Source organism: Nitrospira sp. (genome assembly GCA_029194665.1).
GTDB lineage: Bacteria > Nitrospirota > Nitrospiria > Nitrospirales > Nitrospiraceae > Nitrospira_D.
This window is the reverse complement of record JARFXO010000001.1, coordinates 1,093,959-1,151,629: the sequence shown is the minus strand read 5'-3', so window position 1 is coordinate 1,151,629 and position 57,671 is coordinate 1,093,959. Positions and strand designations below refer to the sequence as shown.

General features: G+C 56.8%; 52 protein-coding genes and 2 tRNA genes (1 of these 54 only partly in view). 38 read left to right on the top strand and 16 right to left on the bottom strand.

Features of this window, described 5'->3' with window-relative positions:
- Positions 1 to 752: the 5' portion of a methylenetetrahydrofolate--tRNA-(uracil(54)-C(5))-methyltransferase (FADH(2)-oxidizing) TrmFO gene (gene trmFO / locus P0119_05500; protein ID MDF0665517.1), read on the bottom strand. Its footprint begins 565 nt before the window's first position; 752 of the gene's 1,317 nt are visible here — the first part of the coding sequence; the start codon lies at positions 750 to 752; the stop codon falls past the left edge of the window.
- 292 nt (positions 753 to 1,044) lie between these two features.
- Between trmFO and P0119_05495 the strand changes: the two genes are divergently transcribed.
- Positions 1,045 to 2,085, top strand: coding sequence for a toll/interleukin-1 receptor domain-containing protein (locus P0119_05495; GenBank protein MDF0665516.1), 1,041 nt, complete (start codon positions 1,045 to 1,047; stop codon positions 2,083 to 2,085).
- 24 nt (positions 2,086 to 2,109) lie between these two features.
- Entirely contained in the window at positions 2,110 to 2,781 is a 672-nt protein-coding gene (locus tag P0119_05490; GenBank protein MDF0665515.1) for a formylglycine-generating enzyme family protein, read from the top strand.
- A gap of 355 nt (positions 2,782 to 3,136) precedes the next feature.
- On the opposite strand, the gene P0119_05485 is transcribed toward P0119_05490, so the two are convergent.
- Both P0119_05485 and P0119_05480 read right to left on the bottom strand, forming a co-directional pair.
- Entirely contained in the window at positions 3,137 to 3,430 is a 294-nt protein-coding gene (locus P0119_05485) for a hypothetical protein (GenBank protein MDF0665514.1), read from the bottom strand.
- Between the two features lie 162 nt (positions 3,431 to 3,592).
- A complete protein-coding gene (locus P0119_05480; GenBank protein ID MDF0665513.1) occupies positions 3,593 to 3,880 on the bottom strand; it encodes a BrnA antitoxin family protein in 288 nt (95 codons plus the stop codon).
- A 108-nt stretch (positions 3,881 to 3,988) separates the two neighbouring features.
- On the opposite strand from P0119_05480, the gene P0119_05475 reads away from it, so the two are divergent.
- The 8 genes from P0119_05475 to P0119_05440 all read left to right on the top strand — a co-directional run bounded on the left by P0119_05475 (position 3,989) and on the right by P0119_05440 (position 8,917).
- A tRNA-Val gene (locus P0119_05475) sits at positions 3,989 to 4,063 on the top strand.
- Positions 4,064 to 4,320: 257 nt separating this feature from the next.
- Positions 4,321 to 5,637 carry an adenylosuccinate synthase gene (locus P0119_05470; GenBank protein ID MDF0665512.1) on the top strand — a complete coding sequence of 439 codons (1,317 nt, stop codon included), beginning with the start codon at positions 4,321 to 4,323 and terminating at the stop codon, positions 5,635 to 5,637.
- A 118-nt stretch (positions 5,638 to 5,755) separates the two neighbouring features.
- A tRNA-Lys gene (locus P0119_05465) sits at positions 5,756 to 5,831 on the top strand.
- A gap of 256 nt (positions 5,832 to 6,087) precedes the next feature.
- The gene (locus P0119_05460; GenBank protein MDF0665511.1) at positions 6,088 to 6,237 is read left to right on the top strand and encodes a ribbon-helix-helix protein, CopG family; all 150 of its coding nucleotides are present in this window, start codon (positions 6,088 to 6,090) and stop codon (positions 6,235 to 6,237) included.
- Between the two features lie 80 nt (positions 6,238 to 6,317).
- Positions 6,318 to 6,704 carry a hypothetical protein gene (locus P0119_05455; GenBank protein MDF0665510.1) on the top strand — a complete coding sequence of 129 codons (387 nt, stop codon included), beginning with the start codon at positions 6,318 to 6,320 and terminating at the stop codon, positions 6,702 to 6,704.
- Positions 6,705 to 6,944: 240 nt separating this feature from the next.
- Positions 6,945 to 7,142 carry a hypothetical protein gene (locus P0119_05450; protein MDF0665509.1) on the top strand — a complete coding sequence of 66 codons (198 nt, stop codon included), beginning with the start codon at positions 6,945 to 6,947 and terminating at the stop codon, positions 7,140 to 7,142.
- Positions 7,143 to 7,682: 540 nt separating this feature from the next.
- A complete protein-coding gene (locus P0119_05445) occupies positions 7,683 to 8,447 on the top strand; it encodes a TIGR04255 family protein (GenBank protein ID MDF0665508.1) in 765 nt (254 codons plus the stop codon).
- The gene (locus P0119_05440; protein ID MDF0665507.1) at positions 8,444 to 8,917 is read left to right on the top strand and encodes a hypothetical protein; all 474 of its coding nucleotides are present in this window, start codon (positions 8,444 to 8,446) and stop codon (positions 8,915 to 8,917) included. The genes P0119_05445 and P0119_05440 overlap by 4 nt, the downstream gene beginning before the upstream one ends.
- Before the next feature lie 952 nt (positions 8,918 to 9,869).
- Here P0119_05440 and P0119_05435 read toward each other — a convergent pair.
- Positions 9,870 to 10,662, bottom strand: a protein-coding gene (locus P0119_05435) for an IS5 family transposase (GenBank protein ID MDF0665506.1) whose coding sequence is annotated in 2 segments (ribosomal slippage) — positions 9,870 to 10,374 and positions 10,373 to 10,662 — 795 coding nt in all. Because the reading frame shifts where the segments join, the coding sequence is not laid out codon by codon here.
- A gap of 81 nt (positions 10,663 to 10,743) precedes the next feature.
- On the opposite strand from P0119_05435, the gene P0119_05430 reads away from it, so the two are divergent.
- Both P0119_05430 and P0119_05425 read left to right on the top strand, forming a co-directional pair.
- Positions 10,744 to 10,986 (top strand): hypothetical protein, encoded by a 243-nt coding sequence (locus P0119_05430; protein ID MDF0665505.1) that lies wholly within the window; start codon positions 10,744 to 10,746, stop codon positions 10,984 to 10,986.
- A complete protein-coding gene (locus P0119_05425) occupies positions 10,983 to 11,501 on the top strand; it encodes a type II toxin-antitoxin system VapC family toxin (GenBank protein MDF0665504.1) in 519 nt (172 codons plus the stop codon). Before P0119_05430 ends, P0119_05425 begins: the two co-directional genes overlap by 4 nt.
- A 285-nt stretch (positions 11,502 to 11,786) precedes the next feature.
- Here the strand turns inward: P0119_05425 and P0119_05420 are convergent, their stop codons facing one another.
- The 3 genes from P0119_05420 to P0119_05410 all read right to left on the bottom strand — a co-directional run bounded on the left by P0119_05420 (position 11,787) and on the right by P0119_05410 (position 13,864).
- Positions 11,787 to 12,029: a hypothetical protein gene (locus P0119_05420; protein ID MDF0665503.1), complete on the bottom strand. Its 243-nt coding sequence runs from the start codon at positions 12,027 to 12,029 to the stop codon at positions 11,787 to 11,789.
- A 514-nt stretch (positions 12,030 to 12,543) separates the two neighbouring features.
- Positions 12,544 to 13,533 (bottom strand): hypothetical protein, encoded by a 990-nt coding sequence (locus tag P0119_05415; protein MDF0665502.1) that lies wholly within the window; start codon positions 13,531 to 13,533, stop codon positions 12,544 to 12,546.
- Between the two features lie 100 nt (positions 13,534 to 13,633).
- Positions 13,634 to 13,864, bottom strand: coding sequence for a hypothetical protein (locus P0119_05410; protein ID MDF0665501.1), 231 nt, complete (start codon positions 13,862 to 13,864; stop codon positions 13,634 to 13,636).
- A 123-nt stretch (positions 13,865 to 13,987) separates the two neighbouring features.
- On the opposite strand from P0119_05410, the gene P0119_05405 reads away from it, so the two are divergent.
- The 8 genes from P0119_05405 to P0119_05370 all read left to right on the top strand — a co-directional run bounded on the left by P0119_05405 (position 13,988) and on the right by P0119_05370 (position 22,263).
- Entirely contained in the window at positions 13,988 to 15,151 is a 1,164-nt protein-coding gene (locus P0119_05405; protein ID MDF0665500.1) for an ATP-binding protein, read from the top strand.
- Positions 15,152 to 15,425: 274 nt separating this feature from the next.
- Positions 15,426 to 16,805 carry a sigma-54 dependent transcriptional regulator gene (locus P0119_05400; protein ID MDF0665499.1) on the top strand — a complete coding sequence of 460 codons (1,380 nt, stop codon included), beginning with the start codon at positions 15,426 to 15,428 and terminating at the stop codon, positions 16,803 to 16,805.
- A gap of 158 nt (positions 16,806 to 16,963) precedes the next feature.
- On the top strand, positions 16,964 to 18,475 hold the full coding sequence (locus P0119_05395) for a PAS domain S-box protein (GenBank protein ID MDF0665498.1): 1,512 nt from the start codon (positions 16,964 to 16,966) through the stop codon (positions 18,473 to 18,475).
- A 208-nt stretch (positions 18,476 to 18,683) separates the two neighbouring features.
- Entirely contained in the window at positions 18,684 to 19,073 is a 390-nt protein-coding gene (locus tag P0119_05390; protein ID MDF0665497.1) for a response regulator, read from the top strand.
- Positions 19,074 to 19,194: 121 nt separating this feature from the next.
- Complete coding sequence (locus P0119_05385) at positions 19,195 to 20,583, top strand: sigma-54 dependent transcriptional regulator (GenBank protein ID MDF0665496.1); 1,389 nt, start codon at positions 19,195 to 19,197, stop codon at positions 20,581 to 20,583.
- A 359-nt stretch (positions 20,584 to 20,942) separates the two neighbouring features.
- Entirely contained in the window at positions 20,943 to 21,176 is a 234-nt protein-coding gene (locus P0119_05380; GenBank protein MDF0665495.1) for a hypothetical protein, read from the top strand.
- On the top strand, positions 21,151 to 21,657 hold the full coding sequence (locus P0119_05375; GenBank protein ID MDF0665494.1) for a hypothetical protein: 507 nt from the start codon (positions 21,151 to 21,153) through the stop codon (positions 21,655 to 21,657). The genes P0119_05380 and P0119_05375 overlap by 26 nt, the downstream gene beginning before the upstream one ends.
- A 264-nt stretch (positions 21,658 to 21,921) precedes the next feature.
- Complete coding sequence (locus P0119_05370) at positions 21,922 to 22,263, top strand: hypothetical protein (GenBank protein MDF0665493.1); 342 nt, start codon at positions 21,922 to 21,924, stop codon at positions 22,261 to 22,263.
- Between the two features lie 116 nt (positions 22,264 to 22,379).
- Here the strand turns inward: P0119_05370 and P0119_05365 are convergent, their stop codons facing one another.
- Positions 22,380 to 22,763, bottom strand: coding sequence for a hypothetical protein (locus P0119_05365; GenBank protein ID MDF0665492.1), 384 nt, complete (start codon positions 22,761 to 22,763; stop codon positions 22,380 to 22,382).
- 385 nt (positions 22,764 to 23,148) lie between these two features.
- Between P0119_05365 and P0119_05360 the strand changes: the two genes are divergently transcribed.
- The 10 genes from P0119_05360 to P0119_05315 all read left to right on the top strand — a co-directional run bounded on the left by P0119_05360 (position 23,149) and on the right by P0119_05315 (position 38,905).
- The gene (locus P0119_05360; protein ID MDF0665491.1) at positions 23,149 to 27,858 is read left to right on the top strand and encodes a multicopper oxidase domain-containing protein; all 4,710 of its coding nucleotides are present in this window, start codon (positions 23,149 to 23,151) and stop codon (positions 27,856 to 27,858) included.
- Positions 27,859 to 27,979: 121 nt separating this feature from the next.
- Entirely contained in the window at positions 27,980 to 28,573 is a 594-nt protein-coding gene (locus P0119_05355; protein ID MDF0665490.1) for a hypothetical protein, read from the top strand.
- A 19-nt stretch (positions 28,574 to 28,592) separates the two neighbouring features.
- A complete protein-coding gene (locus P0119_05350) occupies positions 28,593 to 29,378 on the top strand; it encodes a carboxypeptidase regulatory-like domain-containing protein (protein ID MDF0665489.1) in 786 nt (261 codons plus the stop codon).
- Positions 29,375 to 29,884, top strand: coding sequence for a hypothetical protein (locus P0119_05345; GenBank protein MDF0665488.1), 510 nt, complete (start codon positions 29,375 to 29,377; stop codon positions 29,882 to 29,884). The genes P0119_05350 and P0119_05345 overlap by 4 nt, the downstream gene beginning before the upstream one ends.
- Complete coding sequence (gene smbP, locus P0119_05340) at positions 29,884 to 30,291, top strand: small metal-binding protein SmbP (GenBank protein MDF0665487.1); 408 nt, start codon at positions 29,884 to 29,886, stop codon at positions 30,289 to 30,291. Before P0119_05345 ends, smbP begins: the two co-directional genes overlap by 1 nt.
- Positions 30,292 to 30,489: 198 nt before the next feature.
- A complete protein-coding gene (locus P0119_05335) occupies positions 30,490 to 32,634 on the top strand; it encodes a class I SAM-dependent DNA methyltransferase (GenBank protein ID MDF0665486.1) in 2,145 nt (714 codons plus the stop codon).
- Positions 32,631 to 33,767: a restriction endonuclease subunit S gene (locus P0119_05330; GenBank protein MDF0665485.1), complete on the top strand. Its 1,137-nt coding sequence runs from the start codon at positions 32,631 to 32,633 to the stop codon at positions 33,765 to 33,767. The genes P0119_05335 and P0119_05330 overlap by 4 nt, the downstream gene beginning before the upstream one ends.
- A 63-nt stretch (positions 33,768 to 33,830) precedes the next feature.
- Positions 33,831 to 34,631: a hypothetical protein gene (locus P0119_05325; protein ID MDF0665484.1), complete on the top strand. Its 801-nt coding sequence runs from the start codon at positions 33,831 to 33,833 to the stop codon at positions 34,629 to 34,631.
- 6 nt (positions 34,632 to 34,637) lie between these two features.
- Entirely contained in the window at positions 34,638 to 35,504 is an 867-nt protein-coding gene (locus tag P0119_05320) for a nucleotidyl transferase AbiEii/AbiGii toxin family protein (GenBank protein MDF0665483.1), read from the top strand.
- A complete protein-coding gene (locus P0119_05315; protein MDF0665482.1) occupies positions 35,501 to 38,905 on the top strand; it encodes a type I restriction endonuclease subunit R in 3,405 nt (1,134 codons plus the stop codon). Before P0119_05320 ends, P0119_05315 begins: the two co-directional genes overlap by 4 nt.
- An 80-nt stretch (positions 38,906 to 38,985) precedes the next feature.
- Here P0119_05315 and P0119_05310 read toward each other — a convergent pair whose 3' ends face one another.
- Together P0119_05310 and P0119_05305 are read right to left on the bottom strand one after the other, a co-directional pair.
- Positions 38,986 to 39,615: a hypothetical protein gene (locus P0119_05310; protein MDF0665481.1), complete on the bottom strand. Its 630-nt coding sequence runs from the start codon at positions 39,613 to 39,615 to the stop codon at positions 38,986 to 38,988.
- A 19-nt stretch (positions 39,616 to 39,634) separates the two neighbouring features.
- Positions 39,635 to 40,906, bottom strand: a complete 1,272-nt coding sequence (locus P0119_05305; protein MDF0665480.1) for an SUMF1/EgtB/PvdO family nonheme iron enzyme — start codon at positions 40,904 to 40,906, stop codon at positions 39,635 to 39,637.
- 60 nt (positions 40,907 to 40,966) lie between these two features.
- Between P0119_05305 and P0119_05300 the strand changes: the two genes are divergently transcribed.
- The 4 genes from P0119_05300 (at position 40,967) to P0119_05285 (ending at position 44,359) form a co-directional block, all read left to right on the top strand.
- Positions 40,967 to 41,701 (top strand): TVP38/TMEM64 family protein, encoded by a 735-nt coding sequence (locus tag P0119_05300; protein MDF0665479.1) that lies wholly within the window; start codon positions 40,967 to 40,969, stop codon positions 41,699 to 41,701.
- A 55-nt stretch (positions 41,702 to 41,756) separates the two neighbouring features.
- Positions 41,757 to 43,022 carry a multiheme c-type cytochrome gene (locus tag P0119_05295; GenBank protein MDF0665478.1) on the top strand — a complete coding sequence of 422 codons (1,266 nt, stop codon included), beginning with the start codon at positions 41,757 to 41,759 and terminating at the stop codon, positions 43,020 to 43,022.
- Between the two features lie 91 nt (positions 43,023 to 43,113).
- On the top strand, positions 43,114 to 43,590 hold the full coding sequence (locus tag P0119_05290; protein ID MDF0665477.1) for a CopD family protein: 477 nt from the start codon (positions 43,114 to 43,116) through the stop codon (positions 43,588 to 43,590).
- 301 nt (positions 43,591 to 43,891) lie between these two features.
- Complete coding sequence (locus tag P0119_05285) at positions 43,892 to 44,359, top strand: hypothetical protein (GenBank protein MDF0665476.1); 468 nt, start codon at positions 43,892 to 43,894, stop codon at positions 44,357 to 44,359.
- 94 nt (positions 44,360 to 44,453) lie between these two features.
- On the opposite strand, the gene P0119_05280 is transcribed toward P0119_05285, so the two are convergent.
- Positions 44,454 to 45,692 (bottom strand): SUMF1/EgtB/PvdO family nonheme iron enzyme, encoded by a 1,239-nt coding sequence (locus tag P0119_05280; protein MDF0665475.1) that lies wholly within the window; start codon positions 45,690 to 45,692, stop codon positions 44,454 to 44,456.
- A 377-nt stretch (positions 45,693 to 46,069) separates the two neighbouring features.
- Here P0119_05280 and P0119_05275 point away from each other — a divergent pair, with 377 nt between their 5' ends.
- The 4 genes from P0119_05275 to P0119_05260 all read left to right on the top strand — a co-directional run bounded on the left by P0119_05275 (position 46,070) and on the right by P0119_05260 (position 50,990).
- Positions 46,070 to 46,267 (top strand): hypothetical protein, encoded by a 198-nt coding sequence (locus P0119_05275; GenBank protein ID MDF0665474.1) that lies wholly within the window; start codon positions 46,070 to 46,072, stop codon positions 46,265 to 46,267.
- A gap of 127 nt (positions 46,268 to 46,394) precedes the next feature.
- The gene (locus P0119_05270; protein MDF0665473.1) at positions 46,395 to 49,112 is read left to right on the top strand and encodes a response regulator; all 2,718 of its coding nucleotides are present in this window, start codon (positions 46,395 to 46,397) and stop codon (positions 49,110 to 49,112) included.
- Positions 49,113 to 49,128: 16 nt separating this feature from the next.
- Positions 49,129 to 49,323 (top strand): hypothetical protein, encoded by a 195-nt coding sequence (locus P0119_05265; GenBank protein MDF0665472.1) that lies wholly within the window; start codon positions 49,129 to 49,131, stop codon positions 49,321 to 49,323.
- Positions 49,305 to 50,990, top strand: coding sequence for a response regulator (locus tag P0119_05260; GenBank protein MDF0665471.1), 1,686 nt, complete (start codon positions 49,305 to 49,307; stop codon positions 50,988 to 50,990). The genes P0119_05265 and P0119_05260 overlap by 19 nt, the downstream gene beginning before the upstream one ends.
- Positions 50,991 to 51,016: 26 nt before the next feature.
- On the opposite strand, the gene P0119_05255 is transcribed toward P0119_05260, so the two are convergent.
- The 5 genes from P0119_05255 to P0119_05235 form a co-directional block, all read right to left on the bottom strand.
- Entirely contained in the window at positions 51,017 to 51,481 is a 465-nt protein-coding gene (locus P0119_05255) for a response regulator transcription factor (GenBank protein MDF0665470.1), read from the bottom strand.
- 13 nt (positions 51,482 to 51,494) lie between these two features.
- Entirely contained in the window at positions 51,495 to 51,743 is a 249-nt protein-coding gene (locus P0119_05250) for a hypothetical protein (GenBank protein ID MDF0665469.1), read from the bottom strand.
- A 568-nt stretch (positions 51,744 to 52,311) separates the two neighbouring features.
- On the bottom strand, positions 52,312 to 52,998 hold the full coding sequence (locus tag P0119_05245) for a response regulator transcription factor (GenBank protein MDF0665468.1): 687 nt from the start codon (positions 52,996 to 52,998) through the stop codon (positions 52,312 to 52,314).
- A gap of 375 nt (positions 52,999 to 53,373) precedes the next feature.
- Positions 53,374 to 54,030, bottom strand: coding sequence for a response regulator transcription factor (locus P0119_05240; protein ID MDF0665467.1), 657 nt, complete (start codon positions 54,028 to 54,030; stop codon positions 53,374 to 53,376).
- 339 nt (positions 54,031 to 54,369) lie between these two features.
- Positions 54,370 to 57,186, bottom strand: a complete 2,817-nt coding sequence (locus tag P0119_05235) for a PAS domain S-box protein (protein ID MDF0665466.1) — start codon at positions 57,184 to 57,186, stop codon at positions 54,370 to 54,372.
- Positions 57,187 to 57,671 lie beyond the last annotated feature (485 nt).

Genomic DNA, 57,671 nt, shown 5'->3' with positions numbered 1-57,671 from the left:
TTGAGCCCCACTGGTTTCATCGGGCCGAACTGCATCGTTCGGCGGCCCCGTTCTGCCAGCACCTCAATCGGCACGCAGGCTTCAAAATAGGGTGTCTTCTCGAATTCCTTCGGCTGTACTTTTTCAGCGGCCATCAGGGCATCGTAAAAGACATTGTACTGTTCTGCCGTCATGGGGCAATTCAAATAATCATCTCCGCCCTTGTCATAGCGAGAGGCACGAAAGACGACCTCCATATTGATGGAGTCCGCATCGATGATCGGCGAGATGGCGTCGTAGAAATATAAATGCTGGGATTGCGTCACGGCACGGATGGCCTGAGACAGTTTATCGGAGGTTAACGGACCTGTTGCGACGATGCAGAGGCAATCTGTCGGAATGTCGGTGGTCTCTTCGTGCAGGATGCGGATGTTTGGGTGCCCTTCCAGCGCTCGAGTAATGTGCTGAGAGAACTGGTCACGGTCCACAGCCAGCGCCGACCCGGCGGGAACTCTGGCTTGCTCGGCTGCGGCAATGACGAGCGAATTCAAGCGACGCAGTTCCTCCTTCAAAATACCCGGCGCATTCAGAGGATCGGCGGAACCGAGCGAGTTCGAGCAAACGAGTTCGGCCAAGTTTCCGGTCTTGTGCGCCTTCGTCATCTCTTTCGGGCGCATCTCGTAGAGGGTAACTTTGGCACCACGATTCGCCGCTTGCCACGCGGCTTCCGAGCCGGCCAGACCACCCCCCACGATGACGACATCATCTCTCATTATTCACGTTCCTTACAGTGGAAGGCGCTCATTCTAGAAATCATCTTTTGGTGAAGTCAAGGTAAACGATGGCGAGCTACTGTTGGGTCTAGAAACTCCGTTCGTGGTGAGACCTGTCGAACCACGAACGAACTCCTCGGACTCACCACTCACCGCCTAGGGTTCTTGCCTTTGTCGGGCGAACGGGTAGAATGCGCCACCTAGACCTCCCTACTAAGCACTATGACTAGGTGGCGCCTGGGAAGTTGACTGGTGCCTCAGGAAGCTCGATGCCAGCGCGAGTAACTTGACCATGAGCAAGATCCTGATCTCCTATCGCCGCGAGGATAGTGCGGATGTCACTGGTCGAATCTATGACCGGCTCATCCAAGCGTTTCCAAAGGCGGTCTTTCGGGATGTGGATTCCATGCCTCCTGGTATCGACTTTCGTCACCATTTGGATGAGCAGGTGGCAAAATGCGATGTATTCCTCGCCGTAATCGGGCGAAACTGGATGAAGCTCAAGGGCCGAACGGGAAAGTCCAGACTTGAAGACCAAGGAGATTTTGTCCGGATTGAAATCGAATCGGCGCTAAAGCGTCGGATTCCAGTTATTCCGGTACTGGTGAGTGGGGCTGTAATCCCGCCAGTCGATCGGTTGCCAGTTAGTCTGCGAGATTTCTCGTACCGTCACAGCGTCGTGGTACGTTCTGACCCCGATTTTCATCGGGACATGGACCGGCTCATTGAGTATTTGCGAGCACAAATAGAGAGTGAGCGGGAGAACCTCCCGCCCTCGGATGCGCAACACACTGTCACGGAAGCAATAGCGACAGAGGCGGCCGCCCGTTCCGAAGTTAAGGGACCCGGACAGGAGAATGTCGAGGTAGCGGTTCCTCCATCCAGTCTTGAATCCCAACCAGAGGTGCCGCCATCCCATGAGGAAGCACCAATTGCGTTCTCAGACGCGCACAGTACCGTAAGGGATGGAAGCGCGACAGGGAAGGAACCCGATTGCGGCGTCGATCGAGGAGAACAGGAGAGTGTCGAGGCAGCGGTTCCTCCATCAAGACTTGATTCTCAACCACAGCTGGAGCCGGGTGAAGAAGAACCAGCCTCTTCGACAGTAGCTTCCCGGACAACAACGGAAGGGTTCCCATCCTATTTGGTCGGTGGCATCGGCCTGATAGTCTTTATCATCGTCCTTATAGCTGCGTTCTTGATTTTTCAGCCGAAACCTTCGCCTGTCTATGCCCCTTCGCCGCGATTAGAGAAAATGAAAGAGCAAGTCGAGCAGCTCAAAGAGAAAATCAAGCAGCGCAAAGAGGCTGAACCCGTGGAGCGCAGGCCATAGCGAAGAAGCCCGCCCCAGCCCGCAATGATACTGATTTCGCCAGGGTCGTTCATGATGGGGGGCTCTGTAGTGTTTGAAGTTCCTAAACACCAAGTCGAATTCACTAAACTATTTGCCATGGCACGGTATGAAAATGCCTTTGACGAGTACGACCTCTTTGCCCAGATGACTGATCGCCAATTGCCAAAGGATGAGGGTTGGGGACGTGGTCAGAGACCGGTCGTCAACGTGTCCTGGGGCGATGCGAAAGCCTACGCCCATTGGCTATCCCAACGAACCGGCAAACGCTATCGGTTGCCCACGGAAGCTGAGTGGGAGTACGCGGCGCGAAGCGGTGGGCAGGAGCAGATGTGGCCTGGGACTTCTGACGAGAGTCTATTGAAGGATTATGCGGTGTATGGCGCGAAACGTACCGAGCCGGTTGGCCGCACGCAAGCCAATGGACTTGGGCTCTACGATATGAGCGGCAATGTGTCGGAATGGCTGGAGGATTGCTGGCACGAGAATTACAAAGGTGTCCCAGCGGATGGCCAGCCTTGGCTCGAAGACGGTGGTGGTGATTGTGGTCGTCGCATAATCCGTGGAGGCTCCTGGGGCTACATGCCGGTGAACATGCGCACTTCGACACGGATCTGGGGCGTTGCTGACTTTCGAAATCATGACCTTGGCTTCCGTCTTGCTCAAGACCTTCCCTAACCCTATGCGCGTTGTGCTTTGAACGTTTGCGGTTTCACCCGCCTTGTGCGTTCTTCTATCGGTCCCGTGGCTTCAGCCGCTTGAGGGCTTCCTCATAGACGGCGAGGTCTTCTCGCTTTCCAATGGCCACGACTTCAACCAGGATCTCTTGATCGAGAATCCGGTACACGATACGGATGGATTTCTTGGCGGCGTAGAGTTTGTAGTAGCCGGTAAGGTCAAGCCTGCTCGGTTCCCAAGATGCTCGCCGAGTCGTGGGACGGTTTCGAGTTTTCGGAGCTGCTTGGCAACCGGCTGCTTCAACGACCCATCGAGTTGCCGAAAATCTTCCGCCGCTGCCGCGGTCAAGACAACGCTATACCGCAACCCGTTGCTCCTTCAGCAACGCCTCCAGTGTGATGAGCCTCTTCCCTTTCTTGCGTGCCCGTTGTGTGACAAGGCGATGGATCTCCATGTGCTCCAAAAGATCGAGTGCCTCCGCCATCTTTTCATAGTCGTCCACCGGCACGATCACGGCTTCAACGTGATTATTTTTCAGGACGACCACCCGCCGACGGCGCTGTGCTTTCAAATCGGTCAGCACTTTTCCGAAGGACCGCGCGACGCGAGATGCGCTGAGGATTTCTTCTTTCTTGTATGCCACGGGCATGGTGTTGGCCCCCGGTTAATCATGCGCGTAATATAGCGTAGAATTCTACGCTCTCACAAGGGTACATATTAGATGGACCCAAGGGAATGTGATCAGAGCCTCGGTCAGCGGCGATGGTGTCGACGGTCCGGCCCGTGCATATCCAGAGTGCTTGCCGGTGACTTACGCCTTCCTCTTGGCCGAATGTGCCTGCACATAGGATCGCAGCACGGCGTTGATCTTGGTTTGATATCCGCCTCCTTGCCGCTTAAACCACTCCACGACATCTTCGTCCAACCGTAAGGACAAATGGGTTTTGACGGGCGGAAGCACGACCTGTGCCTTTTCCCAAAACTTGGCGTCCGTCGGCGGGATGTCTGAGTAATCAATCTCGTGGTCTGTCATCTCCTGCAGTTTCGCCCATCCCGCGCGACGCCGTTTTGACAGGGTCTTGGTAGATTTGGCGCTCATGTTTGTTCCCCTTTCTCATGGAGATGGTTCGTGTTGGAATCCCTGCGTTGACTGGTCCCGTGGCGCAGTGCTAGAGTTTGGCCTCTTTTTAGACCGGCTTCGTCGGTCGGGCGATTAGCTCAGTGGTAGAGCGCTTCCTTCACACGGAAGAGGCCACAGGTTCGATACCTGTATCGCCCACCATGCTCTCCATATCCCCATCCGCTTTCTGCGCTTCCAGGATTCCTGTCTAATCGTTATCGGCAAACACCTCGGATACCGCCCTATTCTCCGTAACTATCGGATTTTTACGGCAACAATGCGGATACTCGATGAGCAATACCCAACGAGCAACTTGACAAACGAATAGGCTGCACCTACCATGAGCCCCCTTGGCTCTGATCTCCCAATCGGTCAGAGCCATTTTTTCGTGCCGACGCAGGCTGTGGACTTTCTCAACTATGGGGAATCTCGTCATTATCGGGGCTCAGTGGGGCGATGAAGGTAAGGGCAAGATCGTCGATATCTTGGCCCGAGGCACCAATATCGTCGTACGCTATCAAGGAGGTTCCAACGCCGGGCATACCGTGATTAACGAGCGGGGGACCTATATTTTCCATCTCATCCCGTCGGGAATTTTGTATCGAGGGACGACCTGTGTCATCGGTAACGGTGTCGTCGTCGATCCAGGGTCTCTGATCGAAGAGATGGATCTGCTCCAGACGAAGGGCATCGCGATCGGCAAGAACTTCGCCGTCAGTCAGCGGGCGCACCTCATCCTCCCCTATCATAAGGCGATCGACCGCGCGTCGGAACAATCGAAGGGATCACGGAAGATTGGTACGACCGGACGGGGGATCGGGCCCTCATACGCTGACAAAATGGCGCGGATCGGCATTCTCATGGGGGATCTGCTGAACGCATCGCTGTTCAAGAGAAAACTCGAAGAGAATCTTGTCGAGATGAACTGGTTCTTAGAGCGATTGTATAAAGTCGAGACGTTTCGGGTCGACAAAGTCTTCGAGCAGTACATGGGTTATGCCGATCGACTCAGGAGCCACATCGTCGATACCACCCTGCTGTTGAATCGCGCGATAGAAAAGAACAAGACGGTCTTATTTGAAGGGGCTCAAGGCACGAACCTGGATGTGGACTTCGGCACCTATCCCTATGTGACCTCGTCCAGTGCCGCCGCAGGCGGGGCCTGTACGGGCACCGGTGTCGGTCCCACGATGATTGACGCGGTCATGGGCATCGCCAAGGCCTACTCGACAAGAGTCGGCAGTGGGCCGTTTCCGACGGAACTGACTGATGAGGTCGGACGGGGGCTCCAGGAACGAGGGCGAGAATTTGGTTCGACCACAGGACGTGCAAGGCGCTGCGGTTGGTTTGATGCGGTCGTGGTTCGTCATGCGACGCTGGTGAATGGGCTCACGTCCCTGGCTCTGACCAAACTCGATGTGCTCGACGGCTGTAAGGAGTTGAAGCTCTGTACTGGGTACAGACATGGGGGCACCATCTATAAGAGTATGCCGGCTGATTTGGACCTATTGACCAGCTGCGAACCGGTCTATCAACGGATGAAAGGATGGACCACTGCGACGACAGGGACGACCAGCTACAAGCGCCTCCCCGTCGAAGCGAAACGTTACTTGGCTCGAATCGAAGAGTTGTCGCAGTGCCGAATCGATATGATTTCGACTGGGTCCAAGCGCGCGGAGACGATCATGTTGCGTAATCCCTTAGACTGTTCCCGTCGAAGCCCCAAACGCTCGTGAAAAATAGTCAATAGTCATCGGTCATCGGTCATTGGTCAATGCTATGATGCGGCAGTGTTCTTGGCTGGTCCCACCCAGTCGTTTCAGAAATAAGATTATGATTCCGCCTCTTCACTGTGAGCCGGTAGCTCAGTCGGTAGAGCATCGCCCTTTTAAGGCGAGGGCCCTGGGTTCGAGTCCCAGCCGGCTCACCAAACCAAGCTTGCTCGTGCCGTGCGCCTCATAATAACGGCGCACGGATAAATCCCACCAGTACTTTTTCCAGCATTCAGCGCCCGCAACGGTTTCGCCGAACCCTTCTTGACACTTCTAGAATAGCCTAGATCGTGGTAGACAATTATCAACCGATACAGCCGGATCGAGCCAATCACTGTGCGGGCATGGTGTGTCAGTGTGTGTGATGGAGATGCTCACACCCTGATTGGCGCTTCGGCAACAGGGGTAACCGCGATGAAACTAAAAATCGGCACGCAAATAGAAGAAGAGATTATGAAGCTGATTAAGCGCAAGGCCGCAGAGGAGGGTTGCTCCATCAGCGATCTTATCCAGGATGCCCTGGTCCAATACCTCAGCGCCGGTCCCACGAGCCCGAAAGAGTGAGAGATGGCCCATCAGTCATTTTGTGAGTGACCGATCAAGCTCAAGCACGAGCAGTTCCAGCGAGTAATCAAAGAAGATGTATGGGATCAATGAATCTCGATGATATTCCCGGCGGCAGTCTGTGCGTCGTTGACACGGACGTCTTGCTATACGCTGAGCAAGGGATATCGGCACAAGCCCAACGGCTGCTGCGACGAATCGAGCGGCGAGAACTGATCGGTGTGGCCCGGCAGCCGGTTCGGCAGGAGTTGCCTCACACACTCATGTTGGCTGAAGCGATAGTGTTAGGGAAGATTTCAGGCGGGAATCCTGCGAGACAGCTCGCGGCCAAGCCCGACGTGCTCAAGCGCCTCACGATCTATCGCGAGAAGGTGGCCGCACTCATCACATTGGGTTGGGGTTTGAAGTCGGCACAAGGACTGACCTGCTCGACAAGGCCCTGCCGCTACAAGAGCGTTATGGTCTGATGACCAACGACTCTGTTATAGCTGCCGTAGCCATCCGCCTCGAAGTCGCTGCCTTGGTTTCAGCGGACACAAGATTCAAAGTCGTCAAGCATCTGAAAGTCTATGCTCTCTTGGATTTCAAGATGGCTTAAGAGGTGAAGCCGCGTAAGGAGGATCTGAAGAGACAGCAGCCTGAATAGCAATCGAGAGGGTGGCCTGAAGCAAGCCATCTTTACCGCCATCGCACTCTGTGCCTTCACGATGCCGGTCGCAGCCGAAGACCTCGGCAAGCTGAGCGCCAACCCCTGCGATCCTGATTCGACCAGCAACCCCTACGGTCGGTTCGGGTCTCCGCTTTCGCCAGACTCCATCAACAATCCTTACGGTGCAGGCAGTCCCTTTCGCTCTGATAGTCCCACCAATCCCTACGGTCGCGGCGTGAGAATCGAAGGACAGTGAAGGTCCTCTCATTCATCTGTATGAGTCATCAGGACCTGTTTGTCAGCCCAAGGCGGAAGTGAATAGGGTTCTTCTGAGTCGCCAGCGGCAACAAGTGTCCGGCTATCAACTCCGAGGCGCATCACTCGCGCACTGTCACCCTCGCTGCATAATCCTCTCCGGCACTCCGGTTCCGGCCCCTGCCTCGCGGGAACATCAAGGCGACGATCTGGCAGAATGTCAGCGAGAACGACCCGTTCTTCTCAACGACCTTTTCCCGACCATTCAAGGATCGGTCCGGCATGTGGCGCAACAGCACCTCATTCGGTCTCAACGATCTCGCGGCACTTATGAATGTCGCCTGTGAGGCGAAGGAGTGGATGACCGCTCACACACTAAAGCGCTGAGGTGCTTCACAGAGAAGCCTCCGGCACTCCCTGGGCTTCCTTGAGAAAGTTTTCACTCCTATGGTCTCTAGAATTGGGACGAATAGTAAATAGCTAACGGACATGACACGGCCAGACACTTTTCACAGCAGAGTCTGTATAATGCGCTCCTACCATGGCCAGAGAGCGTCATCTTACAAAGGCTCCAATAACAGAGGCAGTTATTGATATTCGAGTTAAGCTCCCTACAGACAAGCAAGACCCAGCTCTTATTAAGCGTTTTACCCTTGCAATACAGGAACAATTGCCAGGGCAATTTCCAGAAGAAAAAGAGCTGCGAGCTGTGCAAATGCTCTTTGAGGTTGGCCCTCCTTCCCGACAGGAAACTATATCGAGTCATGTTGGTTACCGATATGACAGCAAAGATGGCAAACGCGTCATCCAAGCAAAGCTGGATAGCTTCACCTTTAGCTGTCTCAAGCCATATGATAACTGGGAAGCCCTCCGAAAAGGTGCCTATGCCGCGTGGCAAGTCTATCGGGAATCAATGAAACCCGAAGCGATAACTCGCATTGCTACTCGTTTCATTAATCAAGTTGAACTTCCTGGACCTCTGATCGATTTCGACGACTATTTAACAGCAGCTCCGGTAATTCCAAACGCACTTCCACAAGCATACTCAAGTTTTCTTACCAGGATGGCTATTCCAGACGAAAAGAACCAGGTCATGATCATCATTACTCAGTCATTCCAGCCGGGAGTCAAGCCAACACTGGTTCCGGTTGTGATTGATATAGATGTTTTCATGGAGAAATTGTTTGAAAACCGGACGGATTCTTGGGATAGAATGGCATGGGATAGGATAGATACGTTGCGAGCTATCAAGAACCGGGTCTTTTTCGAAAGCATTACTGAGACTACAGCGGGGCTACTCGAATGACTACAGCAGCATTTCATTATCCACTGGTTAATCTCCTGGGATATGCCGGTCCGAGCAGCCAGGATGCTGTTCTGAATTTTCTTCCAACAACTTTCAAGGATTTTGAACTCCCAGCCAGCAGACAAAAAAGGAAAGAAGCAATAGATTCTGTGATGGACGCCTATGCTGAATCCCGACAAGGCGGAGAGATTGCACCAATTTCCGAACTCACTTGCAAAGAAACAATCGATTTTCTCAGAAAGCTTCCATCCACTCTCCCAATTCCAGAAGTAATTATTGAGCCCAATGGAGATCTCGCTTTGGAATGGTTTGTTAGTAACTATTGCTCTTTCTTAGTCGGATTCTCCGGAAAGGGCGTTATCACTTACGCTGGCCTATTTGGAAGAGGGCAAAAAACATATGGAACTGAGTTCATATCTGAAGCGATTCCTTCGTCTATTGTCGAGAATATTCGCCGGGTCCTCTCCTAACCTCGAACTTGACCCCGTTGTTTCACGCCTTGAAACCGTTTGCAAGTATCAACTTGAGAAGAGAGATATTAGAGCCAATGGTACGGTGCGCCACAGTGCTTTTATGCCGGCTTCGGATGGGGCTAGGTCTGTTTTCCGCGTTTCAGGGTTGCCAGATTCTGAAATATGGAGTCTTGGACTAGAAAAAGTCGCTCGTGTCAGGAACCGACCACTGTTGGGACGCTTCGATCTGAATGCAGGTCTCGTTTACGACCAAAAGCTCAGCTTCAATGCCGATACGGACCGTCGCTCGCGTCATGCCAACATTGTCGGATGGCCACCGGAGAAAGAAAAGCAGCAATCGATCGCACAGATCTTAGCAGCTGAGTCGCAAGCTATCCGCTCGCCAGAACCCGCCCTAGAGTTCCCCTAGTCATTCCAAACTGTCTCAGCAAAGGGGTTCATGAACCGGGATAGCCATTCGACAATACAATATCCGTTAATCTCGGTGGACACACAACAAACAGCAACCAAGTCCCTCAGGAATGGAAGGAAAGAGGCGGGACCGCATAGAATCAATGGAATGCGCTAATCTGTCAATATTGCAACGAATAATGGGGAAACCGGTGCAATAGCGAGCACTTGTCAAAAGCCGTTCTTTCGAACTTTTAAGGCGAGGACTGGGATCGAGTCCCAGCCGGCTCACCACATCAAGCTTGCTCGCGCCGTGCGCCTCATAATAACGGCGCACGGATAAATCCCACCAGTGCTTCTTCCGACATCCACGGCCTCGAACCCATTGACGAATCGTGCGTCCTGACACTTCTAGACTTCTAGAGTAGCCTAGATTGTGTTTGAAAATTACACGGCGCGTCAGACGGATCGAATCAATCGCTGTACCGGCATGGCGGTCTCAGCGTCTGGAGATGCTCACGCCACGGCTGGTGCTTGGGGCAAGGGAGTAAGAGCCTGTTTATAATCTTTTCAGGCCGATGATGAGGAACGCCAGGACGACCATATTGAGGCTGGTGGCGAGTTTGCGTTCGCAGTTTTTCCAGAGTCTGCGGCATTTTTCCAACCACGCGAAGGAGCGTTCCACCACCCAGCGCTTCGGGATGACGGCAAAGGTATGAAGTGCACTGCGTTTGGCGATTTCAACGGAACAGCCAAGAATTTCCTGGACACGCTCGGCAAATGTCTCGCCCGTATAGCCCCCATCGGCCAGCACCTTCTTGACCTCGGAGAGGCGGGGTTTATGGAGGCCGAATGCGGCCAGCGCTCCGGCTCGGTCGGTGACGTTGGCGGTCGTGATGTGAATCGCATGCGGCAGGCCTTGCGTATCCACGGCGAGATGGCGCTTGATGCCTGACACCTGCTTCCCTCCATCGTAGCCCTTCTCTTCGGCGGTATCCGTGTTCTTGACGCTCTGCGCATCAACGATGAGGAAGCTGGTTTGTTCGGTCCGACCACTGCGTTGTCTGACCACGCCAACCACATTTTTTTAAGGCCTCTTCCAGGAGGCTGTCGTGTTCCGGCGTGGCCTTGTCTTTCCACTGGCGGAAATACGAGTAGCACACCTCCCACGCCGGAAAATCCGAGGGCAGCATCCGCCACTGACACCCACTCTTCAGCACATAGAGCACCCCGCAGAAGACCTCATATAAATCCACTTCACGGGGGCGGGTTTTCTTGCGGGCGTGCTCAAGAATCGGCACGATCACAGAAAATTGCTTCCGACTGATATCGCTGGGATACGTGGCACGCATGTCTGATGACCCTCCGTGAGGTGAATGGACAATCAGACATACTGCATATGTAGTGAAAGATTATAAACAGGCTCTAAGGCCATGAAACAGAAAATCGGCACTCAAATAGAAGAAGCGATCATGAAGTTGGCCAAGCGCAAGGCTGCGGAGGAGGGACGCTCCATCAGCCATCTGATACAGGATGCGCTGGTCCAATATCTCCGTAAGGACGCGGCCGCACCGAGTGAGAGGCGGATGGCGTACCACGTATTTTGCGAGCGACCGATGAAGCTGACTCCGGAGCAGCTTCGCCACGTGCTTGAAGAGGACATGTGGGAGCTATGAACCTCGACGATATCCCGAGCGGAAGCTTGTGCGTGCTGGATACGAACATCTTGATCTATGCGGAACAAGGAACATCGCTGCAAGCCCAGCGTCTTCTCCGTCGCATTGAGGACCGTGACCTGTCGGGTGTGCTCCCCCAACCGGTCTGGCAGGAAACGATCCACCGCTTGATGATCATCGAGGCCACCTTGCTTGGTCATGTGCGTGGAACCAACCCGGCCCGTCAGTTGTCAGGCAAACCCAATATTGTAAAAAACCTGACGATGTATCGAGACAAGGTGAAAGCATTGGTGACGCTCGGATTGGGATTCGAACCGTGCCATGAGCCGGACTTGATGGGAAAAGCGCTGGAACTTCAGGAACGCTACGGACTGCCGATGAACGACTCTCTCATCGCGGCCATCACGCTGCGGATCGGAGCTGACGCCCTGATTACCTCGGATCGAGGCTTCCTCGCTCTGACGGAATTGAAAATCTATGTCCCCTCGGATGTGCCAGTACCCCTGACACAATGAGCAACCAGACGACTCGCAAAGATGGCTTGGCGCGAAACACGGAGGCCGTGCCGATGTGTGGGTGGCCCAGCAGGCCGCTTATGACCTGTGGCAAGCCCGCAAGGCTGGGGCACCACGGGTACGGCGAGCCATCTTGATCGAAGCGTGATCGAGGGATGCTTCCGACCGTCTTATCCCTACCGATGCCAGGCAAACCGTAGGTGCGTGTTGCCGTTCAGGATCACTCCGGAGCCCATCCTGTTCTAGCGAAATGCTTTCGGTAGCCGAAGACGCCGCTCGAACTCATCACGAAAGAATCGCCGGAAGACCGGGTCGCCGAAGAGAGGCCAACACGATCGGCCAATTACCGACCTCGGTCCACGACAGCACCGTAATCTCCTGTTCGGCACCGCAAGATTGGAGAAGCAGTAGTGCGCCGAGTAATAGGGCAATGATGGTGGGCCAGATCATCGCCAGTGCACCGAGAAATAGGACGAGCGCGAGCGCCCCCAACGTCTGCTGGACGAACTGACTCTGGACTTTGATCATAACGTCCTCCCTCGTTTGCTCTCCACTTGAATACATAAGTATGATTGATCTAAGGGTTGCACTATATGACATAGAGAGGAAGAATAAACAACAAGGAAAGCTATTGAGTAGGGGTAGCACTGCTGCCAGTGTTTCATGATGATACAGTTGAGCACCTGACAGGCTGCGGAGAAATCCTCCGTTCATCCTTCGAGAGCCTCAGGACGAACGGAGCGATGATTGAATATACTGAGCTTTTCCGTTCGTGCTGAACCTAATCGAAGCGCACAAATGGAGTTTTTCCTCAGCCTGCTGATAGCTGATCGGGGGAAACCATTGCGACCGCCGGGCTTCCTGAGACCTATCTTTGATCTTTTAAGGCGAGGGCCCTGGGGTCGAGTCCCAGCTGGCTCAGCAGTTTCAACCGGTCAGGATCACTCACCAAGCCCGGTTAGTACTGGTTCAGAAGCACCATGAGCCATGTGGTAGCGGTCCGTGGCACATCCAGACGAACGAACAAACAATGGTTTTACCCTCATGCAGGACCTTGTGAAAGAATTTCTTCCATGAGTCGTTCGAGATCTTGACTCATGAGATTGACATCTGTTTTGAGGAGTTCCAGCATCGCGGCTCGGTCTCGAAGGTCTCCAATGCTATAAGAGCCACCCTCGCCGAAGTAGAGGTCAATGCGCCGCTGTTCCGGTTCCGAACCTGCCTCCCCCAGACGACCGTCTTGCCGCCAGCGCCTGATGAGCGATTCGCGCAAGGAGTAGTTCTCAGGATCCTCGGGGAGCGGACGGGTCATGTGCCGCCAGACCGAGGGAGGAATCAGGGCGGATTCCTTCGGCCCAGTCCACACCTCCTGCAAGAGGTTACGTCGATGTCGGAAGTCATGGCGTGCTTCGTCGGATAAGGAAAGGGATGCGACGCCAAACCAGGTGGCCACAGCTCCGCCGAATATCTCAGCGGCCGCCGCGGCCGTTTCCATCACCGCCAGATTCAAGCCTCCCGCGACGATGCCGATCATGGCATCACCCACGATAGAGATGAGGAGTAGTCGTCGAATGTGTTTGTCGCGCTCTTCTCCCAACACTTCGGCGAGCTGATCGGCTCGTTTTTCTTCGCAATCCGCTTCCGCCGCGGTCCTGGCAACATCGAGTAACGCCAGCGCAATGCGATTCGAGATCTGTTGTTGCACGTGGAGGCGTTCGACGGCTGTGGCTACATCTCGATCCGTATTACCCTCGAGCACCGCCGCTCGCACAAGAAGGTGTTTCACGCCAATGCGCTCGGCGATACTCTGAGATTGCGGAGAGAATCGCCCAGCCAACACATCGGGATCGCCGGGCAGGATTGCTCTGTCGGCAGGAAGGCGAAATAAATGTTGATCGGTCACTCGTTGAACCAGTGAGACCGGCCCGCATCGTCGTTCGACAGCTTCGGGATGAACAAGCGGGACTTGTCCAATCGCGCAGCCAGAGGAGAGGAAAAGCAGGAGCACCCACATCAACGGTCCGACGTACATCTCTGTGCCTCCTTTCAATAATACCTAGGCAAGCCATATCTATGTATGTCGGGCTCCTCGTAACCTCTACAGCCATGGACCACGCGAGCCGAGGGAAACCTTATCGGGAGTTCAATTGCCGCATCCGTTTGATCGAGCAGTATAGGCCATAGCCTTGGGCCACCATCCCGGTCACGAGTAACCCAAGCGCCGTCGGAAGCCAGGCTGAGGCAGGGTGATCGAGCCCGTACATGCCGAGGACAAACCCAAGGGCAACCGCAACGATGCCGACTGATCGCGCGATGACGCCGCGGAGCCACCACGTATCTGTTGAGGTTTGGGGAGACCCCATGTGTTCAGTCTACAGGTGAGTAGAAAGAGGCGCAATTCGCATTGTTGACATGTTGGAACAACGGCACCTAGTATGCTGTGTTTTCAAGCAGGCTGAAGTTCATCCTAACCTCCTCGTAAGGATATGATCCCGCCATTGCCCGAGCATCAAGAGGAGAAACGTCGATCCATGGAGTTTACGGGAACAACATCCACTGAGGAGCTGCGAGAGAAGACCGACCGGAGTTTAGAGGAGGAACGTGACAAGACGGATGAATATTTGACACACCCATTTCAAACGGTCGAAGAAAAGACTCGCGAGAAAGTCCATTCGATTCGGCATGCCGCTGATCAGGCTAAAGAAAGTCAACGTGAGGCCCTGGACGACGACAAAGCACACTTCCGTGCAAGCGCCGATACTCTCCTGTCACAGATAGATGATGAACTCTTGTCTGAGGAGCGAGAACGATTCGACGAATTACAAGCGGCTGAGCGACAAGCCGTGGATCGTATTCGCGCAGAGGAAGGCGCTCAAAAGCAATTACTCGTCGGCGCACTCCTCGAACATGAACGTCAACAAACCGACAGCCATCTCCTCGATGAGCGAATCCACGAGGATAGCGAGCTTATTACGAGGGAACACTTTCTCTCCATAGTCAGTCACGATTTAAAGAACCTCCTCGCCGCTATCGGGATCAGCGCGCGTTTGATGCGAAAAAGCCTTTCCAAAGGCGAGACCGGTAGTCTTCTAGAACACCTTGGACGAATCCAACACAGCGCAGACGCCATGGGTCGAATGATAAGCGATTTGCTTGATGTAGAGCGAATGGCACAGGGCAAACTGACGCTCCACCTTGCAAGGGTCGACCTTCGATCTCTGTTACGAGAATGTCGTGAACTCTTCACCCCACTCGCGTCAAATCAGGGGCTTTCCATGAGGATTGAGGCAGGGGTTGAGCCTCTATTCGTCGACATCGATCACGATAGAATTCTTCAAGTGCTGTCAAACCTGATCGGAAATTCACTGAAGTTTACACCCAGGGGAGGCGCCATTGATCTGTCTGTGCGCAAACGAGAGACTTTCGTTGAAGTCTCGGTAACCGACAACGGACCGGGGATCTCAGCGGAGGAACAGGCCCGAATTTTCGAAAGGTTCTCTCAACTCAATGTGGCCGACCGTCAAGGGCTTGGCCTTGGGCTTTTTATAGCCAAATGGATCGTTGAAGCCCATGAGGGAGGCATTTGGGTGACATCAATTCCGGGGAATGGATCCTCATTCAGCTTCACCCTTCCATTATCCTCCGTCTAGGGCGAGGCCATTGACTTCAGTCGGCAAGGAATAAGCCATTTAGCGGCTTCAGCAACTCGACTCTTTTATCCGGCTGCCGGTTCAGTACTTCCGGTATTTGGGACTTCCACTTTTTCTGGCGCTACCCTTGCCTGCGTTCGGTGTAAGGATGCCGAACTGACCTCAGATGGGGCATAATTCGTCAACCTACGAGGCGGGCCGTGGCAATCTGGGACAATAAGCCAAAGCTCACTTCAAGACACACTTATCCTCTTTCAGGGTTCATAGGTGCTGCATGACTGAAGAATGGCGCGCGATCCTCGTCGTCGATGACGACGCCGACATGCGGGAATTGGCCCAGGACATGCTGAAAGACCGAGGTCATCAGGTCACGATGGCCGGAAGCGGTGATGAAGCTCTGAAACGATTGACCGAAACAGACCATGCAGTCGTCCTTACGGATCTTCGCATGAAAGGCATGCAAGGACTTGAGTTGCTGACTCATATCAAACGAGACCATCCCGATATCAACGTGATCCTCATGACCGCGTTTGGGTCGGTGGAAACAGCGGTCGAAGCCATGAAACACGGGGCGAGCGACTACCTTACCAAGCCGATCAAGAAAGACGAACTAATCCGGGTCGTCGAACGGGTGATGAGGGAAGCGGCCTTACGGCGGGAAGTCAGCCGGCTCAGGAGAGAAGTCCGAAAGGAATACAGCTTCCACCATATCCTGGGGAAGAGCAAGGCGATCCAGGCGGTGTTCGATTTAATCCGGCGCGTGGCCGATAGTCCGACCAACGTGCTCATCACAGGAGAAAGCGGCACCGGGAAAGAACTGGTCGCCAAAGCGATCCACTACAATAGTGACAGAAAGGATGCTCCCTTTATCCCGGTTAACTGTGCGGCGATTCCGGAGCAGCTCCTGGAAAGCGAGCTGTTCGGGCATATGAGAGGCGCCTTTACCGACGCGAAGATGGACAAGCGGGGATTGTTCGAAGAAGCACAGAAAGGCACGTTGTTTCTGGATGAGATCAGTGAGCTCCCGCTCATGCTTCAGGCGAAAATTCTTCGTGCGATTCAGGAAAAAGAAATCCGACGGGTGGGTGCGACCAAGCCCATCTCGGTGGATGTGCGCATCATCGCGGCCACCAACCTGAACCTCAGTGAAGAAGTGAGGACCAAGCGATTCCGCGAGGACCTCTATTATCGACTCAATGTGATCGAGCTGAAGTTGCCGCCGCTCCGGGAGCGACGTGAGGATATTCCGCTCCTGGTAGAGGCCTTTCTCAAGAAGTGCGGAGAGGCGCGAGGAAAGGAGGTCAAGGGTGTCAGTGAGGCCGCCCTCGCGATGTTGATGGACTATACCTGGCCCGGTAACGTGCGAGAACTGGAGAATGTCGTCGAACGGGCTGTGACGCTCAGCCGGGGGGAGAAGATTTCTCCGGATGATCTGCCCTCGGCGGTGCAAGGAGCCCGTGGCGACCGGCGTGTACTGGACGAAGCATCCGAGCAAACTCTGCCGTTGCATGAGCTCGAGAAAGAGTACATTAAGAAGATTCTCGAAAAGACCGGGGGGAATAAATATCAGGCCGCTCACGCCCTTGGCATCGACCGCAAGACCCTGTATCGTAAACTCGCCGAAATCGAGGGCAAGCCTCATCCGGAGGAATGACGCGCGTCTTTCGGTCATGGAAAAGCGAGATCGCACAACAACAGTGACCGGTGACGCCGAACGCACCATGCGCTGGACGAGTACGCATGGCGCGAGACAAGCCTGCCGAAGCACAGGCAATCACAGGATGACCGTAGCCTGCTATTGAGGAACCCGTGATGGGGAGACACGAGGCGCAATCGACCTCAGATACAGGTGACGCTAGAGGCGACCGTCAAAAGGCGGAGCAACAGCTCCTCGTCAGCCAACTTAGGCTGGAAGGCATCGTTGAATCTGCGATGGACGCGATTATCACCGTCAATGAGGACCAACGAGTGGTGTTGTTCAACCGAGCTGCCGAACGGATGTTCGGTTGTTCTATCGAGGATGCCATCGGCAAGCCGCTCGATCGATTCTTGCCCGCCAGCTTCCGCGAAGCACACCATCACCAAGTTCAGGATTTCGGGCACTCCGGTGTCACGAGTCGGAAAATGGGTCGCTTAGGCTCCGTGTCGGGGCTGCGAGCCGATGGTGAAGAGTTTCCGATTGAGGCCGCTATTTCGCATATCGTCGTAGAGGGACAAACATACTATACCGTCATTCTCCGAGACATCACCGAACGTAGGCGTGCTGAACGCTTGCTGCGCCAAAGCGAAGAACGTTACCGGCGTCTGATTGCCATCTCACCCTATGCGATCCTCGTGAATCGGGGCAACCGGATCATCTTTGCTAATGACCAGGCGATCAAGTTGTTCGGGGCAGTGAAGGCAGAGGAGATCCTCGATAAGTCGCCCATGGACCTGTTCCATGCCGATGACCATGACATCGTTCGACAGCGGATCGACGAACTGTTTGAAGAAGGGGCACAAGGGCTCATCCTTGAGGAGAAAATCGAAACGCTCGACGGAAGGACTGCGCATGTAGAAGTCAGTGGAGCTCGATTTGTCGACGAAGAGGGACCGGCAATTTTGATCATGCTCCGAGATGTCAGCGAGAGGAAACGGCTTCAAGAACAATTGCGGAGGACTGAGCGGGTCGCTGAACTTGGGACGCTGGCGTCCGGCATGGCGCACGAAATCGGGACGCCGATGAACGTGATTCTTGGTCGAGCTGAATATCTGATGGATCGTGTGACGGAGGAGCCGATCAAAAGAGGCCTTCAGACGATCATCACGCAGGTTGAGCGGATTACGCGGGTGATGAATCAACTGCTCTCGTTTGCTCGTCGCAAAGCTCCGCTGCGCGTTCCGCTTGACCTCAAAAAAGTGATCGAGGACAGCATCGAGATGTTTCAGGAGCGTCTCGCAACGAATCAGATTCGGGTCGACATGGAAATGGTCGACCCTTGCCCCATGGTGTTGGCCGACGCGGACCAGATAAGCCAAGTCCTGATCAACCTCATCATGAACGCCCTCCATGCGATGCCGGAAGGAGGCACGCTTCGAGTCGGTTTGGAGCCGGAGCAAGCGATGGTGAAACTCACGATCGCTGATACCGGTCACGGAATTCCGTCGGAGGTCATCAGGAGGATCTACGATCCCTTCTTTACCACGAAGGAGTTCGGGAAAGGAACCGGCCTGGGGTTGACCGTGGTGAAAGGGATCATTGAAGAACACCAAGGTTCCATTGCTGTAGAGAGCAAGGAAAGGAGCGGAACCCTCTTTACCGTCCTGCTGCCGATGAGCCAATAGTCAGAGCACTGTAGCATCTTGCACCGGCCAGCCTCTTTCCGATCGTGGTGTTTATCACCACTGTAGGTTTGTCCAAATTCGCCATCATCAGAATATCTTGAATTCATGGGCATCTTGGGTGCCCGCTAATCGGCATCTTCTTTGCTTGAAGCCTCATAATATGTATGCTGATGGAGTCGCGTAAGGGAGGGGAAAGAGGATGGCGTTGGTGGAAAACAGAACAACAGCCAGGGTCCTGATCGTCGAGGACGACCGAGAGATGCGCAACTTGCTGTGCGATGAATTTTGCGGAATGGGGTACCAGCTGCGCGAAGCGAGGAATGGAGACGAAGCATTTGTGGCGGTCCTGCAATCCGAACCGGATCTGATCCTTACCGACCTGCGCATGCCGGCGGGAGGAGATGACTACATCAGCCGGCTCCGGACAGTAGCGCCCAAGTGTCCCATTGTCGTCATCACCGCGTTCGGCGACGCGACCCTGAAAGCGCAGGTAGTGAAAGCTGGTGCGAGCGCCTACTTCGACAAGCCGGTCCGCATTGCAGACCTCAAGAACTGTGTGCAACAATTGCTCGACCACAAGCAGGGAGCTGAGAGTTGATGGCATATGACGTATGGCGGAAATGAAGAAACGCCGATGGTTTCGGCCGTGACCTTCGTTTTCATGGCATAGACCATCAACCACCTTCCGTAAGCTCTTCATGTTGGGGAGCGAGCTCATCGTGTCCGATGCACAAATCCCCGCAGAACCTTTGTCGGTCGATCCCGTCATTACCGCACGAGTCGAAGCGATTAAGCAATTAGCACAGGGACTGTCCGATCGTGTGGCGGTCATGGACCGATCGTTCAACGTCGTGTACGCGAACGACGCGGCGTGGTCAGCGGACCAAGCTGCAAAAAGTAACCGGTCTCACGCCAAGTGCTACGAAGCGTTTGCGCACCGGACGGACCCTTGCGGGACTTGTCCGGCCATAAAGGTGTTTGAGGCGCCTGGGGTGGAGTGCGTGTCCTGTTCGAGTGGAGGAGACGGCACGGCCTGCGGGATGAGGCAGGCGTTTCCCTTAGCTTCGAGTCGAGGCGAGGTCGGCTCCATGCTGGTGCTGTTTAAGAAGGAGCCGGCTCCGACGACGCGAGAGGTGATGCCTGCGGAAACGGAACACCCCCCCTCTGCCGTGCGAGAATCGCTGGGTGGCCTGATCGGCCGGAGTCCGGCCATGCAGCAGCTTTTCGACATGACCAGCCTGGTGGCGGACAGTTCGGCGGCCGTTCTCGTTCAAGGGGAGAGCGGAACGGGAAAAGAACTCCTGGCGAAAACGATTCATGGGCTCAGCAACCGGAGGGATCGACCATTTGTCGTGATTGATTGCGGTTCGTTGCCCGAGACGTTGCTCGAAAGCGAACTGTTTGGGCATGTCAAAGGAGCCTTCACCGGGGCGGTGGCAAACAAGCGCGGCCTGTTCGAGGAGGCTGAAAGAGGAACAATCTTTCTTGATGAGATCGCCGATACCACGCCGACCTTTCAGGCGAAGCTGCTCCGTGTTCTGCAAGAGGGCGAGATCAAACCGGTCGGCGGAACGCGAACAATCAAGATTCACGCACGTGTCATCTCTGCCTCGAACAAGGATCTGGCTGAACTGGTGGTGGCCAAGACGTTTCGGCAGGATCTTTACTATCGACTGGCCGTGCTGCCGCTTTCTTTGCCGGCGCTTCGGGAGAGGCGGGAAGACATCCCGCTGTTAGTCCAGCACTTCGTCGCCGCTTCCTGCGCTCGACACCACCAAGCGGTGCGGCAGGTTGCGGAAAAAACGATGCGGGCTATGCGTGACGCTCCTTGGCCCGGCAATGTCCGACAATTGCAACATTACATCGAACGGGCTGTGGTAACGACCGCCGGGCCATGGCTTGTGTGCGATGACTTGGTTTCAGGGGGCGTCGTTCCTGAACGCGAAAGTTTACGGTCCGCGTCACGCGGGGCTGTGGCTCAGACCGAGCGCTCTCGGATCGTGGACGCGTTGCAAAAAACTGCAGGAAACCGATTGAAAGCAGCCAAGTTGCTGAAAATCAGCCGAGCGAGTCTCTACAACAAACTCCGTGCCTATAGTATCGAATAGCCGTTTGTCTGCCCCTTTCCGCCTCTTTCCCCGGTCGTAACTGTCCAGGACTCTAGATAGTCCAACCCATTGGAATCTTGAACAAGGGCCCTCCTGTATGTCGGAACTGTCCAGATGCTTAGATTTTCTGGCCCGCAGAAACGATCCTGACCGGATGAAGATGTTCAGGATTGCCGCTTCACTCAATGCCAATGCTCGATCTTGATTCCCGCGCACGAACCTTGCTCATCTCACACAGCAGTCGTTGAGCTGTTTGACTGAGAAACAGATTTACCCTCTGCAAATGGCTCAGGGCTTGGCATGAGGAAGTTTCACCGTCACTGCCTGACAAATCCCGCGGGCCTCGATAAGAACGGATCGTGCTCACGTTGCAATATGTGACCGATCAGAAAATGGGGCCGTTTCAGCGCGCATTCTCGAACCTGAAGGACGCCTTCGCCTGCCTCGGGCCGGACGCCTTGATACACCGGGCTAGGGCGGAGCGGGCATCGATCGGCGGCTCTATGACATCGGGGTCCGATGCGATGTCGGATCATCCCACATTACAATTCCTCGCGGGAGCCGGCGGTGCGTCTCTCAATCGCCATTCCTGAGGCTCAGGTGGTCGAAGCTCCGGCTTTGCTCGGGCTGGTCCGAATGGCGCCGACCTACGACGTAGAGGCTGATGAAGAAGGCGCGCTGTACGTTGCCCTCTTCGATGATTTTCCAAAGTCGGCCGAGACCGTTGCTCGATTGCTCGAGGAAGCCTGGGACCTGCATCACGTTAAGATTCTGCTCGAAGATAGACCCGTCGCGAGCCGGATCAACTTCTACATCGCCCTCCGATGCTATCAGGAAAGTCTCGGCGCGCCGAATGCGGTCGCCTATTGTCTTCAGCAGTCGGCCAAAGTAGGTGCTGACGGAGGTTGTCCTGATCGATCCTGTCTGTCTCACTGTCAGTTTATTTGTTCGAGATGTGTAGGAGTATCGCACGATCGACCAGCCAGTCCGGTTCCGATTCAGCTCATGGAACTGGCACGCCACGCGGAAGTGGACTGGTGTCCGAACCTGCACCTTACAAAGGTGAAGGTGTGAGCAGTCAGTCGACGGTTGGGGGCTCATTACGTCTATGAACCTACAAACGGCAGTCCACGTGTCGGGTCGGCGCAGCTTCTGAGGTCGGCAAAGCCGGAGGGCCTGCTGACGATCGGCCTCAGTCCACTGCTCCACAGTGGCTTTGCGGGTTTGCAGAAAGCCCGCCAAGCTGGTGAGCACGGCTTGGATGGCTGACTGCTTGGCGTGCAGGCTGGTGATGGTGAGGCGGGTTTGTCCGGCATGGTGTGTTTGTGTGGCGACGCCATGCACCAAGAGGGCGATGGAACGGATCTTATGGTCACCAGAGATCTGTGGGGCATGGCGGAGGGCGTCGCGCTCGTCGGCGAGATCGGATTGGAATTCAAGCGGTGGAGTTCCAGCGCCGCCGAGGGTTTGGCTAATTTGGAGGGGCCAGCTAAGGTGCAGATGACCATGCTCACCGCCAGTGTGTCTCCCAAGGTGAAGTTCAGGCAGGGAACCGATCTCCAGCCCTGGATTATTCCAGCCGGGTTGGATTTCCACGTCATCAGCCCGACATCGAGTCAGATCAATTATTTGGATATCGGGGTTCAGTTCGGCGGGGGTGCTGAGTTTCGCGTGTGGTAAGAGTTGTGGCTGGGTCTCGACAGCCGATTCCACCTGGCCTCCGGTCAAACCAACACGGTGAACAATTTCTGGACGGCCGGTATCTATGCGGCCGTTGGGTTTTAAGGATACTGTAATCACAAGACGGCCTCAGGGATGCTGAAGGGCAATCGTCGTTCTATAGCCGTTGCAATAGCGTAGTGACGACCGTAGGCCGATACATGATACTTTTTCCTGCCCTGATAGGCGGCGTGCATCATGGGGACGAACTCGTCCCCATGCGTGCTGCCGACGCGACAGAAACAATCACTGCCACGAACATGAAAAGTAGCCGACGGACGCGCTTGCACAAACTTATTAACGCTTCGATCTTGCCCCGTCATGCCCCATTTTGCCGATAGACACCGTCCAAGATCTTGGACAGCATAACGCTTTGATTTCTTTCCATAGACACATTGAAATTCCCGTTGTTGTCTCATTCCGTAGAAGAATTCCTCAAATTGAAATAATTCCTTCTCCACAGTCGAACATTCTGTAACTCCGCGTTACAACGAAAAGAATCGAGGCAGAGCGACCTGTTGCCGTGGAAAGGCACGACGCTTGCCCTATGAAAAAGTTGCTGGTGAGGGTTTGGGTGATTTTGGACCGGCCTCCGAATGACCCATTCCTTCGTAAGAAGGAACCCTTCACCAGCTCTTAATCCTCCCGAGATAAGAGGCCGGAAGTGGTTCGGAGGCCGGGTCCTAATCCCAATAGCAATAATGAAATGATGAAGAGGACGAGTGAAATGCCTATCAAGGAGCAGACATCAACAACCCGCCCGATGAGGCGAATATACCAGGGAGAGGAGGCCGAGATATGAGGTCCACTCAGTTTGAACAGAGTCGGAGACGGAGGAGAGCCGAGATGATGCGGCGATTCCAAGGCCTGGCGTTGGCGAGTAGCCTCGCCTTCGCGCCGATAGGATTCGCGGCAGAGCGGCACAATCATCACGCAGATGCGGGACAGGCGTCGTCGGAAAAGGTCATCTATCGTGAAGGCGGGTCGATCCTGCACGACCGCATGATGGACGAGGTCAAGCGACAGCAAGAATTCATCAGAGAGAAGGGCGGGTACACGAGCGGCGCCAACAGCCACATGCTCCAACAGGGTGTGTTGCTGGTAGCAGAAGACCCGTCCAAGGTGGCGGTGAACAACGGGCAGCGCTGCCCGGCCAATGTGCCGGTAAAAGAGTATCACGTCTCAGCCATCAACGTCGAAATCACCCTGAGCCGATTCCTCGATTATTTCCCCGGTTATATGTACGTGTTGACCGAAAACGTGGAGAAGGCGCGGGGAGAGGAAACAGCCAACAGGGAGGCGCGTGAGAAAGAGAATGACCCCGGTGCGATATCGAACGGCCTGCAAGGTGATGTCATCCAGCCGCTCGTAATCCGCGCGAACCAGGGAGATTGTCTTAAACTCACCCTGCACAATGACATCCCGGATGAAGCGACGAATCTTGTCATCAATGGCTCGTCGATGGTCGTGTCGTCCAGCGGCAAGCCGGCGACGCCGTCGAACGCGGACACGACTGTGGCGTCGGGCAAGCAGCAGAGCTTCGAATGGTACATCAGGCCCGACACGCAGGAAGGGGCGCGGTTCTTCCGCTCACACGCCTCACGCGAGCAGTTCAATCAGGGCTTGATCGGCATGCTCGTCGTGGAGCCGCGCGGCTCCCGGTACTTGAGTCCATTCGACGGCAAGCCGATGCCCAGCGGCTGGGAAGCGATGATTGAAGATCCGAACGGCGCGGATTTCCGCGAATTCGCAATCTTCTATCATGAGGCGGGAGACGAAGCCTTCCGCCTCTTGAACAAGAAGGGCGAAATGTTGCCTCAGCGCGATCCTCACACCGACTCGTACCGTCCTGGTGCGCGGCTGCTGAACTATCGCAGCGAGCCGCACGGCTCACGCCTGGAACTGCAAGCCCACATGGGCTTCTATGCCGATGAGTCCATGGGCTACGGGTCGTACACGTTCGGGGATCCGGCCACGACCATTCCTCGGTCGTATCTCGGCGATCCGGCCAAATTCCGGATGGCGGGCGGGTCGGAAATCGTCCACTCCCACCATCTGCACGGCGGGTCCATCCGCTGGGCCAGACAGCCGGGAAACAGCAATCTGGACTTCGCTGCGTCGAAGAACGGACCGGTGAAGTTTCCGCTCATCAGCGACACCTCGGATCGTGTCGATGTGCAATCCATCGGTCCGACGGAGATCTACGATCAGGTGATCGAGGGTGGGTCCGGCGGCTTGCAGGCCTTAGCCGGGGAGTTCGTGTTCCATTGCCACATTCCTCAGCACTATGTGACCGGCATGTGGGGGTTTTGGCGCGTGTACAACTCGCTGCAGGCGCCTGGCTTTCAGACCGACGTGATGAAGCCGCTGGTTGAATTGCCCGATCGAATCGGCCGCATGAAGATGGGAGTCGGCAGCGAAAAGCTCGTCGGTACGACGGTGGACTGGTACGGCGGCAAGAAGTTCGAAATCACCAAAGATAAGACCGATTGGAAGGCCAATCCGGCCAGGGTGTCCGTGAAGGATTGGGTGGAGATGCAATTGCCGCCGCAAGGCAAGCCGGGACACAAGAACACGGAGAAGGAGCAGTCCCTGGCCTACGACTCCACAGTGAACGACTGGGCTTGGAACGGTACTCAGGCGATGACCGAGCCTGAAACCGCGTACGAATGGGTGAACTATAAGTCGGCGACGCCGGGCAAGCGGCAGGAGATCCTCTTCGATCCTCGGAGCGGAAAAGTCTCGTGGCCGTGGCTGCGGCCTCATCTCGGCCGGCGCGTGCCTTTCTCGCCGAGCCACAGCGGCGCACCTTGGTTGGAGCCGATCCATCGTCGCGATGACGGCAGTAATTCGACCGAGCCGGCCAAGCCGGGCGAGAACGGGCCCTGGAGCCTCTGCCCGCAAGGGGCGCCCCTCAAGGAGTTCAACATCCACGCGATCACATTGCCGGTCACGCTGAAAAAGGCGACGGCCAAGACGCCGGCGATCGTGGATCCGGACGCATTGCTCTATGTGCTGCATGAAGAGGAGGCCGAGGTTCGAAACAATCCAGCCAAGCAGATGCCGTTGGTGATCCGCGGCAGCGTGCAGGACTGCGTCGACGTCGTGTATAAGAGCGAACTCAAGGACGACCAGCGGCAAGGGTTCTCGAGCAAGACGAACCTGCATCCGCATATGTTCCAATTCGATACGCAGGCCTCCGACGGACCGATCATCGGTTTCTCCTACGAGATGTCGTTGCGACCCTTCACGATCCTGAAGGATGAGCATCCCGGCAAGGGGATGCCGGTGCCGATGAATACGACGATCGAAGCCGACGTGGCGAAGGGGACGACGACCATCACGGTCAAGAATGCGTCGCGCTTTCACGTGAAGACTGAACTCGGGGTGGGAATGGACGAAGTGGGCCGGTTTGAGTCGGCTCGGATCAGTAAGATCGACGGCAACCACATCACGTTCGAGCGCCCGCTGAAGTATCACCATAAGAAGGGCGAGATCGTCTCGGTTGAATGGATCCGCGAACGGTGGTATGTGGATGCCGATTTCGGGACCACCTTCTGGCATGACCATGTGTTCGGATTGGACTCGTGGGGCCACGGGCAGTTCGCGACGTTCATCGCTGAGCCGCCCCGGTCCACCTATCATGATCCAGTGACCGGCAAGGAAATCCGTAGCGGACCCATAGCCGATATTCACACCACGGAACCGGTGTCCGCGCATATCACCGGCTCGTTCCGCGAGATCGTGACGCATGTCATGGATTCCAATCCTCGGGCTGCAGAATTGATCACAACCGACAATCCTCAGGCGAAAGCCGGTGCGATTTCTGTGGACGGGACGCCCTCCGCGGTGTATCCGGCCAAGCTCAATGTGTCGCCGATGAAGTTCCTGAGCGGCGGTGAAGCGACCACCGGAAGTGGGTACAACATGCGTGTGGAGCCTCTTTCGGTCCGGTTGGCGAACAATCCCGATCCGTCACAGCTGTTCAACAGCCGGATTCATGGAGATCCTGAAACGCCGATGCTCAGAGCTTATCTGGGTGATCCGGTGGTGGTCCGGTTGCTCGAAGGGTCGGCGAACGAAGTCCATTCCTGGCACATCAGCGGCCATTGGTTCCCGATGGAACGATACAGCAAAAACTCCATACCACGGAGCACGCTGCACGTAGTCATCGGGGAGCGGTATGACGCGGCCATTCCGGCCGCAGGCGGACCGCAGCAGATGGCTGGCGACTATCTGTACCACAGCGGTCGCGCGTCGCATTTTGCGGAAGGCAGTTGGGGACTCTTCCGGATCTTGGACAAGGTCGACGGTACCTTGCAGCCGCTGCCGGGCCGAACCGAGATTCCACAGCCTGCCAAATCAGTCTGTCCTGCCGACGCTCCGATAAAAAGCTTCAACGTCTCCGCCATCGATAAGGGGATCCGTTACAACAAAGGAACGCCCGGTGTGATGGAGGTGGACCTTGAACGAAAGATGGTGTTGGGGAACGAAACCGGCAAGATGTATGTGCTCGAAGGCGAGAAGACGAAAGTCGCTTCGGGAAGTCTTGAGCCGAGTCCGTTGACCCTCCATGTCAACGTCGGCGACTGCATCAAGGTCAATCTCAAGAACGACATGGCCAGGGAGCGGGCCGGGTTCCACGTGGACAATCTGGCGTACGATCCGAAAGAGTCGATGGGCATCAACGTCGGTAACAACCCTGGCGATCAGTCGGTCGCACCGGGACAAAGCCGGACCTACACGTTCTACGCCCATCCGGAATTTGGGGAAAACGCGGCTCTGATCCAGGATTGGGGTAACGTGATCGAGAACCCGCGGAACGGGCTCTTCGGAGCGATTATCATCGGTCCGAGGGGATCGCAGTATCGCGATCCGGTCAGCGGCGAGGACCTCGCGCAGAAGAGCTCATGGCGCGCCGATGTGCTGGTGGATCGCAACGCGCCGGGGAACGAAACCAAGCAGAACTACCGGTCGTTCGCGCTGCTGTTCCAGGACGAAGATAACCAAATCGGCACCAGCTTCATGCCGTACATCCAAAAGGTGGCCGGCGTGACGGCGGTGAACTATCGGTCGGAGCCGACCGATTACCGGACCGAGAAGGGCTGTGCGTATAGCGAAGTGTTCGTCTGCGTCAAAACGGGCGATCAGCCGGTGACACCGACCATCGCGGCGCACGTCGGGGATCCGGTCGTCATTCACGTCCTAGGTGCCTTCAGCGAGCAGGTGCAGCTCTTTAGCGTTTCGGGCCATGAATGGAAACATGAGCCTTATTTGGCGGGAGCGGATCTCGTGAGCACCATGGAGTTTGGTGGGTCCGAGGTCATAAACGCCTGGCTCAATGGTGGAGCGGGAGGGCCGAACGGAATTCCCGGCGACTATCTCTGGCTCAACCAACGCCCCGGGTATCTCGATGCCGGTCACTGGGGGATGCTGAGGGTCCTGAGTCGTGACAGTCGCACAATCCTACCGTTAGGCAGTCAGGTTCCGGCTACCCAACAGGCCGGAGACCAGACTCCTGCGCAGTCCATACCGGTGTCCCTGCAGGCTAAGTAGGCCTCAATTGGAGACCTAACAGGCGGGGGAGCCAGGCCAGGTGAGGGTCGGGTTCCCCCGTTCCGTTGTCGGCCGTGAACAGTGTCTTGAACCCATCTGATTCATGCGGTAGAAATAATCCATGAGCAGGCGCCGACCGCGCACCTCAGCCGGGTTACCCCTGATCTGGCTGACAGCGACCCTTATGAGCAATCCGGCACAAACGGCCGCAGCGTTTGATTTTTCCGCCGATCGCGTCGTGAAAAGTGGAGGATCGGTTGTGACCGCTCACGTCAATGCCAAGAACGATCGCTGGCGGTTTGAGTACGCTCAACCCCAAAGCGGGGCAAGCATCATGATCGTTCGAATGGACAAGCAGCAGTCGTGGCTCATTTTTTCGAAACGACGCCAGTACCTTGAAGTCCCGATTGCGAGCGACCATCGGTTGACGGTGACCGAGAAGATGGATGGGGAGGTCTCCCGAGAGTTCGTGGGGGATGAGACGCTGAACGGCCATCCAACCGAGTTGTTCGAAGTGACCATCGTCGAAAATGGTGAAATCCGACAATATTACCGATGGGTAACCAAGGCCGAACGATTTCCACTCAAGACGGTGAGCAAGCAGGGGCAATGGTCGGAAGAGTTTCGCAGACTGATCTTCGCTGAGCAATCTTCGCTACTATTTGAACTTCCGCGACGGTTGGATAACGCGAATCCAGCAGCCACGCAACCCTGAATGCATGATCGGAGGGGATATGAGACAACCGTATCTGAGAGAACTGTCGTTAGCCGGCTCCATGTCGGCTATCTTGATGTTGGGAATTCAAGCAGATGCCGGGGCGTATGAATCAGCGACTGTAGAGAATGGCGCAGTCGTGCGGGGTAAAGTCACGTTCACCGGAACCGTGCCGGATCCGAAAGAGTTCGAGCTGCGTCGGTCTCCTGACCAAGAGTTCTGCAGCGCGGTGTCGGACGGGAATGGGCATCGGCTTTTGAAGGAAGTCACTATCGGGCCGGACGGCGGGCTCAAAGATGTGGTGGTGGTCCTGGAGGGCATCGAGAGAGGCAAGCCGTTCACCTTCACCGATGCCGAAGTGGAAGCAAGCCTTTGTCAGTTCCTACCCTTCGTCACCGTGGTCAGCGACAAGCGTCGAGTCACGGTGTTCAATCGAGATCCGGTATTACATGATATTCAAGGGTATGCGTACAATGAAGCAGGGGTCGATATTGTCCTCCATCGGCCCGCCCTGCATGAGAGCGGGACCACCGACATCGTGAATCTGGTCAAAGGGCGGAAAGTGTTTACCATGCAGTGCGGCATGCATCCCTACATGCAGAATTGGGGGTACGCGATCGACAATCCGTATTATGCTGTCACGGACAGCAGTGGATCGTTTGCCATCGGCGACATCCCAGCAGGCACATACCACCTCAAGGCCTGGCACCCGATTTTGGGGAGTCAAGAGCGAGATATCACCGTGAAGCCGAACGAGACCCTCTCGCTTGACTGGTTGTTTGATGCGAAACGAGTCCTCGAATGAAAAGAGGTCTCCATGGGTTGTGTCTCGCGATGGTTCTCGGCATGCCGACGATCAGTACACTCGCCGAGCAACCGGACAATGTCACATCGTCGGGACGGGTTGAAGTGGTCTTGGCAAACGAACATCGTAAGGACCTGGAGGAGATCAAGAAGGAATTCGCCGAGGCGGGTCTCACGAACCTTCACGTGCAATTCATGAAGGCGGGGAAACCGCCGACCAATATCGGCCTGGGTCCATCGGTCACTGCGGAGCGGGCCCGCGCCGCCATCCGGATGGCCAAGAAGTACAATCGGGATGTCAGCATTTTGTTGCCGGAGCGTCTCTTCCCGCCCCATTATGTGGCGATCGCGTCCTCCAGCTTCGACGATACCGTGGAATATCCTGTCACTGTCGAGCAGCTCATGGAGCTGGAAAATCCCGCGCTCACAACGGAGCAATTTCACGCGCTGTATCGCCGGCTCACGCCGGTCGATCAGGCACCAGTGAAGAAAGGCCGAGTCTTTTGATGAAATCCGTGCAGATCTTCGTCGCGACTCTCCTGGCAGTTGCCGCCGGCGCGAGCCTGGTATTGGCAGGGCCAGCGAAAGTTATTCAGGACCATGGTCAGGCGATGCTTCGGGATGCCGAGGAAATGGTCATGCATGGAGGCATGGGTGATGGCGGGGCGATCATCCACCATTGCGGAGAAGTGACCAAACATGCGACGGCGATTCTCGGCCTCCTGCCCAAAGATGATCCGCACGGCCAAGCGGCGGCGCCGTTCCTCAAGGAGGCCATCACCCACTGTAAGCGGGTGGCGGACATGGGCGACAAAGTCGATCCCGGCGCGAGCTTGAATCCAGCCACGAAAGCGCGCGCGGCGGCACGTGAAGCGATGAAGCATCTATCGGCCATGCGCGACGGCGGGGCGTAGCAGGCCCGATCGGGACTGGCCCCGGCGGAACCGGTCCTGCCCCGGTGTCCACATGTTTCGTTTCTTCCACTGCTCCAACCTGTTCATCACGCTTACGAGTCCAGCCTCCATCCTCAGCAGCCTGATTTCCTGAGAGAAACCGGGTACACTGCGTCGAATTCGAGTGGGACATATGGACGAAATGATCAGCGAACGCAGATGACGGACGGTAGCTTCAAAGACATCGAGAAGCTCGAATCCGACCTCTGGAACGCTGCTGATAATCTCCGGGCCAATTCCAAGCTCACATCAAGCGACTATTTCATGCCCGTGCTGGGTGTGATTTTCCTGCGCCATGCGGCCAATCGCTTCGAGGCCGCTCAGCAGAAGATTGAAGCCGATCAGGCCGGCGGCAAAATGCCGAGGCGCCGAGTCTTACCGGCGGACTACATCGCCCGCCGGGCTCTCTACCTTCCAGAGAAAACCCGTTACGACTGGCTGATGCAGCAAGCCGCGGTGAGCGGCGTGGATTTGCCCAAGCTGGTGACGGAGGCCATGACAACTATCGAGGACCAGTTCGTGCCGCTCAAAGGCATCTTGCCGAAGGACTACGGCATTTTCGAGCCGAAGGTACTCGAAGATCTGATGCGCTTGTTCAACAGCGAGCAGATCCGGCAAGCCTCCGGAGACGTGTTCGGGCGCATCTACGAATATTTCCTCGCTGAGTTTTCCATTCAAAAAGCCCATGACAACGGTGAATTCTTCACGCCGTCGTCGCTGGTGCAAATGATCGTCAACGTGATCGAGCCGAACCATGGCACGGTCTTCGATCCGGCCTGCGGTTCGGGTGGGATGTTCGTACAATCGAGCCACTTCATCGAGCACGAGGGAGGCGACACGGCGAAGAAGGTTGTCTTTTACGGGCAGGAGAAGAACGGCGATACGATCCGCATCGCCAAGATGAATCTCGCCGTGCATGGGCTGGAAGGGAAGATCGCCGAGGCGCTCACCTATTACCAGGACGAACATAATCTAGCGCCGAAGAAAGCTTTGGAGCCGGGCAAGTGCGACTTCGTGATGGCGAATCCTCCGTTCAACGTGGATCTGGTGGATGCGGAGCGCATCAAAGGCGACCCGCGTCTGCCCTTCGGTCTGCCGGGCGTCAACAAACAGAAGAAGGTCAGCAACGGCAACTATCTCTGGATCTCATATTTCTGGAGTTACCTGAATGAGAAGGGCCGCGTCGGTTTCGTCATGTCGTCTCAGGCGTCGAGCGCTGGGCATGGTGAAAAAGAAGTCCGCAAGAAGATTGTCGAGACCGGTGACGTGGACGTCATGATCTCGATCCGGTCGAACTTCTTTTACACCCGCACCGTTCCCTGTGAGCTTTGGCATTTCGACCGGAATAAGCCGCCCGAGCGCAAGAACAACGTCTTGATGCTGGACGCCCGCAATGTGTACCGAAAAGTCACGCGCAAGATTTACGACTTTTCACCCGAGCAGATGCAGAACCTCGCGGCAATCGTGTGGCTGTATCGTGACCAGCAGAAGCGGTTCCTTGGGCTCATAAAGAACTACCTTGGCCGCATCTGCGGCGAGAGCGCGGCCGTATCCGGGGCACTGTCACCCTTCGAGCAGACGCTCGACGATCTGCGCGTACGTTTCGATGTGCTCGCGAAGGCAGTGGCCGAACAGGCTGATCTTGACGCCGACAAGAAGGAGTCGGTCGCCAACGCCGTGACCGAGTTGCGCGAAGCGCACAAGCTTTATGAGGTCGATGCCAAGAAGCTCCTCGCGAGCTTATCGGCCTTCGGCCAGAAGTACGCGAAGGCGCTACCCGAGAAGAACGAGGTGCAGCATGCCGCGCGCAAGGTGTTCGATCCCATCGCGGAAGCGATTCGGGGCCTCATCAAACAGGTGGATCTGCTTTATAAGCTCGCTTCGCAGGTCTCGGATCACGGCGCAGAATTAGCGGGTAATGAAGTCATCGCCGAAGCCTACGATCGCCGTGCGACAGGGAAGCTCTTCAAGCAGCTCGATGGGCAACGGAAGGCTGCTGTCGAGCAACTCAAGCAAGCCGTCTATTTCCACCGGCAGGTTGTGTGGCTGCAAGAGCGTTTCCCGAAGGCCGAACTCAAAACGGTACCAGGGCTGGTGAAACTCGTGGACCGAAAAGACATCGAGACCGCCGACTGGAGCCTCACCCCAGGCCGCTATGTCGGCGTCGCGCCACCGGAAGAAGATGAAGACTTCGACTTCGAGCAGACCCTGCGCGATATCCACACCGAACTGGCGGATCTCAACAAAGAAGCGACGGAGTTAGCCGCGAAAATTCAAGAGAACTTCGAGGAATTGGGGGCATGACGACCACCACGGTGAAGCTCGGCGCGCTTGGCGAGTTCAGGAACGGTCTGAATTACACGAAGGCCAATTCTGGCGTCGGCCTCAAAGTGATCAACGTCAAGGACTTTGGTGACCGGATCGTTCCTGAGTTGTCAGTTGTCGACGAGATCAATCCCACGGGTCTATCCATAGACAAAGCTCTGCTGAGACAGGACGACATTCTGTTCGTACGATCAAACGGGAACAGGGCACTTGTGGGGCGATCAATGCGGATAGACCATAATTATGAAGACCTGTCTTTCTCCGCATTCTGCATTCGGTTTCGTGCAACAAGTCCTATTGTCGATCCTTTGTTCCTCTCGTACTTCTTCAGGGCGCCGAGCTTCCGCCAAGAACTCTCACTGCTAGGCAAGGGCACCAACATCAACAATCTGAACCAGGAGATTCTTAGTTCACTCGACATACCCATTCCATCCATCTCCGAGCAACGACGTGTGGCCGAACTACTCTCCGCCTACGACGATCTGATCGAGAACAACCGGCGGCGGATGGTGCTGTTGGAAGAAGCGGCGCGGCAGCTCTACCGCGAATGGTTCATCCGCCTCCGCTTCCCCGGCCACGAGCACACCCGCATCACCAACGGCGTGCCGGAGGGGTGGAAGCGGAAAACACTCGGCGATTGCGTGACGCTAAACTACGGCAAGGCGCTGAAAGCAGATGATCGTAGCGATGGGCCGTTTCTTGTCTATGGGTCAAGCGGAATAGTTGGCGCGCATGAGAAGTGCTTGGCTCAGGGGCCAGGGATCATTGTCGGCCGCAAAGGGAACGTCGGAAGTGTCTACTGGTGCTCGAAAGGTTACTGGCCAATCGATACGGTCTATTTCATCGATACAGGGACGAGTAATCTATGGCTGTACTATGCACTCCAGCATATGCACTTTATCAGCACCGATGTCGCGGTACCTGGGCTAAACAGGGACTTCGCTTATAGTCGACCACTTCTGGTACCTGAATCTCGCATAGTCCGACTTTTCCTCGAATACGCTGGCCCGCTGCATGATCAGATTGCAAAGCTTGATGAAATGAAGGGCAAGCTCCGCGCCGCCCGCGATCTGCTGTTTCCCCGCCTGATGAGCGGAGAGATTGCCGTGTGATCTGGTGCATTCTATTTCTTCAAGATGGTTTCTAAAGCCATCGAGAAGAAGTATAATGCATCCATGAAAACAAGGCTTGGGCGGCAGGAAACCCAACTCCTTGCCTATCTTCAGCTCAGAAAGCGGCGGACTGTCCGGACCGGGGAACTGACAGACCCCCTACGCCTGAGCCGAGACCAAGAACGTGAGCTGTTCCGCCGGCTGTCCCGTGGCCGTCTCATCGCACGTGTCCGGCCGGGCCTGTACCTCGTCCCGGCACATCTGCCCCTCGGTGGAGTCTGGGCGCCTAACGAGATTCTCGCCTTAAACACCCTGATGGAGGATCGGAACGGCCGCTACCAGATCTGTGGGCCGAATACGTTTAATCGTTATGGGTTCGACGAGCAGGTGCCGGTTCGCGTGTATGCCTACAACAATCGCATCTCCGGTGAACGCACGATTGGATCGATCGTGTTTCACCTCATCAAAGTGGCCGATGCCAGACTCGGCAGCACGGAAGAGACCAAGACTGCCGAGGGCCAGACGGCAGTCTATTCCTCACGAGCGCGGACATTAATCGACGCAGTCTATGATTGGTCGCGATTCGGCTCGCTCCCGAGGGCCTACGAATGGGTTCGCGCTGATCTCAAGAAGAAGCGATTGACGGCGGCAGACCTGGTGACCTTGACGCTCCGTTATGGAGACATCGGCACAATCAGACGGGTGGGCGTGTTGTTGGAAAGAGAAGGGGCGCGTCAGCCATTGCTCACGAAACTCGAAGAGGCGTTGCCCTCCTCGACGGGAATGATTCCATGGATTCCGGTCGCTCCTAAACGCGGCACGGTTGATCGGCGCTGGGGTGTCGTCATCAACGACGGAGTGTAATCCGCCATGCGCGATCTGTATGGAGACGTCGAACTCTTTCGAGAAGCCCTCATCATGACGCAGCAACAATATGGATTCCCTGAGCGGCTGATCGAAAAAGACTATTTCTGTTCGCTCGTGCTTGAGTTGCTGGGTAGCGCTCATGGCGACCTCGTGTTCAAAGGCGGGACGTGCCTGGCCAAGGTGTACGCCGAATTCTACCGCCTGAGCGAAGATTTGGATTTCGTCATTCCTATGCCGGTCGATGCGTCTCGCTCAGAGAAGAGCGTGCAGGCCAAGAGTCTAAAAGGCATCATCAGCGCGCTTCCGGAGCAATTGCCCTTTGTGCGTGTGATCGAGCCGTTGACCGGCGCGAATAACTCCACGCAATACAATGCCGTGATCGGCTATACGTCTTCCATCGGGCGGAGAGAAGAAACGATCAAGATCGAAGTGGGCCTCCGCGAGCCGCTATTGCTTCCGCCTCTGAACGGCGAAGCGAAGACGATACTGCTCGACCCAGTGTCCGGTCAGGCGTTGAGTCCCACGAAGGTGCGATGTATTTCCCAGAGAGAGGCCTTCGCCGAGAAATTTCGCGCGGCGTTAAGCCGTCGAGAGGTGGCGATCCGGGATTTCTTCGACATCGACTATGCCGTCCGTACACTCGGGTTGCAGCCGAACGATGAGGGTCTGGTCGAGTTGGTTCAGGCAAAACTAGCTGTGCCCGGCAATGAGCCGGTCAATGTGAGTCTCGAACGTCTTGCTATTCTTCGACAGCAAGTAGACGCTCAGTTGAGACCTGTCCTTCGCGAGCGGGACTTTCAGGCGTTTGATCTGGATCGAGCATTCCGAACGGTAGCAAACATGGCGGATCGCTTGACTGAGCGCGTATGATCACCGACATCCACAGCGAAGATCGCTTGGTTCAACAAACCTTCGCCGATTTCCTCCGCGATCGGCTCGGCTGGGAGAGCGTCTATGCCTATAACGAGGAGACGTTCGGACCACAGGGCACGCTTGGGCGTGCGTCCGAGCGAGATGTGGTATTGGTACGCGATCTGCGTGGCGCCGTAGAGCGCCTCAATCCTGAGCTTCCTGCTTCGGCTAGAGAACAAGCTCTCGACAAGCTGACGCGGATCGATGTCGCGCGGTCGCTGATGCAGCACAACCGCGAGTTCTACGACTTCATTCGCAACGGGGTGCCGGTCGAATGGCGCGATCCGAAAGGCGAGACCTGCCGGGCACGGGCCAGAGTCATCGACTTCCGTATCGCCGACAGCAACCGCTTCCTCGCCGTCCGCGAGTTGAAGATCCAAGGCGTGCGGGTGCCGCACTACAACCGGCGGGCCGATCTCGTCTGTTTCGTGAATGGATTGCCGCTGGTATTCATTGAACTCAAAGCCGTCTATCGGAATATCAGAGCCGGTTTCGAGGACAACCTGACTGATTACCTGCACGACCATAGCATCGCCCACGCCTTCCATCACAATGCCGTTCTCGTCGTGAGCAACGGTGACCGCGCCCGGTACGGCTCCATCACCAGCCAGTGGGAGCATTTCGTCGAGTGGAAACGCAACCAGGAACACGAATCGGGTCGAGTGGATGCCCAAATGCTCTTGGAAGGCATGTTGGCCAAGGAACGGCTATTGGACATCATCGAGAATTTCATTCTGTTCGACGACAGCCGGGCCGGCGGCACGCGCAAGATTGTGGCGCGAAACCAACAAGTGTTGGGCGTCAACAACGCTGTCGCCTCTGTCATTCGGCAGGAGGAGTTGAAGCGGTCGATTCCCGTTCGTGAGCGGCTGGTTGAGTACAGAGTATCCAGCGAACATCTCTTGGCGGCGGACGTTCATCGTGAAGAGCCCTCTTCCCATGTCGCAACCGGACAGCTGTTCGAGGAAAGCCGCGAATTGACTTTGGTCAAACGCGCTCATCCCGACCTCGGCCGGCTCGGCGTGTTCTGGCATACGCAGGGCAGCGGCAAGTCCTATTCCATGGCGTACTTTGCCGAGAAGGTGCGGCGCGTGGTGCCCGGTACCTTCACCTTCGTTCTCATGACCGATCGAGAAGATCTCGATGATCAGATTTGGCGGACCTTCGTCGGATGCGGCGTCATCAACGATCAGACGCCTCGGGCCGGGTCTGGGAAAGAACTGCAAGGGCTGCTACGAGGCAACCACCGGTTTATCTTCAGCCTCATTCACAAGTTCAACCAGCCGGTGACCGTACCCTATAGTGAGCGGGACGACATTATCGTGATCTCGGATGAGGCGCACCGAACACAGGCGGGGAAGTTTGCCAGGAACATGCGGCTGGCCCTGCCGAACGCCTCGTTCATCGGCTTTACCGGCACGCCGCTGTTCAAACATGACGAGCTGACCAAGCGCATCTTCGGCGACTACATCTCGCGATATGACTTCAAGCGATCCGAAGAAGACCAGTCCACGGTCAAGCTGGTATACGAAAATAGAGGCGAGAAGCTGGGGATCGCCCGGCTCGATTTGAACGACCGGATTGCCGAAGCGATCGAGAACGCGGAACTTGACCCGGACCAAATCTCGCTGCTTGAGAAGCTGTTGGGCAAGGACTATGAGGTGATTACAGCAGGTGACCGCCTCGACAAGCTGGCTGATGACTTTGTCGAACATTGTTCGACCCGTTGGGAAACCGGAAAGTCCATGCTCGTGTGTATCGACAAGATCACCTGCGCCCGGATGCTTCAGCGAATCGAGTCCCGCTGGCAGGTCAAACTCAAGCAGGTGCGCGCATCGATTCCGGTAAAGGAAGCCGAGTTGGCCAAGGCCGCCGACGAAGAAGCTCAGGAGCGCTTGACGAAAGAACTGGAGTTTTTGCGCGGTCAGGTTCGTTGGATGGAAACGACGCTCATTGAGATGATCATCAGCGACGCGCAGAACGAAGTGCGCGATTTCGCCAAGTGGGACTTCGACATCATCCCCCATCGCGTGGTCATGAAGTCCGGCTTTCAGACGCCGGACGGCAGGCGGGTTGCCGTGGACGACGCCTTCAAGGATCCGCAGCATCCGTTCAAGATTGCCGTCGTGTGCGCCATGTGGCTGACCGGTTTCGACGTGGAATGTCTGGCGACGCTCTACATCGACAAGCCGTTGAAAGCCCATACGCTGATGCAGGCGATCGCTCGCGCCAATCGCGTGTATCCCGGCAAGGAATGCGGGGTCATCGTGGACTACAACGGCATGTTGAAGAGCCTTCGTGAGGCGTTGGCGCAGTATGCCATCGGCGATGAGGATGCAGATGATGGAGCGGATACCGTTGTGGCGCCGATCGAGGAGCTTGTGGCGTTGCTGCTGCAGGCCATTAAAGCGACAGAGAATCATCTGAAGACGCTCAACTTCGACCCAGCCAGACTGCAAGGAGCCACAGGGTTCATGCGGATCGAAGCCTTGCGTGATGCCGTGGACGCGCTCTACCAGTCCGATGACGCGAAGCGGCGCTTCGAGATCATGGCCCGGCAGGTCTTCGCCCGGTTCAAAGCGCTGCTCATGGAGCCGAGCGTCTTCACCTATGCGGAACGTCACGACAATATTGAGGCCATCTACAAGAAACTGAATGAGCGGCACGACACCGCCGACGTGACTGAAGTCCTCAAGGCACTGCACCGCATCGTGAACGAGGCGATCCAGGCCCAGGCTCCGGGCGGCGACCAGGCCGAGGGGCTGAGAGTCGATCTCAGCCTCGTGGACTTTGCGAGGCTGCGGGACGAGTTTGCAGCAAAGGTCAGACGTAAGCACGCTGCCTTGCAAGACATCCGTGATGTGGTTGAGAAAAAGCTGGCGCAGATGCTCGCTCGAAATCCCATGCGGATGGATTATTACAAGAAGTATCAGGAAATCGTCGCCGACTATAACCGAGAGAAAGACCGCATTACGGTTGAAGAAACCTTCGCCAGGCTTGTCGAGCTGGCAGACAGCCTTGATGCGGAACAACGGCGGGCGGCAGAGGAAGGCCTGAGCGAAGAGGAACTTGCCCTCTTTGATTTGCTCCTTAGGGATCACATCAGCAAGGCGGATCGTGAACGGCTCAAACAAGCCAGCAAAGCATTATTCTCCTCGTTGCAGTCACTACTCAAGCCCATGCGCAACTGGACGGAAAATACGACGACGCAGGCGGAAGTGAAAGTGTTTATCCTCGACAACCTCTGGCAGGCCTTGCCGCGGCCTCCGTTTACAGAAGAAGAAACGGAGACGGTGGCCGGACAGGTATACGACTACATCTGGCAGCTGAGCGCGACGGGTCCTGGTTTGGAGGCATAGTCGCCGGCAAGCAGGGTGGCGAAATCAGCTTCTTTCTATTCCGGGAAGAAGGCAGTCAGTGAAGATTTCGTACATTGGCCTCAACCCTTCTCTTTCGGCACGATCGGGCTCACAGCATTCTGATCTCTGCCCGCTTCATAGAATTGCAACATCCGTCTGATCGTCGGCATCAGTTGGGCTGTACGATCGACGGGCATCTTAATCCGCACGCCGCGCCCTTCGTTGCGCCCCAATGAAAAAATGTGGACCTCCAGCATCGCATTGCGCCGGTCGTCTTGATAGGTGAAGGTCAGGCGCTTTGCGGGAAAACCGGCCAGGCTGGTGTTCGCATCCTTTTGCCAGGTGATCTCCATCTTCTTCTTGTCGTAGAGCTGCGTAATGACGCGCCGGTGTGATGCGGCGAATTCGTCAAGCGTCTGTCGCCCGTCCTGGCTGCTGCCGCTGACCACATTCATGTGGCCGGATAATGCGACCAGGCTGTGCTCGCTCGGCGGAAACAGGGTCACTCCGATTCCGCCCGGCAGCGGGTTGCCAAGGCGCCAGTCGTCCGGATAACGAACGGAAAAACCGAAGCGATCGTTCGTATAGAGCTTCCAACCGATCCCATCGGTCGGGCTGGTCGCTGCGCCCAGAGAGGGTGTAGCGTTTGAGGCGAGATCCGTAGCAGCTAGGGCACACACAAGATATCCCATCATCATCAGCGTTTTCATAAGGCAGACTTCTCCTTCGCTACCGAATCGATTTGGCACAACGAAACCCGGTGGTCGCAGCTCTCTGCTCCGGAGCGGCGCCGCTTCGCGTGGCCGTTCGCAGCAATGGAGGAGCGCTCTTCCAGGATCCACCCCGCACCACCTTGTAGCGCCCTTGCCTTGCTCCCCGCGGGTTACGGTCTGGCATGGTCGCATAGTAATCGATCCCAAACCAATCTTCGACCCATTCGGCGGCATTCCCCGCCATGTGATGCAGGCCATAGGGACTTCGGCCGTACTCGCCACTCTCGACAGAAGCCACGATGGGTATTTCGTGGACATGGTACTGTCCGAACATAGCCAATCCCATTGCCGGGGCTGTGTGACCCCAAGGAAAGAGATTACCCTTCTCTCCTCGGGCGGCCTTTTCCCACTCGGCTTCGGTCGGAAGGCGTTTGCCCTGTGCGCGGCAAAAATCCGAGGCCTCGGTCCAGGTGACGTAGAGTGCCGGCCAACGGGCGAGGGTATCCGGCAACGCGGCATGGACGGTCACCATGTGGTCGATCAGTTTACGTATCTCGGCTGGAATGGAACGGTGCTGTCGGTTCAGCCACAGGAGAAATTCTCCAAGGCTGACCTCGTCTCGATCGATCTCAAACTGATCCAACCACACGCGACGCTGTGGTTGTTCGGTGTCATCATAAGGAAGATCAAGGCTGTATGGGTCATGCCCCGTCTTAGGAGTTCCCATGAAAAACAACCCTTCGCCGACGGTTAGCATGGGGGAGCCGTGAGCGAGGGCAGCGATACGCTGATAGGGTGGTTCCTCCCCCGCTCTTCCGGTCATCGGGTTTGACAGGAATGCCGTGAGTGTTACGAGGTAGAGAAACTTGAATCGTCGGCTCATCGTGAGGATGATCAAGCCGGCAATGCCGCCAAACAGCCAGGCCAGCATCCGAACGGGGAACCACAAGAACGCTGCAACGGCTCCAGGTGTGGGAAAGCGGAGCCCCATGGCCACCTGCTGAAGCCCATCCGGTTGAGTGATGGGATACAGCGTCATCGCAATCAACCCCGATACATATCCCACGACCATCGAGTACAGGATGGTTGAGGAAACGGGAAGTGGTCCCGTATGATGTCGACGTAACCACCACAGCATGAAGATCGTCAGTGTGATCAAGAAAATAGTTTGATAGGAAGCAAAGTAGGACCCGCGGATCCAAAAATTCATCCAGCGGATCATCAGCGTGATAAAGGCGAGAATATAGGTCAGGAGGAGACTCGTCACCACCAGCAGGACATGCTTCACGAGATGTGAGGCTCCCGACATCGTGACGGATTACTGTACGGAGTCGGACGGAGGGTTGCAATGGCAGCTGAGGAACAGATCCTTACACCTGATCTACGGAGCCAGGCCTCAATGAAAGGAAAGGCCGTCGTCGCCGCAGTCTTTCTGGTCGTAATCGGCGCCTTTTATTTTTTCGACCTCATGGCCTATGTCTCCCTCGACGTACTCAAGGCCAATCGGGACAAGCTCTTCACCTTTACCGAAGAGCATTACGTATCGGCCGTGGCATTGTTCATCCTGACCTATGTCGCCCAAACCGCCTTCTCGTTGCCGGGAGCGACCCTGATGACGCTTACCGGAGGGTTTCTCTTTGGGACTCTGTGGGCCGCGCTCTATGTGAATATCGGAGCCACGGCGGGAGCCACAGTCGCCTTTCTGGCCGCTCGGTACCTGTTTCGTGGCTGGGTGGAACGACGGTTCGGCGACCGGCTTTCGGGTTTTCAGGAGGGTTTTGCCCAGAACGCCTTCAATTATCTTCTCACGTTGCGGCTCATTCCGCTGTTCCCCTTTTTTCTCGTGAACCTCCTCTCCGGATTGACGAGAGTGAACGTAGGGACGTACGTCGCCGCGACAGCGCTCGGCATTATCCCAGGCAGTCTTGCCTACACCTTTGCCGGCCGTCAATTGGGTACGATCAATTCGCTCGCCGAATTGGCTTCTCCTCGGCTCCTCTTCGCGTTCACGCTGCTGGGTCTGCTATTTCTCATGCCCGTGGTGTATCGTAAGTTTGTTCCTCCTTCGCAACCCGACCGATAACAGAGAGGCCCGTACCCTATGATGTCGATCGTGGGGCAGGGAAACGGAGAGATCGATGCAGTGGTTCAAGAGAATCTTGATCGGGCTCGTCGTCCTGGGGGGGCTCACATACCTGTACTACACCGAGGTCAAGCCGGTCGTCATTTTTGGACTACGGTCGGACTATGCCTCTGCCATTCCCCATCAAAGGATTCCGGAAGGTTTGACAAGCCTCAAGGCCGAGTCCTGCGGAACCTGTCATGTCGACATCTACAAGGAGTGGAAAACCACTATTCATGCACAGGCCTACGACGATCCCTTCTTCCAGGCTTATTGGACGAAGGATAAACACACGTGGGTCTGTCTCAACTGTCATACGCCGCTGGAAAATCAGCAACCGACGTTGATTAAGGAGATCCCGCGAGACCGAGTCGAACGCGCCGTGCAGGAGCCGAATCCCCATTATGATGCGAACTACCAGCGGGAAGGCGTGACCTGTGCTGCTTGCCATGTCCGAGACGGAGTGATCCTGGGACCGTTCGAGGATGCCAAGGCTCCCCATCCGACGAAGTACGATCCTATGTTTCGCACGACCCAGATGTGCTATCGATGCCATAGCGTCGTGGGGGGACCGGCGCAGTTTTATAACGGAGGGCCATGCGGCACCTATCCTGAATTTGAAGACGGCTACTGGAGTAAGGAGCGAGGCTTCATCTGCCAAAACTGTCACATGCCGGAGGTCGAACGGCCGCTCGTCGTGGGCGGTCCCATCCGCCAGGGCCGTCAACATCTCTGGCGTGGCGGACACGACCCAGCAATGGTCAAGCGGGCGATCGACGTCAAAGTGGTGGCTGATCCGGCGGAACCCAAACCCGGCGACAGGGTCCGCGTCACGCTGACGTTGATCAATGCGGGCGCAGGACATAAACTCCCGACGGGAGACCCTGATCGCCACTTCACGGTCGAGTTTGCCGTCGAGGATCAAAACGGAAAAGTGTTGGAACAGCAATCGGATACGATGGGTCGATGGATCATGTGGCAGCCGGCGATCATCGAGCTGTATGACAATCGTCTCGTGCCGTTGGCCAGCCGGGATTATACGTTCGAGTATCGACTCCCAGAAGATAGCGCCGGGCTCAAATTAAACACGAAGGTGCGCTACCACATCCAGACGGAAGGGCAACATCAGATGCTCATCGACAAGTACGGTCTCACGGCGAAGGATCCCTATCACTTCACCCTGTATGAACGACAGGTCCCCTTAACCGGCAATCTGGCGGATTCCTTCGAGCAGACTGGACAACAGACCGGCCTCGCCTGCGCCGCACCAAGTCACAGCTAAAACTCACAACGCCGGGAAAGAGCAAATCATCTTTGTTCATTGTCTCTTGTCTCATGTCATAACGATAGCGCTCTTCAACGACTGAGGCTGCATGTACTCAACCCTGGTTGTCCTTCACATCCTCGCCGCCGTGACATGGATCGGCGGAATGATGTTTCTCTCGTTGGTCCTGGCTCCGTTAGTCAGAGGCCGGAAGGCGGCGCCGGAATTCATGGCGCTGTTTCGCTCTGCGGCGCTACGATTTCGCCCTATCGTGTGGGTTGCCATTGCAGTATTGCTCATCACCGGCCCGATGTTATTGTCCCTACGGGGTGTGCATGTGACCAACCCTGCCTCGTGGCCGGGGATTGTGACCGTGAAGTTGATGCTGGTCGCCCTGTTGTTGTTCCTGACCCTCCTCCATGACCTTGTCTTTGGTCCTCAGGTCAGTCGGGTCAGTGCCATACCAGATTCCCAGCGAACTCCCAGTGATCAGCTTGTCTTCAAAACCGCCCGTTGGCTGCCGCGTGTCTCGTTGCTCGTCGCATTAGCTGTGGTGATCGCGGCAACGATGCTGGCTCGGTCCTAGCTGAGCGAGAACAATCCACGCCAGTCAACGCACTCCTATCTCACCGCTTGTGGTTTCACCGGAGGAATGGGTTGCGGAGCAAGTGATCGACGCCCGACAACATCAGCTTGGTGGTGAGTGAACTCTTATCGTTGTCGCCTTCTGCGACAGGGACTCTTGGCAGCTTGTAGCAAAGAGCCACCGTCTCACTCACGAGATTCAGCTAAGCGTCTGAATATTCTCCGTAAAACCTTATGACAGCTTGGGCTATTCGGTTCTTTTCTTGCAGTAGCCTGAGAGGCCGACTCGTGAAAGGAATAGGATGAAGCGAAATTATTGTATTACCGCCATCACCTTATGGGTCGTCACGCTGAGCGTGGGAGGATGGTTTTTTGTCAAGGGCGTGACGAAAACGGGAAGCGATGGCCGGACGGAAATAGTTCTGGCAGCGGCAGAACGCGATCAAATCCTCGCTGAAATGCGCCTGCTCTTGAAAGCGGTGGATGGGCTTATCAGGGGACTGGGAGAGCCCGATCCTGATCCAAAGCACATGGAAGCAACGGCGAGAGCGGTTGGAATGGGCATGGCGGCGGATGTAGAGCCGACGATCATGGCCAAGTTGCCGCTACCGTTCAAGCAGATGGGCATGTCGATCCACAAAGACATGGATGCGTTGGCGGACGCGATCGCGCGGCACGAGACGCCTCAGCAAATCTTGCACCGCCTATCGAGCATGACCGCTCGCTGCACCACCTGTCATGACATGTACAGATTCGGAGCGAACAAATAGAGGCACAGCGGTGCGAAGGTTCAGTACAAGCAGGAGCGGCGAAGCCTGAGTAGAATGAATCTTTGGCGTGGCCCTTCCCATTGATATTCAATAGCTACGGACTCTTTGCGCAACGGAACCCGTAGCCGAACTGCCGACCGGATGGTTCGGCATTGTAACGGAAGGAAGAACGAAGAAAGTCCTGAACATAGAGCCAGTTCCCACCCCGCACGACTTTTGACTTACCCGTCTTCGGTCCTTGAGGATTCTTTCCCGGGCTCTTCTTGTAATAGTCATGGTCATACCAGTCGTTGACCCATTCCCAAGCATTGCCGGCCATGTCATAGATGCCGTACGGGCTCTTGCCCAGTTCGAACATCCCCACCGGAACCAAGGCCATATGATTCGCCCATTTCTTTTTGCCGAAATTCGCGTGGAGCCTCGTGGGTGCCTCGTTGCCCCATGGATAGAGGCGGCCATCCGTCCCTCGTGCCGCTTTTTCCCACTCCGCCTCGGTGGGCAGGCGTTTGCCGGCCCATTTGCAGTAGGTGGCGGCGTCAAACCAACTGACGTTGACGACGGGGCGTTTCTGATGGTGAGGTTGGTTCATGATATCCCACTCCGGGGGCGCCTCCTTGTCCGTCGCCTCCAGATACTTGGCATACTGCCCCACGGTCACGTGGTACTTGTCCATGTAGAAGGCGTCCAGGTAGACGCGATGCACCGGCTTTTCATCGTCTGCCATGGTGCTTCCCATCGTGAATTCCCCTGCCGGCACCAGCGCCAGCGGCGTCTCAGCCGGTTTCAGACTATCCAGCACGGTGGTCGGACGCCGCCCAGGAAGTTTCGCTTGTAACTGCTGATAGACCGCCTGTTGCTCTTGGTTCAGCCCTAGCTCATTGGCGCCGTCCAGCGCCTCCTCCGCCTTCTTCATTTGGTCAGGGTCGGCATGTCCACCGGCAATCAAATCTTTCGCTTCATCCAGCAACCGCCAGGCCGTCACTTCCTCCAGCGAGCGCCACACCTCCAACCTGCGTAACCGCAGGTCTCTCATCCCGGTGGTCCTGGATTTCGCATCCAGATGCAAGGCGGCTTCGTAATGTTCTTCCGCGCAGGCCCAGGCTCCTAAGCCTCGACAAGCCTCAGCCAGGTTGAAATGAGCCTGCACATTCGAGGAGTTCTTCGTGATGCCGGCTTCCAGCGCCGCGCGTGCTTCCGCATACTGCTTCTTCTTCAGTAGGGCTTCCCCTTTGGCAAAGTCTTGCTCGCCTGTCTCGGCTTCCGGCGCCGCCACGGAGACCGTGGTCGCGGTCAAGCATATGAGAAAACCCAGCACCCCAAGGGTCTGCCTCATGAGCGTTTCCCTCCCAGCTGTGATTGCCTGTGACGGTGGGCCTTCCATTTCGGAAAAGCATACAGGCCGCCGTCGTGAATACAGCTTTCGTGACCGGAAAGATAGCATAATGCAGCCTCCGCATAAAGCGGTCTGTGCGGTCGATAGTATGGGAGGTTGTTGATGAGTTGGAGTCTGCAAAGGTCTACCACGGCAAGTTGCAGAATGACCGATGTGGGCTATGGCGCCGGCTTAGCCTTAGGAGGCGCTGTGATCCGCCGAACCTTTATCAAGGTGCTCAGTCATTGTAACGTAGCGGGCAAACTAGGCTGCTTACTAGTTCATAAAGGCTCCTCTTTCTCTTAGGGTCCAGGGCCAACATGCAAGGGGGAAATTCCATGGACAGGACACTCATCGATTTGCTCGAAAAAGAACCCGCAAAGAACCCGCGTATCAACACCTGTCTCAAGCGATTTATCAGGCCGTCGACAGAAACGTCGATGCCGCTTCGCCCGATCGTTGCTGCCTCCCACATGCCGGAAGGAGGTACCGGTCGCCCAACTTGCTCCTCCACCTTCCTCAAACCGATCCGTTGAGTTTGGCCAGGGCTTTTCCTAGGGACTGAAGACGCTGATTCATTGTAGACTCAACGCCCCTCCGCACACCTGAGGTGATGAGGTGTGAGGCCGGTCTTTCCACTTCGATCAATAATGCGAATGTGACATGACTCGTTTTGAACGGACTCCCACGCCTCTGGTCTATGGCGCCATCGTTCTGTCGAGCGGCGCCGTATTCATCAGCGGTCTTTTGACCGAGCTCGGCATCGCTGTCTGGGTCTTCTATATCCTGCCGTTGGTCTTCTCATACTTGACCTGGAAGCCGCTTGTGCCGGCCTACACGGCCATGGCAACGACGCTGCTGATACTCGTCGGCTTTTTCCTGAGCTCTCACGGTATCGATCCGTTCCTTGCGATGCAGAATCGCATTTTCGGGGTGGCGACCAGTTGGGCCTTGGCGGCGCTCGGCTATCAGTTCATCACCAATAAGCTCACCGTTCGCAAACAGGAATGGCTGCAATCCGGCCAGACTCTCCTGAGCGAGCGGATGGCGGGCGATCCGAATATTGACCAGCTCGGATCGCGGGTGATTGGCACCATTGCCGAGTATCTCGATGTTCCGGCCGGCGCCTTGTTCATCGAAAACGGCCCGGCGTTTCGCCGGACGGCGACGTATGGTGTCCCGGCCGATGCCCGTCTCCCCCTGGAGGTCCGATCCGGAGACGGCTTGCTCGGCCGGGCGCTCGTTGAACACAAAGTGATCGTGGTACCCGACGTGCCGGAGGGCTATCTGACCATCGGAAGTTCACTGGGCCGTAGTGCCCCGCGACATCTGCTCATTGCTCCGCTGGCAGCGGAGCACTCGATCAAAGCGGTGCTGGAACTGGGATTCCTTCATCCGGTGAACGAGGCGGACAAGGAATTCGTCACCCGGGTGTCCGAGTCGATCGCCGTGGCGATTCGCTCGGCGCAGGCTCGTGTCCACATCCTCGCGTTGCTGGAAGAAACCCGACGTCAGGCGGAGGAGCTTCAGGCGAAGAGCGAAGAACTCCGCGCGGCGAACGAGGAGCTGACGGAGCGAAGCGCCAGTCTCGAGGACTCTCACGGCAGGTTGGAAAAGCAGCAGGTTGAGCTGGAACGGAGCAATGCGCAGTTGGAAGAGCAGACCGCCATGCTGGAGGCGCAGAACGATGAGTTGACCCGCGCCAAGAGCGACGTGGAAGCCCAGGCCCGCGAATTGGAGCAGGCCGGCCGATACAAATCCGAATTCCTCGCGAACATGTCCCACGAGCTGCGCACCCCGTTGAACGCGTTGCTGATTCTGGCTCGGCAGCTTGGCGACAACGCCGACGGCAACCTGACGCGTGACCAGGTGGCTAATGCCAGAAACATCGAATCGGCCGGCCGGGATCTCTTGGCGCTGATCAATGAAGTGCTGGATCTGGCGAAAGTGGAAGCCGGCCGCATGGAGGTGCATCCGCTTCCAGTGTGTGTGGCTGCCTTGGCTCAACATGTGACGGCCATGTTTCAGCCGGTGGCAGAGGACAGAGGCTTGAGCCTACGCGTCCGGCTTGCGGACGAGATGCCGGAGACGATCGAGACCGATCAGCAGCGACTGGAGCAGGTACTCAATAATTTGCTCTCAAACGCGATCAAGTTCACCGACCAGGGCGAAGTCCGGTTGGAGATCAGCCGCGCGTCCGATGGTCGGATCGCGTTTGCGGTCCGCGACACAGGTATCGGCATCACGGACCACCAGCACCAAGCTATTTTTGAGCCGTTCCACCAGGCCGACGGCACGATCAACCGGAAGTACGGCGGAACCGGTCTGGGACTGTCCATCGCCCGGAAGTTCACGCGGCTGTTGGGTGGAGAAATACGACTGACCAGTGCACCGGGGCAGGGCAGCACGTTCACGGCGCTCCTGCCGGAACGGTACAAGGCGGCTTCGGAGCCTGTCGAAACCTCTGTGTCTGGAAGACTCGAAGGACACTTCGCGCCAACGGTTCCTGACCCTGGCCATGCTCGAATTCCCGACGATCGCGAACGGCTGTCTGGCGACCGACGCGTCGTCTTGATCGTCGAGGACGATCCGACGCAGCGAGAAGCTATCACAGCGCTGTTGACCTCACGTGACGTGGAAGCCGTCGGCGTAGGGACCGCTGCGGACTGCCTCGATCAGCTTGGCGCGACGAGGTTCGATTGCATGGTGCTCGATGTGAGTCTCCCGGATGAGAAGGGCTACGCCCTCTTGGAAACGTTGACCCATGAGGAGCAGTATTCCTGTCCGCCGGTCGTCATCTATACGGGCCGCGATCTCTCGCCGGAGGAAGAGCAGCGCCTCCGTCGCTACGCCAAGTCCATCACCATCAAGGGCGTCAAGTCGCCCGAACGGTTGTTGGACGAGGTGACGCTCTTCCTGCATCAGGTGGTCGCCGACCTGCCGCCTGTGCCGCAGACCCTGCTCACCCGAGCGCCTTGCAGAGACGAGGACCTCAACGGGGTCAGGCTGTTGGTGGTGGAAGACGACGTCCGCACCCTGTTCGCGCTCATGAGTCTGTTGGAACCACGCGGCGCCAAAGTCCAGGTAGCCCGGAATGGCCGAGAGGCCCTGACTGCGCTGGAAGAATCGTTCCAGTCGGAAGGCGCTCCGATCGATCTGGTCCTGATGGACATCATGATGCCGAAAATGGACGGCTTGACTGCCATGCGCGAAATCCGCAAGCGACCCGAATGGCGCCATTTGCCCATCATCGCGCTCACCTCCAAGGCGATGAAAGCGGACCGTCAGCAGGCATTGACCGCCGGCGCCGACGATTGTATGACCAAGCCGTTGGAGGTGGAGAGACTGGTGTCGCTGGTGCGGAGTTGGATGCCGAAATAGAGAGGTTGAGGTTAGGGTGAAGACTGGTCAGGAACCATGTGTTATCGACGTGCTCGAAATCGATCTGTTGCTCGATGCGCTGTGCCGGGCTTGTAAGGATGATTTTCGCGGCTATGCCAGGCCGTCACTGACTCGTCGTCTGGCACGGGCAGGCGCACATGAGGAACGCATCTATCGCAAGCGAGAAGACCTATGCACAAACCGGATGTGATCGAGAGCCGGACCGATGCATCGCCGGGCCATCCCAAGGTGTTGCTCGTGGACGACCATCCGGTCAACCTGGCGGCGCTCGCTGAATTGCTGCGCCGCGATGACGTGAAATTGCTGTGCGCCAAGTCCGGGGCCGAGGCGCTGGAACTGTTGTTGCTGCACGACGTGGCTTTGGCGCTCATCGACGTACAGATGCCCGAGATGGACGGCTTCGAGCTGGCGGAGTTGATGCGCGGTGTGGAGCGGGCCAAACAGGTCCCCATCATCTTCGTCACGGCCGGATCGCGCGAGGAGCGATACCGCTTTCGGGGGTACGAGGCGGGCGCTGTGGATTTTCTCTACAAGCCGATCGAGCCGGACGTGCTCAAGAGCAAAGTCAACGTATTCCTCGCGATCGATCGGCAGCGTCGCGAGCTCACCCGACTGCTGACGGAACGCACGGAGGCGGAGCGCCGAGTCCGCGAAAGTGAACAGCGTCTGCAACAGGCGAACGAGCGGTTGGAACAGCGAGTCGCTGAGCGGACCCAGAAACTGGTGGAGTCCCAGCAACGATTGCGCGCCTTGGCGCTGGAATTGAATCTGGCCGAGCGACGCGAGCGAGCGCGATTGGCCACGGAAATGCACGACCACTTGCAGCAAACGCTGGTGCTGGGCAAGCTGAAACTCGGCGGCGCCAAACGGCTGGTCGTGGGACAGCCCTCCGTGGAAATGGTGATTCACGAAACGGAAGAGATCTTTGGGGAGGCGTTGCAATACACGCGCTCGCTCGTGGCTGAGTTGAGTCCGCCGGTGTTGCGGGACCATGGCCTCGCCGCCGGACTCACATGGCTGGGCGAATATATGGGAAAGCACGACTTGGCCGTTACCGTGGAGCTTCCGCAAGGCCAGACCCTGAACTTGCCCGAAGATCAGATCGCCTTGCTGTTTCAGTCGACCCGCGAACTCTTGATGAATGCCTGGAAGCATGCCGGCACCGGCAAAGCGACTGTCACGATGCGACATGAAGGGAGTCAGTTGTTGGTGCAAGTGTCTGATGAGGGCGCCGGCTTTGATCTTACTGCGGCGGAGGAGTCTGCCGCTGGAGGCCTGTCATCAAAATTCGGTCTCTTCAGCATCCGTGAACGAATGACTGCGATCGGCGGCTCGTTCGAGATCGAGTCGGCGCCGAGCAAGGGGACCAGGGGGACGCTGCGCTTGCCGCTGGCTGAGACCGGCGAGGTTGGAGTCAAGGTGCAGGCTGAGGGAGTGAACAAAAACCTTTCTTCAACTTTGCAGCCCCCTGCTGCGCGAATTCGGTTATTGTTGGTGGACGACCATGCCATGATGCGGCAGGGGCTCCGTGCGATGTTGGAGGGGTACGAGGATGTCCAAGTCGTGGGAGAGGCGGTGGACGGCAGAGACGCCGTGCGGTTGGTCGAGAAGCTCAGGCCCACTATCGTGGTGATGGACATCAACATGCCGACGATGAACGGCATCGAGGCGACGCGCGAGATCAAAGCCCGCCATCCCAACATCGCGGTGATCGGGCTATCCGTCAACGCCGAACATGAGAATCGTGACGCGATGGCGAAGGCAGGCGCCGCAACACTGCTGACAAAGGAAGCGGCGGTCGAACAGCTTTACCAGACCGTGCAGACGGTGTTAAAGAACATCTCCCCTGTGGCGTGAGCCTCTTACGCTTTCAGCTCCCTTCGCTATGCGACGGTAGCGTCGCCAGACGAGCGGGTATCCATGCTTGTCCCCACAGCCTCATAAATCGCATGATACAGCTGTTCACGCGCCGCTCCCTTGTCGAGCAACAGGCGGGCGCCGGCCTGCAACATCGCCTCCCGATTCCTCTTTCTCATGTCAAACGAGAGACCGATGATGACCAGACGTGGATGGGCTCGCATGATGGAGCCTGTCGCTTCGATGCCATCCATCCTGGGCATGTGAATGTCCATCAGAACGACATCGGGCTTGAGCAGGTCCGCCATCATCACCGCCTCTTCACCATCCGCCGCCTCACCCACCACTTCGATGTCGAAATGATGGCTGAGACATTTCCGTAACCCTTGCCGGACGAGAAACTGATCATCCACCAGCAAGATGCGAATGTGCCTCACCGGCTGTGGATGATATGTTGACTGCTGGGGATGGGAGACTGCCTGTGCCGACATAGAGACCTCCGGTTCAGGAGGGCAATTGCTGCCGACTGAGATACGGATCGTCGATCAGGGCGCCGCACTCGAGGCAACGAACCTTGCCGGTTCGCTCACCGCTTCTTGTTAGAACGGTTTCGATGAGGCGCTGATGGACACAGCTCGTTTTGCGAGCGACAATGCTGGTTTCGTGCCCGACGTTCTGAACCACCGGGGTTTTCATGGATGTCTCCGCATGGATCGAATTATCATCCCGCGGTACATCTTGAGATCGTTTCATTGAGATTCTCCGGCCGGGTATCTCATGAGATCACGTTGAGCAACACATCCCGGCAGGCCGTTCGTATAGGTAGGACGAAGGCGTCCTCCACCGGATGATTTAGGCGTGTTGTACAACGGGCAAGCACGCCCCTACTCCGCTGGACGGTAGGTCTGCATCCTGTAGGTCCTGCCGGCATCCAAACGTCACACGAACCTGTGCCGTCCTGCTTAGGTGGTGGATGGCCAGGAACACCTGATTCCAAGTCAACCCCGGACAGAGCCTCACTACTGCTTCTATCGGGCATTCCATCCCATGTTGCTCCAACGCAATTCGGACTCGATCAAGGAGCGGTGCCATGCCCATAGGTCATCCCCGTACTCGTTCTCTGTCGGTACTTGTCTAGTACAGAGGGGAATCAGTAGAAACTAGGGATCGGCTCGGTTTTCGATGTGAAGATTGCCGGGACATACCTGGTAGGCAGGAGCTAACGAGTGATGTGAGGCAAGCGTCGGCATGATGAGGTAATGAATGGAGGGGAGCTGGAAATTATCGAGGAACGGAGTCGGCTAACGCCAATACCGTTCATTCATAAACCTGAGCGGACCTGATGCGCGTAGACCAGGAGCTTTTGTCGATTAGGCACGCCGACCTTGTCGAAAATGCTCGTCATGTGATGTCGGACCGTGCTGTCACTAATCGACAACTTGTGGGCGATATCTTTGTTCGAGAGGCCTTGGCCCACCAAGCGGATAATCTCACGTTCTCGTTCAGTCAAGGCCTCGGGCCACACCGGCGGCGGGGGGCTGGCTTCGACCTTTGTCAGGAAGTCGGTCCCGAGGCTCATCCCTCTCGCGCCATTCCGTTCCACGGGCGCCGGGAGCTTCGCAGCGGCATACAGCGTTTCGATCACCGCGAGTACGACGGCGGGCGGTTGCACCTTGAGGATGATGCCGTCGACGCCGGCGGTAAACGCCTCGCGCGCACGGTCCTTGTCCTCGAGTCCACACAACAACACGACCTTACTGGTCGGGGCAGCCTCCCGAATCTGAGTGATGGTGTCGATGGCGTCGCGCTCGACACCCAGATCCAGGATGAACAGGTCTGGTCGGCTTTCGGCGCGGAACAGGTCCGATGTTCTCTCGGGATAGGGGCGCAGGACCATCGGGAGGGTCGTGCTCCTCTCGAGAATTTTCTGCAAGCCAAACCATATGAGGCGTTGACTGGTAAGGATCGCGATCGTGAGGGTCGGCGTCGCAGTGCTGCGGTCGGTCATGGCGTCTCCTTCAACCATATGTTCCGCAAGGCCCCCGCCCCGAGTGCCGTATCAGCTTGAGCCGCTCACCGTCGCCCCCGGCCAGGACAATTGACCAGACCCGTTCATTGTTTTTCGCATGTTCGTCTATCTCTTCACTCCCCTCCCATCGAGCAGTCCTCCCAACCTTGTCACCTGGAAGATGTAGATGGGCCGGAATGGTCCGATCTCCACCCCTGGCACAGCACTCTATTTGAGAGCAGGAGTATATTGACACTAGGGGTGCACACTGGTTTCACAGCCAAAGTTCCCAGGACCAAGGTCGAGCGATTGATTCCCTTGCACAGGTACTTGCTGGAGGAGCAACGACGAGCGGCAGGAAGAAGCAGGAGCCGGCTACGGTTGGTCGCTGGCCAGACCCTGGGTGATGGCGTACTGCATCAACTTCGCGGTGGTATGGAGATCTAACTCTTTCATCAGACTGGTCTTGTGAAACTCGACGGTCTTCACGGAGAGATGCAGGACTGCAGCGATCTCTTTGGTTCCCTTGCCTTCGCCGATCAATTGCAGCACCTCGCGCTGACGCGGCGTCAGCTCCGTGAGGGCCCCCTTGATCGCCGGCTCGTTCTTGGCCTTAATGGCCTGGTCGATCACCGGCTTGGTGATGGAGGGAGTGAGATAGCATTTCCCCTGCAACAGGGCCTCGATCGCCTGGGGCAATTCCGACACAGCGGATTGCTTCAAGAGATAGCCGTTTCCCCCGGCTTTGAAGGCTTCGGTGGCATACCGTGGACTCGCATGCATCGTGAGAAACAAGAGTTTCACGTCGGGGTGCGATTTCCTGAGTTGGCGGGCGGCATCCAGCCCATTCAACAGCGGCATGGAAATATCCATCAGAATCAGGTCCGGTTTAAGCCGATCCGCCGCCTCGAGCAAGGCCCGGCCGTCTTCGACTGTTCCAACAACGTCACAACGGTCCTCAATCAGTTTTCGCACGCCGGCCAGCAGGATCGAATGATCATCGGCCATTAAGACGCGGGGCTGCTTCATCATGATTGTCTCCTATCAGGATGCTGAAAAAGCCCGCCAGCGGCGTTCTCGCATCGCTCAGAGGCTCAACGTACCACCGGGTAAGAGCTGCTAAGAGCAGCTCGGGGCGGGCCGGGTGAGAAAAGGATACGCCTCGCCCCCTCGCTCGCTGCGGCCTTGCTGGACAGCCTTTTTGAGCATCCTGAGTTACTCTGGCGTTAGCCCCGAACGGACACTTCCGGCCATATTTTCGGCATCAACCGAGTTTTTCCGCAACCTGCTACGGCGCACCGCCTCATGCGGCCGCTGGTCCCGATACAGCCGGACATGCCGCGTGAGCGATCGGCTATCCGCCGGCGCCTGTCACTTCCGCAGCGGCACCCAGGCATGGATCTCCGTACCCTGTCCGGCTTTGGTCCACACGTGAAACGTGCCATGGAGCGACCTCACCCGCTCCGCCATGCTGGTCAAACCCAGACCCGTCTGCTTCGTGGCATCCGGCGACCGTTCAAATCCTCGCCCGTCGTCATGGATGCATAGTCCCACACCACGCGCCGTTCCTACGAGACGGACCAAGACCCCGGAGGCTTCGGCATGTTTCCTGACATTCTGGAGACTTTCCTGCAGCACACGATAGAGGCAGGTCGCCGGCTGGAGTGGGACAGCGTCCCACAAATTCAGAACGACGATCTCTCCCGTCACTCCCGTTCGTGCGGAGAACTCTTCCACGAGTTCGCGCGCGCCCGCTTCCAGGCCCACTTGTTCCAAGAGAGAGGAATGAAGCTGATGCGCCAGGCGCTGCAGATCGGTTGTGAGTTGCTCCGCTCTGTCGCCCAACCGCGTGAGGCGGTCCGAGTGCGGCGCATCCGATTCCCACGCCTCGCGCGACAGGCTTTGCAGGTCGATCGTCAAGGCGGCCAGCTGCTGGGTGAATTCATCGTGCAAATCGCGGGCAATCCGTTTCCGTTCCTCTTCCTGCGCCATGAGAAGGTTCGCGGTCAGCTCATGCAGTTGCGCTTGCTGACGGCGCAACTCCTCCTGGTTCTGCTGCAGCGACAGCTCGGCCATTTTGCGCTCGGTGATGTCGCGCGTGAAGCATCGCGTGTGAATGAACTTGCCGTCCTCGAATAGAGCGCTGGAGTCGATGAGCACATGGCGGAGCGAGCCGTCCTTGCAGCGCAGGCGCGCCTCATACTCGCGCAATCGTTCGTGGCGAGCGAGGCGGGCCACAACATCTTCGATCACCGGCGCGTCGGCGTGAAACTCGGCGATGTGATGTCCGATGTATTCCTCGCGCGTGTACCCGAGTAAATCGATGTCGGCCTGGTTTGCCCAAAGGATGATACCGTCCGGTCCCAGCCAGTGCAGCCCGATGATAGCCGTTTCAACGAAGTCGCGGAGATTGGCTTCGCTACGGCGAAAGGCCTCCTCCGTCTGCTTGCGCTCAATTGCGATGCCCGCCAGGTGTGTTGCCCGTTCAATCAGTTGCCGATCATGAGCGCTGGGATTGTGCGGCCGGCGATAATACATCGCGATCGTCCCGAGCAACCGGGCCTGGCTGGATAGAATCGGCGCCGAGTGACAGGCGCCCAATCCGTGGGTCGCCGCCAAGTCCTTGCCGCCGGCCCACCGCGGGTCGGCGGCAATATCGGTGACGAACACCGGCTTGCGCTCGAACGCCGCCGTGCCGCAAGACCCGGCAGATGGCCCGATCACAAGGCCGTGAACGGCCGCGTTGTAGGCTTCGGGCAAACTCGGCGCCGCGCCGTGCAATAGACGTTGTCCTGTCTCATCGACCTGCAGCACCGAGCAAAGCATGCCGTCGGTGGACTGCGCTTCAGTCTCGCGCATCAGCTTGTCGAGTACTTCGGGCATCGCCGCTCCAGTCACAATCAGTTCGAGGACTTTCTTCTCCGCCTCCAGGAGTGCCTCGGCCCGCTTGCGTTCGGTGATGTCGCGTACGATGCCGGTGAAAAAGACCCCGTTCCTCGTGCCCCAGGAGGAGAGCGAGATCTCGGTTGGAAACTCCGTCCCGTCCTTGCGGAGGCCCGCCAGTTCGAACATGTTTCCCGCAGCTGCGAGATGACCGGCGGCGCTCGCCCGCTCGATCCCTCGCTCGTGCCTCTCGCGGAATCGTTCCGGCATCAGCAGGGTCATCGGTTTGCCGAGGACTTCGTCCTGGGCGTATCCGAACAGGTTCTCCGCCCCTGGATTCCAAGATGTGATCAGCCCTAGACGATCCAACGTCACGATACCATCGTCGGTGGACCGGACGAACGACCCGAACCGCTCCTCGCTCTGCTTGAGCGTCTCGTCCACCCGTTTGCGCTCGGTAATGTCATGGGCCACATAGATCAAGCAGGGAGTGGACCCGAGTCGGATCGAATCGACTGTGACCATGAGACAGCGGATCTCGCCGGACTTGGTCCGGAGCGGCACTTCCCGATTGTGGAGAGAACCCTGCTCCTGAAGCTCCTGGATCACGGTTGCACGTTCCGATGGATCGGCCCACAACCCCAATTCTAAGGTTGTCCGACCGAGCAGTTCTTCTCGGGTATACCCGGTCAATCGGCTGAACCCCTCATTCACATCACACAACCTGCCTTCCGCCACGGTACTGATCCCGACAGCGGAGGGAGTCCAGTTGAAGAGCGCGCGAAAATATTGTTGCGACCGGTTCAGGTCTTCGATGAGCAGGGTTTGCGCCTTCTCCGCCTCCTTCCGTTCCGTGATGTCGAGCACCGACCCGATATACCCGAGAAACTCACCGTTTTGTCCGAAACGAGGTCCTCCCGCATCGATCGCCCAGCGATATTCGCCATCGTGCCGTCGCAGGCGATAGTCGAGGCTGAACGGCCGGCCGGCTTTGTTGGCGTCCTGAAACATGCGTCCGGCCCGCTCGCGATCGTCGGGATGAACTGCGTCGAGCCAGCCGTACCCGTTCTGACCCAGTCCCTCCTGTTCCGTCTGCCCGGTGAACTCGTACCACCCGCGCGAGAGGAACGAGCAGGAGCCGTCCGGTTCGGTGATCCACAGCATGGCCGGGGCGGTATCGGCCAAATTGCGAAAGCGGGCTTCGCTCTTGCACGGTTCTTCGACGACTCGCCCTTGCGCGGTCGCTTCTCCGCCGTCGCCCGACTCATGTGGATGTTGTTTCGGACCGGAGCCTTCCTTTCTCATCTCTCTACTCTTTTATGTGTCGATCCCGCGTTCACCACGTGCGAGCCCAGTCCTTCTGATCTTCCATCCCGCCGCCGACCAGCCAATCGCCAGTTTGGATGGTTTTGCCATGAGTGAGGTGATCATTTCTAGACCATGAGGATATTTTGACCAAAGGCGGTAAGGATGGAAACCACGCGGAATCGTCCAGCTCAACAATACGCAAGGGAATTTGCCATTGACTCCGACGGGTCTCACCGATGAGCAAGTAGGGTTCTGCGCCTACAAAATATCCACTGGATTCATGGGGGCTGAGCATGCGAATATTCCTCCCCTCTCGGCGGTTCAGTGGCGGCTTTGGCCCAGCGCCAGGTCGGAGTGAAATGTGACTCAGTTGATGAATTGTCATCGGTATGGCCGAGAGAGGCCACGATCAAGCTCTTGCTCGACAGAAAGGAGGGTGCAAGCAAGACCTGTGAGCCGGATGAATTGACTGGCTGTTTCGT

Coding starts and splice junctions, on each gene's coding strand:
- P0119_05280 (MDF0665475.1), bottom strand. CDS start 45,692: ATGAGGCAGACCCTTGGGGTGCTGGGTTTTCTCATATGCTTGACCGCG.
- P0119_05490 (MDF0665515.1), top strand. CDS start 2,110: ATGATACTGATTTCGCCAGGGTCGTTCATGATGGGGGGCTCTGTAGTG.
- P0119_05400 (MDF0665499.1), top strand. CDS start 15,426: ATGACTGAAGAATGGCGCGCGATCCTCGTCGTCGATGACGACGCCGAC.
- P0119_05410 (MDF0665501.1), bottom strand. CDS start 13,864: ATGGGGTCTCCCCAAACCTCAACAGATACGTGGTGGCTCCGCGGCGTC.
- P0119_05455 (MDF0665510.1), top strand. CDS start 6,318: ATGGGATCAATGAATCTCGATGATATTCCCGGCGGCAGTCTGTGCGTC.
- P0119_05235 (MDF0665466.1), bottom strand. CDS start 57,186: ATGAGAAAGGAAGGCTCCGGTCCGAAACAACATCCACATGAGTCGGGC.
- P0119_05335 (MDF0665486.1), top strand. CDS start 30,490: ATGACGGACGGTAGCTTCAAAGACATCGAGAAGCTCGAATCCGACCTC.
- P0119_05440 (MDF0665507.1), top strand. CDS start 8,444: ATGACTACAGCAGCATTTCATTATCCACTGGTTAATCTCCTGGGATAT.
- P0119_05315 (MDF0665482.1), top strand. CDS start 35,501: ATGATCACCGACATCCACAGCGAAGATCGCTTGGTTCAACAAACCTTC.
- P0119_05485 (MDF0665514.1), bottom strand. CDS start 3,430: ATGCCCGTGGCATACAAGAAAGAAGAAATCCTCAGCGCATCTCGCGTC.
- P0119_05255 (MDF0665470.1), bottom strand. CDS start 51,481: ATGTCGGCACAGGCAGTCTCCCATCCCCAGCAGTCAACATATCATCCA.
- P0119_05275 (MDF0665474.1), top strand. CDS start 46,070: ATGGACAGGACACTCATCGATTTGCTCGAAAAAGAACCCGCAAAGAAC.
- P0119_05310 (MDF0665481.1), bottom strand. CDS start 39,615: ATGAAAACGCTGATGATGATGGGATATCTTGTGTGTGCCCTAGCTGCT.
- P0119_05425 (MDF0665504.1), top strand. CDS start 10,983: ATGAACCTCGACGATATCCCGAGCGGAAGCTTGTGCGTGCTGGATACG.
- P0119_05470 (MDF0665512.1), top strand. CDS start 4,321: ATGGGGAATCTCGTCATTATCGGGGCTCAGTGGGGCGATGAAGGTAAG.
- P0119_05450 (MDF0665509.1), top strand. CDS start 6,945: ATGCCGGTCGCAGCCGAAGACCTCGGCAAGCTGAGCGCCAACCCCTGC.
- P0119_05240 (MDF0665467.1), bottom strand. CDS start 54,030: ATGATGAAGCAGCCCCGCGTCTTAATGGCCGATGATCATTCGATCCTG.
- P0119_05290 (MDF0665477.1), top strand. CDS start 43,114: ATGTACTCAACCCTGGTTGTCCTTCACATCCTCGCCGCCGTGACATGG.
- P0119_05295 (MDF0665478.1), top strand. CDS start 41,757: ATGCAGTGGTTCAAGAGAATCTTGATCGGGCTCGTCGTCCTGGGGGGG.
- P0119_05350 (MDF0665489.1), top strand. CDS start 28,593: ATGAGACAACCGTATCTGAGAGAACTGTCGTTAGCCGGCTCCATGTCG.
- P0119_05260 (MDF0665471.1), top strand. CDS start 49,305: ATGCACAAACCGGATGTGATCGAGAGCCGGACCGATGCATCGCCGGGC.
- P0119_05355 (MDF0665490.1), top strand. CDS start 27,980: ATGAGCAGGCGCCGACCGCGCACCTCAGCCGGGTTACCCCTGATCTGG.
- smbP (MDF0665487.1), top strand. CDS start 29,884: ATGAAATCCGTGCAGATCTTCGTCGCGACTCTCCTGGCAGTTGCCGCC.
- P0119_05415 (MDF0665502.1), bottom strand. CDS start 13,533: ATGTACGTCGGACCGTTGATGTGGGTGCTCCTGCTTTTCCTCTCCTCT.
- P0119_05345 (MDF0665488.1), top strand. CDS start 29,375: ATGAAAAGAGGTCTCCATGGGTTGTGTCTCGCGATGGTTCTCGGCATG.
- P0119_05300 (MDF0665479.1), top strand. CDS start 40,967: ATGGCAGCTGAGGAACAGATCCTTACACCTGATCTACGGAGCCAGGCC.
- P0119_05270 (MDF0665473.1), top strand. CDS start 46,395: ATGACTCGTTTTGAACGGACTCCCACGCCTCTGGTCTATGGCGCCATC.
- P0119_05480 (MDF0665513.1), bottom strand. CDS start 3,880: ATGAGCGCCAAATCTACCAAGACCCTGTCAAAACGGCGTCGCGCGGGA.
- P0119_05405 (MDF0665500.1), top strand. CDS start 13,988: ATGATCCCGCCATTGCCCGAGCATCAAGAGGAGAAACGTCGATCCATG.
- P0119_05245 (MDF0665468.1), bottom strand. CDS start 52,998: ATGACCGACCGCAGCACTGCGACGCCGACCCTCACGATCGCGATCCTT.
- P0119_05370 (MDF0665493.1), top strand. CDS start 21,922: ATGCACCAAGAGGGCGATGGAACGGATCTTATGGTCACCAGAGATCTG.
- P0119_05285 (MDF0665476.1), top strand. CDS start 43,892: ATGAAGCGAAATTATTGTATTACCGCCATCACCTTATGGGTCGTCACG.
- P0119_05460 (MDF0665511.1), top strand. CDS start 6,088: ATGAAACTAAAAATCGGCACGCAAATAGAAGAAGAGATTATGAAGCTG.
- P0119_05320 (MDF0665483.1), top strand. CDS start 34,638: ATGCGCGATCTGTATGGAGACGTCGAACTCTTTCGAGAAGCCCTCATC.
- P0119_05430 (MDF0665505.1), top strand. CDS start 10,744: ATGAAACAGAAAATCGGCACTCAAATAGAAGAAGCGATCATGAAGTTG.
- P0119_05360 (MDF0665491.1), top strand. CDS start 23,149: ATGATGCGGCGATTCCAAGGCCTGGCGTTGGCGAGTAGCCTCGCCTTC.
- P0119_05445 (MDF0665508.1), top strand. CDS start 7,683: ATGGCCAGAGAGCGTCATCTTACAAAGGCTCCAATAACAGAGGCAGTT.
- P0119_05330 (MDF0665485.1), top strand. CDS start 32,631: ATGACGACCACCACGGTGAAGCTCGGCGCGCTTGGCGAGTTCAGGAAC.
- P0119_05420 (MDF0665503.1), bottom strand. CDS start 12,029: ATGATCAAAGTCCAGAGTCAGTTCGTCCAGCAGACGTTGGGGGCGCTC.
- P0119_05325 (MDF0665484.1), top strand. CDS start 33,831: ATGAAAACAAGGCTTGGGCGGCAGGAAACCCAACTCCTTGCCTATCTT.
- P0119_05495 (MDF0665516.1), top strand. CDS start 1,045: ATGAGCAAGATCCTGATCTCCTATCGCCGCGAGGATAGTGCGGATGTC.
- P0119_05250 (MDF0665469.1), bottom strand. CDS start 51,743: ATGAAACGATCTCAAGATGTACCGCGGGATGATAATTCGATCCATGCG.
- P0119_05395 (MDF0665498.1), top strand. CDS start 16,964: ATGGGGAGACACGAGGCGCAATCGACCTCAGATACAGGTGACGCTAGA.